A 57,671-nucleotide genomic window follows, 5' to 3' on the forward strand; every position below is an offset into this window, starting at 1 on the left:
CTTTTTTCTCATTATAAACAAAAGTACCCTATAGGATAGACTTTTTTCAAAGTGTCTATCTTATAGGGTACAGTTTAATTTAGGGGCGAACTCTTTTGAAAACTTACGCAAAGGAGAGCTCTTTAACACGAGTTTAGACAATATTTTTTTCCCTCGGGTCTCCCGTAATATCGTTTTGTCTAGCTGTCTTTATGTTGCTATGGAAACGTTCACTAACGATGCACTTCTGATTTTTCTTTTTACAGCTATTCCGATCATCTACCTAAAACGGTTTACAAAATTAGGTAATCTATGTAATCTAAATTAAAAAAACTGAAAATATAAAATTTTGGATATCTCTTTAAATGTATCGCATATTGCGATATAATCTGTTTAAGCGATATATTAAAAGGAGTAAAATTAATGATTAAAGAATTAAATAACTATTTTACATCAATTTATTACCATCTACATACAACGCATGAAGAGTCTATTTCGCATCAAAGCGTACGTATTTTACAGATGATTCACAAGGAGGGTGAAGTAACTGTCCGTGATATTGCTGAGTTGCTGAATATTTCTCAAAACACAGCGTCAGAACATATAAAAAAGCTAGAGCGTAATGGCTGGGTGAAAAAGGAGCGATCTATCGAAGATCAACGCAAAGTATATCTACATCTTACATCTGAAGGGCTTCACATCTTAAAGAAAAACACAGAGTTAGATGATGAAAAACTACAATATGCACTAAAGCAGCTTTCAGAAGAACAACAGCAAATAATTTTACAGGCATTTCGTCTATTAAGCGAGGTGTCTAAATAATGTACACATTCGTAAAAATTCTTTGCTCGGCAGCCGTGATCGGTATTGTTACAGAGATTGCTAGAAGATTTCCTTCCTATGGCGGTATTATTGCCGCCCTACCACTTGTCAGTATTTTAAGTATCATTTGGCTTACTGTGCAAAGTGAGTCGAGTGAACATATTCAGCGCTTTACGGTTGGTGTAATCGTTGGACTACCAGCTACAATGTTTATGCTATTTGTTATTTATATGGCGATGAAATCATCGATCCATATCGTGTTTGCCATTGGACTAGGAATTGTTTCGTGGGCAGTATTTCTAGGTGTTCAAAAAGCCATTGCTAGTGTATTTAATTTTTCAATTTAGGAGAATAGTAGATGACAGTAATTCCAATTCAGCAATTACATCAAAATGATGTGTTACAGTTTTTTAAAGAGCATTGGGGAAGTACAGAAATGGTCATTTCCAGTGGGGTATATGACTGTAGTAAATTAGATGGCTTCGCCTATGTAGATGCACAAAACATGCTGTTAGGTCTCGTGACGTATATCATTCGTGATAAAGAATGTGAAATAATTTCCCTTGATAGTATTGTGGAGGGAAAGGGGATTGGTTCATTGCTTGTACAAGCTGTTGAACAGCATGCATTCGAACATGGTTGTACAATGATTACCCTCATTACGACAAATGATAATTTACACGCGTTAAAATTTTACCAAAAAAGAGGCTATCAGTTAGTCGAAATCATACAAAACGCAGTCGAGCAAGCAAGAGCATATAAACCTGAGATTCCTTTACTCGGCAATGATGGGATTCCGATACGTGATGAAATACGATTAGTAAAGCACTCTGGCTTATAATGAGTCAGGTTGTTTTTTTTGTGTACGTGAAGAAGTCGATTGGTAAAGAAAAATCCTCACTGTTTATTTTCGAGGTTTCATCACCTACGATTTCTCGTTATACTTATGGGGAGTAAGAAAGTGAGGAATGAAATGAAAAAATTATTATTTGTTTTATTATTTAGTGTTCTAGTAGTGGGAGCGGCCTTTATTATTTATTTAAAAAGCAATCCACCACTTGTCATGAATAGTTATACGAATTCTACAGATGCTTCAACTACAAAAATCGTAGAAATAGAGAATAAAGGACTACGTGACATAAAGCTTCGGCAAATACTTATTAATAATAAAGTGCCTGAAAATGTTGAACTCGTCGTGAGTAAGTCGGAACCGTTTGAAGCAGAAACGAAGCTAGTAGGTAATCCGGATATTACGTATCATAAATTAAGACAAGTAAACATTTTTCCAAGTCAATACATAGATCGCAAGGCCATCGGAAAGGAGCCACAGCATTATGCGGTGAAGGTTGAGGCACCTAAAATTAAAAAAATCACGATTAAGTATGAGTATTTAAAAATGCCATTTACTTTAACAGCTGAGTTACAAGCTACTAACTAAAATGAAACTATAATCAGGGAGGTTTTCTTTCCTGAATTAGTTAGAATTAGAAAAGCGCAAGAAATCAACGTTTCTAAAATTGATTTCTCGCGCTTTTTAAGGTTTTGATCAGTAACCTTATTGAAGCTATATAAAAAAGATTGGTTGTTTTTAATAAAGATTGATAATTTGTAATAAAGTTTGATAAAAATCGATATAAAGATTGTGAAGAAATGTACTTAAACGAAAGGTGCGGGTTATTTCAACAGTGTAATTTAACTTGTGTTCAACAATCGGGCTTTTTGCTTGTTTATGAAGCACTCCTGCTTTGAAATCTTTTATAAGGTAGTATGGAAACCAAGAGCAGTAAAACACCAAACAGCACAAATAAAGCAGAACTAGGCAGTACATGATATAATGCGGGGGACATTCCACCAAGCGCCATACCTGAATAACGGACGAAGTTAAAAACGCCTAAAGCTGTTCCTCGGTGCTCGCTGTACTCATTGCTAATAAGCGTCGAGAAAAGGGGGGCGGAAAATCCAACCATAATTCCATAACCAAATAAGATAATGCTTAACCCCACAAGTGATTGAGTGTGAAGTACACCAAATAGTATGACCTGCAAAGGCATAACAATTAACAGTGAGATAAACAAAGTATTTAGAGATATTTTTTTCTGCAACCTTTTAAATAACATACTCCCGACAATCATGCTGACTGTCAAAGGTAAATATAATAATCCAATGAACTGTAAATATACATGATAATGATCATGGAGCAAGACAGGCAGATAGACAAGAATAGCAAAATAGATGAAAAACACTAAAAAGCTAATGATCATAATACTTGTTCCAATGTAATGGGAAAAGACTGCCTTATATGCATGGATAAATCCTTTGGACGGTATTTCGTCAGTTTCATTCTGTTTTTCACTTGGCAGCAAATAAACAATGAACATCAGCAAGGAAACCGCCATGATCAAAAGAAAAAGGAAAATTCCCTCATAACCAAAAAACTCTCCAATAAAACCTCCAACCACAGGTGAAACGGCTGGTGCAAGGGTAAGCAGGATTTGATACGTTCCCATGGCACTTCCTCTTGCTTCACCTTCAAATAACTGTGCAATCATACTGATTGCAACTAAAGGGATTATCCCGGCCCCGATTGCCTGAATCATTCTGAACAGCGTAAACAACGTAAAACTGTTGGTGTAAGCACAAAAGACTGCTGATACGCCCATCAAAAGAAGACTAATGAGCAATAATCTTTTTTTATTTTGATGTTCAACTACAGTTCCCAGAACAATCTGGATCACCGCAATAATAAAGATAAAGCTACTGACCGTAAAATTCACCCAGCTGATGGATACTTCAAACGAATCCCGAATAAGGGGAATAATCGGTGTATAGATGTTCTGGCTTAAAGAAGCAAAAAACGTGCTAATACTCAAGGCGTATAAGACAAACGATTTTTTTGCGTTACATTTTGCATATTTAGTTTCCAAATGGAACGTCATCACCTTTAAGTTTGTCAGTAATCATTTCTAAAAAAGTTATAATGGTTTCTAATTCGTCGGTATTGAAACTATCTAATAGGCGCAGGTATCGATTTCTTGCCTTCTCATGCAATTGATCGTGGATAGAGGCAAGTTGTTTCCCTAAATCAGTAAGGAGATAGTGAACTTCTTTTTGATTGGTCTCCTGTCTGGTCTCGACAATAACGTTCTTCTCTAGCATTTTTTTGATTGCCTTTGTAATGGCTGGCTTGGAGACGTTTAACGTTTCCGAAAGGGATGTATTATTCGCAGATCCCTGCGCCTTGATGGCTGAAACAATATGTAATTGAGTGAGAGTCCAATCCATAACAATGGAGTTTTCCTCATTTTTTTTACTGAAGCTTTTCCTCTTTTGGACGGCTTCTCTTTCTTTGATAAATTGTTGCAAAGCATTCAACGCTTCCGTCTTTTTGTCTATATGATTCATAATGTATCACCTAACTTTTTGTCTTTTTGTTAACCGGTTAACAAAATTAGTTTACCAGTTAACAAAAAGAGGTGTCAAGTGTAAATTAACTGATAAACAATCAGACGCTGTTCTTCTTTTATAAAACTCCCATGAAAGAACTTAATTATCTTTCATTTTCTGTGGTGAAGAGATTATTTTCGCGCTTCATGGATGGCTAAAGGGGTGCTTTAGGATAAGAAGGATCTAAAAAACGTTGGCTTTTTTATATACAGTGAAATCAAGAGTTTAGAGTGATTTTTAATCAAACTTTATTATAATTTAACACTTATCACTTTCTTTTTTTATTTGTAAATTGCCCTTATTAAACATAACAAGTCCGTTAAATCGCTCATATAAACCATATAACGGATATAACAGTCCAAGGAATACGATAAAAGAAGGTATTTTTTCGATAACAGGGATTACGCCTGATAGGAAAGATCTTAATGTTTCTGTTAAGAAAATAAATAAAGGAATGATTGCAATCGTACCAATTAATAGAAATGGGGTTATTTTTGTCTCTTTTAATTTGACGTGGCAATGTGGACATTCCATGGTAAATGGTGGTGAAAAATCCTCAAAGTCTTCAAGCGTTATTGCTTCTTGACAGTCTGGACAAGGTATAGATGTTTTCATAAATAAATCTCCTTAAAAACGAATTCCCTTTAGTATAGTTGAGAATACTTCCAAAAGTAAGCGGGAAATATAGAGTAAAGATGTTGGGAATCAAAGAAAAAGCGTATATAAGAAAAGGATCAGGTTCCATAAAACTTTTATGGGGAAGTGCGCTGGACCGTTAAAGAGGGATAAAGCTTTGAATGGCTAATGAGCTATATACTCGTTTTATGTCTTATCATTTATGCCCGTGTCATTTCATAAGATTGTTTGATGAAAAAATACCATTACTACTAAATCGTGGTAATCTAATAGTAACATTCATTGAAATGTTAGGAGGGACTAAATGGGGTTTGTCGTCATCGGCATAGTACTTGTTGTTTGTATTTTCACTGTGACTTTAGTGGTTATTAGGGAGCGTTCAAACGGGGATATTAAACTGGAAGTAACAGCTGTATGTGAAGGGAAAAATGAATTAGATCAAGCTATTATAAAGATATATTTTACATTTTCAATAGGCAAACTTACACATCGTAAAAAAGAAATAATGGGCAGTATTGATTGGTCAAAAGGATGGATGCCTGTTTGTTATAATTTGAAGGAATATGGAGTCTATAAGGACGAAAGATTACTCCCTGCTACAAATGAGAAAACGTATACAACCTTTGAAATCAACGCTACAAATGCGATAGATTCTCTGGGACGAGGTGAGGGGTATGTTGTATTAATATTAGAGGACCCTGTTTCTTCAGATAAATCCAGCGCAGGTGTGATTCTTGTAGTAACGGCCAATATGGTGAGCTATCAGCTATCTGATTCAACTAGCTGGAATAATGACTTTGCAATTAATCATTAAATAATAAAAAAGCTATTCGTTAGGAAATAAAGTACCTGATGAATAGCTTTTCTGTTTGGTAGGGTAATAATGAAACCTATTCAAGTTAATTTCGTAGAATATTAAAAGGAAGGAGTGTCTTTGTTGTATTCGGTACTCTACTATAAGGAAAAACCTTGGGAGATAGATATTGAAGAGGAATTATACAAATATGCTGCTGGGGTTCAAAAGCACATCGCTTTCTTAACCTATGGCAATCAGTTAGATGAACAAGCCTTAGATGAACTGATTGCAACATATTTAACAGAGGAAAGTTGCGATGACTCAAACAAATTTAATATAAGGTACGATACATATGATGCCGATGTGAAAAGTTCCCATAGGAATCATTGGATTTTTGGAATTCAGATGGACGATGAGCAGCTTTTAGAGTTTGAAGCGACTATCCAACGCATAGATGGTACGCATGTCCGAATTCAACATAGGAGTAGGGGACATTATGAAGTTAAAATTGATGGTAAACTATATTCCACAAGCGAGAGTGCTCGAAGGTTTACAGAGAGCCTGTAGAAGGGAGATATTTACTTTTTATGGACGAGGAGTCAGAAGATAATGAGCAGTTAAGAAGTAAAATGCATATGATGCCAGTAAAATTGCAATCGCTTTCTCTATCAGCGACAACTCCTCGTGAAGAATGGGAAGTATATGTACGAGATTGGATCAAACAATTACTAAAATAATATAAGAGTGACGACCAATCATCAACCGAAAAGAAGGTAATAGGTTTTGGATATTTTGACAGATAAATTAATAATAATTGGTTTGTTTATTCTCATCATTCACTCGATAGAGACACTTGCGTATGCAGTACGATTATCGGGTGCACGTGTAAAATTATTAGCCTCTGCATTATCATTGTTCAATGTCATGGTCATGTTTTCAAGGCTAGCAAACATGATGCAGCAACCTTTTACCGGAAGTCTGACTGACACAGCACCAAAGGAAACCACATTGGAATTTGTGGAACAGCAATTCCGTATTCTTATTGGCGCCGCTTCATTAGGTACATTGGTAGGTATTCTACTATTGCCAACATTTGTAGCGATATTTTCAAGGGCTATTATACATTTATCTGAGGAAAGAGGCTCCATTCCAGCATTATTCAAAAAGGGTTTTAGTATTGAGTATATCAAACGGGGAATAAAACATATTCATTTGCCAAGCTTTTCATACTTAAAGGAGATTAGCTGGCGTAATATTCCCATTAAATTATTTATCGTGAATGTCGTTATAACAGCCATCTATACAATTGGTGTCTTGTCTGCACTTTACGCCTCTTTATTAGTTCCTGAAAGATCGAATACTGCTGTGATGTCATCGGGACTTATTAATGGTGTAGCGACGATGTTACTCATTATATTTATTGACCCTAAGATTTCCATTTTGGCAGATGATGTGATCAATCAAAGAGGCAGCTACTTAAGTCTTAAACGAGCATCTGTAATGATGATGGCATCAAGACTGCTAGGCACATTTTTGGCACAGCTATTATTTCTACCAGGAGCAAAATATATTGCTTGGTTTACACAATTCATGTAAGGGGGATATACATTGATGATAATTCAAGCCGAATAACAGCTTTTTCTAAAAATTAAGAAGGATAGATCGAAGTTGATATTAATAGGATAACTTTCAAAGAAAGGAAAATCGATATTTAATGAAAAAATTATGCTTCCTAATTTTAATAATGTTTGTGTTAGTTGCTTGTAGTACGAATCAACAACAAGAGATCCATTACATAGCGAAAAGTGAGCACTGGAAGGCCGTATATCATAGTAATACTGACGAGGGCTTACAACTTTTCTATCTTGGGGAAGAGGGAGATTTAGGTGGTTTAGAAATAACGATAGAAGGGTCTAAAGAATCACAAAATTATATTGACTACCAGGTAAATAAGGATAAACAATTAATTTTAAAGAAAAAAGAAAGTGCAAAAATATTTAAAAAGGATGCTGCCCCAACCATTCACATTAAGTGGCAGTCTCACAATGAGACTTTAGAAGTACGAAGTGGATGAAAACTTAGTATAGAGAATGAGGGGATGGAAATAAGATGAGCTCTTTGATACATACCTTCGCTTGAACACAGACAGTGCTCATCGTTGCAACGTTCCTACTAAAAGTAGAATATGCAGCAAGTACATAGTTGGGTGTAGAATCATAATTAATGCACAAAAAGAATATTAATTGAGCATTTTGGCAGCGTAGCTTGCACCTCAACAAGTAAAAGAAATTAAGGTTGCAGATACACATCAAGAATGATTTACAAAATGAACAAAAAAATCCGTGTAAGTATTGACGATCGACAAGAAAAGCTTGGTAAAAAATTCGTGAAGCTCAAATGAAAAAAATATCTTATATTTTAGTGCTTGGTGATTAAGAAATGGATCGTCAACATGTCACTGTTCGTAAATATGGTCAGCAAGCATTAATTGAAAAACCATTGCAACAGTTTATAGAGAAAATAAAGCGAGAAATACAGCAAAAAGCATAATCTTATAAAGGGTATTAAACAATTTAGCTCACCTTTAGAGGGAAGTCATAACCCTCTAAAGGTGAGCTAAAAAAATGAAATAAATGTTGTGATATTTGTTTTTGTAAAATTTACTTAAAAATGTAGATTTTTTCTTAGATTTTGCTACTATTAATCAATTTTCAAGCATACAATAAATTAAACAACAAACGAAATAGATTTAATTGGCGCTGTTCTTTTGATAATTACTTTCTCCTAAAAGGATAGTTTGTGTCTCAGCGTCAATGACCAGGTATTTATGATAAGTCTCCTGATTATTTTGCTTAAAGGATGCTAAAAAATATACTTGTCGATTGGGATGAATAAAAGTATGTTGAGAGAGGTCTATTTTTTTACGTATAAAATTTGTTTTTAGATGAAATGTTTCTTCAGCCTTCGGTACGTCCTTAAAGGCTATTTTTTGACGAATGTTTAAGGTAGCATCGTTATATTCCTCATAGATTATCCTGTCTAAATGATGGTAAAAATCATTCTTAGTACGAAATGTCTGATATTGATTATTAGGATATTTATAAGATGTAGTTCCAGAAGGTTTGCAAAGAATCGGTGCTGAATTTTCTACTGAATCTTGAGGCTGCTGTAGTAAAAAGCTTGAAACGACCAATGATAAAAAAAACATCTGCATTTTTCGGCCTCCTTTTTCCTGTCATAAAGAAGATATCCCATTTTTATGTTATTTATACGTATCTTTACAACAACAATGGAATTGGTGTGTTTTTTAAACCGGAACCTACTATACAGATCATCGGAAATAGTTTTAGCTAGCTTTATTGATCGCTTTTGAATATTTATTTAGTAGGACATCTAATTCTTGACTACAATCTACCACGCTAGGATGGGTAAAACCTAAATCCAACGCCTTTTTATACATATCTTTCCTTTTATTTTCAATCTCCATCTTCAAGAATTGTTTAAACGATATCTTAACCAAAATCTTTTCCCCCTATAATTTTTTCTTCATATTCTTGAAATACATTGACCTCGATTCAACTTTTTCATTGTATCTCACCTAAAACGAAAAATATGTCACATTGTGTATAGGTTGAGAAATTCGTAATTTAGTCATAGAAAAATATATTCATAATTATATAGTTGAAAAATAAGAAATTCCAACAACAGGTATTTTAGTCTGCACTAATTACCTTTTATTGTATTAATTATATATTTTGTTACCTATTACATTAGAATATTAGCGTTTTTTTTTGGCCGTATTCAAGAATAGGCAAAGGTTGAAATTTAATAGATTTGCTCCTTTTTTACTATTAAAAACTATGTCGATATCTATTGAAATTTTAATGCATTTCGTATCTTGTCACAATTTATCAAATAAACTTCTTTGTTGTTTGTTATTGAGGAGATTTCATGTTGGTTAATAATGTTGAGAATTTTCGAAATAAATGGAATGATGGGTGAATAGAGTTTGCATAATTGCTATGATAGGGGAGGTTTATAGTGTTGAAGTTAAGATTGCCATTATTAAGCATTATGATCGTTACTAATTTAATGCTATTAGCATGTTCAGAAGAGAAAACAAAAGCAGGAGAATCTTCAGAATCAACAGTGGTTACTAACCATTCGGTTCAACACGTGGAAGAATCAAAACAAACGCTTCCAACTATCGATAAGCATTATGATTTTACATATTTAGAGAAATTGCCGGAGGAAAAAAGAGCTTTATATGAAGACTTCTTGAAGAAAGGAAATATTAATAGTCTAAAGACTTTTACACCAGAGGAAATCGTGTTAATTATGATGAATTTAATATTTGAGCATAATTTCGATAAACTCTATGCAATTACCTACAATAACAATGAGCTACCAGATAAAGATACCTTTATAGCAGAGTATATAGATTATTTTTTAGATGAAGATATTCAAAATTATTTAATGTACAGATACTACGATAGTATTTCTTTGAATAAAGATTCTAGCACTGAAAGTATAGCAATTGTTCAATTAGAGATAATTTTTGGAAGCTCGCACTATGGCAAGACATATGCCTTATTAAGAGAGGATGGTATGTGGAAGGTTGACCTATACAATTATATAAAAGAAAAGAAGGCAAAATCTGAAGAAAAATAGAAGGAACTACAATGACTGTACTATATTTTGTTAGACCGCGCGTTCTCACTATAACGCTGATGAGGTCGATCGATCGCTTTCTAGTAAAGGGTTTGTTGATAGGGATCGTGTTACTAGATAAAATATTCATACGATATATTCAAGTCCATATAAAAGAGCCATTCAGACGGTGGAGGGCATCGCACAAAAATGTAAATTACAGATAAAAACGAACGCTGCCATTCATCAAGTATGGAGTCATCCGAATTTCGCATTTGAAGGTGGAGAATCCAATGAAATTGTAAAGGAACGAGCTATTACCACCTTGCAAAAAATTATACTTACACATCCAAATGACAATATAGTGATTGGTACACATGGCAATATTATAGTCTTAATGATGCAATATTTGGATGTGCATTATGATCACGCATTTTGGAAAAAACTTTCAATGCCTGATGTGTATCAACTAACATTTCAGCATTTCGTGTTAAGTGATGTTCAAAGAATTTGGGAAGAATAGAAGAAGGGGTTGTCTTCTGACAGCCCCTTGGTTCATTTTATCGAGAAATATCCTAATTTACCGAAAACTTTATATGATTTATCGAGAAAGCGAAGTATTTCCAACAACTGGGGAAAATTGCTTATCCTATTTGATTCCAATCTTCTCGTAATAGACCAAATAAAACTACATCATGAAATTGACCGAAGCGGAAAATCTCATTGCGTAAAGAACCTTCTTTTGTAAAGCCACATTTTTCATAGGAACGAATAGCTCCTTTATTAAAGCTGAAAACTTGAAGCTTAATTTTATTAATGGAAATATAATTAAAAATAAAATGAATAAGCGTTTTCATGGCATCGGTTCCAAGTCCTTTGCCGTGCCATTGTTCGCCAATTGAGATACCTACAAAGCAAGTACTATTTTTCCAGTTGATTCCAAAGACGCCACAGGAGCCGATAAGCTCATTTGACGACTTTTCGAATATACCGAAAATAAACTCCTCTTTTTTTCCACTAATACTTTGAAAGAATGAAGCATGATCCTCAAAGGTGTTTGGAAAGGGAATATCGTCATTGGCAAGTAACAACGTATTTTTTTCACTTTCGATTTTTACAAATGCCTCCAAGTCGGAAGAAGTCATTTGCTGTAAAGTAATAGATTGTCCTGTAAGAAATTTATTAAAATAATTTTCCATTTGTTTTCTCCCTTGTTCAAGGGCTGCAGTTAGAGGTTACATCCCTTGGGTTATTTGGTGTATAACAAAACATCTACTGCAATCTCTGCGCTCATATGCCCAACTCCTTTAGTTTAGATATCATTATAGTAGCATTTTTGGTAATTAGTAGAAACAATTGTTTTTAAATGCTTATCTCCATAATGTGGAGTTGATTTCCGCTCCAACTGGGCGCTTTGTTGCTGACGCTGCGCTTTCGCACAGACAAAACATTGTTGCTGACGCTGCGATCTGTTCACCAAGGAGTAGCCCAGTCTTCACTCTAATCAGCGTATATACAAAAAACTTTTTAATAAATGTTATCTCTAACTTTTTGGTGAGGAATCTATTAATTATAGCTTTCTTGAAGGGCGCCAATGGGTTTGGCTATCTACATCTTGTTTCTCCATCCAATTTAGAAAATCGTCTATGCACCGAATATCGTAATCTAACACTGCCTCATATACGTAAATCGAAGGAAGTACTATGGATTTCTTTAGTAGTTCTTCTTTAATATTTAAAATATACTTTCGACTCTCTATTGTTAAGAAGTCGTTCATTAACGATATTAAATCCCTTGATAGAGGACCTTTTCGTGTTTCAGAAAACAGCTACATATCAATATTCCAAATTTCTAATGCGGCATGCTTTGTATTTTAAAATAGTAACCATGAGATGGTGTTTCCAAATAATTACGATACATTAATTCTAAAACCTTCGGATTGCCAGTTAAGTCCGCTAATATCGACATGGCTTCCGCTGCATTCGGACAAACACAAAATGTTTCGATATCGATATCTTGATCCACTAGTAAATCATACGCTGTAGCGCCGACAACATAAGCTTGACCAATTGTATTCCATTTTTCTGGTAGTTCTAATTCGAGCATGGCAGTTTCTTTACGCTTTGAAGCCCTCTCTAATAATTCCAAAATTTACATCTACTCCACAATAAAAATGTAAATCATGTTAGAATACATTATATTTGTAATTTATTTAAAGTAAACTCTGCCAAGAACAATTTAAAACCGTACTAAGGGCGTATTTTTGATCCATAGGGGAAGATTAATGAGATAGATTACTAGGATTAAAGATGAAAAGGAGAGCTTTGATGAGATTAAAATTTTATGAAGAAAAAGATGATCATTTAGTTGAACGATATACGATTACAGAGGAGCAGCTTCGCTATACGATGTCTCCGAAAGAGAGCATTGAACTAGTGAAGCAGGATAAAAATCGTCATGCCGTTCTTGTATTAGATGAAGACAGGCTCGTGACATTCTTTGTATTGCATGAACATGAGGGTGTCAAGCCATATTCCTCTAACGAACAGGCGATTTTAATCCGTGCCTTTTCGACAGACTTTTATGAACAAGGGAAAGGCTATGCGAAAGTAGCATTACAACTTTTGCCGGACTTTGTTTTGATGCATTTTCCTTATATCAATGAGCTTGTGTTAGGGGTTAATTTGCCGAATACTGCTGCACAGTCACTTTATAAAAAGTGCGGATTTGTCGATGAAGGAAGGCTGGCAAAGGGGTTTAGGGCTGAGATTAAAGTGATGAGTTATTACTTAAGTAAAAATAGTAGAGAAACGCTTGATTAGAAATGCTGTAGTTGTAAGAGGAAGGAATCTACTTAATTTTTTTTAAATTTCTCGTCTATAAAAGAAATGAGGTGGCAGAATGAAAAACTTGCTGGAAGCACGTATAGAGCATATCGATGAAATATGTGCAATTGATCAAGAAGTAATTGGAGATTTTTCGCGAAGGGACTATTTGCGTACAGCTATTAACGAAAAACGATGTATCATTCAACAAACTGAAAAAGGTATTGCGGGTTTTCTCATTTTTACAAATGATTTTTTTGACAATAGCTTCATCTCATTAGTTATTATCAAACCAACTGAGAGAAGAAAGGGCATTGCCACAACATTATTAAACTTTTATGTAGAAATGGCAGCCACTCCCAAAATCTTTTCTTCTACTAACCAATCAAATACTAGTATGCATAAGGTATTTGAAATGGCGGGATTTATAAAAAGTGGGTATATTGAAAACTTAGATGATGGTGACCCAGAAATTATTTTTGTGAAATTTAAGTAAAGAATAGACAAAGGCAAGTCTCGCAGTAGAGTTTCGGCTACGAGACTTGAAAAGTTATTTTCTTGCTCTTATTAATAAAAAGGAAGGTCTACGATGCTCTTTTTCTAAGGAAGGCAGTTTTTCAACAGCCTCTGAATCAGGAATCGGCTCTAGCATTTTTTCTATCGTCAAGTTATGTTCGATCAATGTATTGATGATTGTAGAAATGCTACGGTGATATTTAACAACACCATCCACAAGCCATGTCCGCTCACGCAAACCTTCATCATGGTAATTATCAATTGCGTAATGGCTGCTATTGCCGCTGTCATCATAAAGCCAATTATCCTCCGTTGTTTTACGAGCAGTAACAATCGGATGCTCTACAGAAAAAATAAAAATGCTACCAGGACGAAGCATTCTAGCGATTTTACCAATGACTGCACTAAAATCCTTTATATAATGTAAGGAAAGAGAGCTTGTTATACAATCAAAGCTGTCAGGAGCTGCCTGATAATCTTCTATCGCTCGCAAATAATAGTCTATATGCGGATGAGCATGTTCACATTGAGCGATTGCCAGCATATGTTCTGAAACATCAATAGCTGTTACATGCTGTGCGTTATTTTCTATACAATAGTATGCAAATTGTCCCATTCCACAGCCAATATCAAGTATCTGTAAATTAGTTAAATTAGGAAGTAAGGATTTTAACGCTGGTTGTTCAAGTAAGTTATTGTAGTTATAGGGTGCTTGACGGAGCTTTTTATATTGATGGAAAAATTCCGGATGGTCATATATATTTTGTTTCATGGTATACCTCCACTTGTCTCACATAACGTTATGTAACATTTGCGCATATTTATTGTCACATATTAACCTAAAAAGAAATAGACTATTATTTCAATTTTTAGTAAGATGTAGGTAGAATGATGCCAACTTTTGTAATTCTCCATCTATCGGATTGTATAGATGGTTTTTTGATATGAGGACGTCTTTTCTGATGTTTTACGCCACAAAATTGTAACAATTCCGAGAAGTAATATTATTTAAAGGGGAATGATGGCACTTATTTTAATGAATCACGTTATTTTTATTGGGAGTAATTATGCGGTTTCCCAAAAAATACATTGGAGGATGTTGCATTGAGTAAAGAATCATTATTAAGTTTAAGTAGTAATTCATTGTTCGTGGCATTTATTTTACTACTGATCGCTATTATACCGATTGGACTTGCCGTGAAATCAAAAGGAAAGATGTTTGGGAAAGTCGGGCTTCTACTTACATATATTGCTTTTGCTTTACAACTAGTGTATTTCATATTAAGGTGGATTGCTGTTGATCATGCACCTGTAAGTAATATGTATGAGTTTATGACGTTCTTTGGTATCATGCTAACTGGTAGCTATTTAATCATTCATTTTTTATATAAGCAAATTGTTGTCGGTTTGTTTACCATCCCTGTGTCATTAATTATTCTCGGTTATGGAAGCGTTTTTACAAAAACGGTTTCACCACTTGTTCCATCACTGCAAAGCAATTGGTTAACGATTCATGTTATGACAGTTGCATTTTCAAGTGCTATTTTATCGATTTCGTTCGCAACCGGTATTATTTATTTATTAAGAACATTAGATGTTTCTAAATTCTCGCTAAGTACACTATTCTTAGAAATTGTTCTGTATTATTTAGTTGTTGTGATTGGCTTTATAGTTGTTGCCACATATTTTGACATAGCGGTAGATAAAGTCGAGGTTCAATTTGAAAATAAGCTAGATAAGGTGGAAACAGCCGTTTATACGATGACACCGCTAATTGTCAATAAAGATGCAGTAACAACTAGTGGGGATCAGGTCGGCCTTATACAGATTACAAATAAGATAGATGCGAAGAAATTAAATTCAATCGTATGGGCATTTATCGTCGGTACAATTTTATATGCAGTGATTATCCTCATTACGAGAAAACCGTTAATTGTTTTATTAAAGCCATTAACAAATCGTGTACAACCAACATTAATGGATGAAATTACATATCGAGCTGTTGTGATAGGTTTTCCGTTGTTTGCTTTAGGTGGACTTTTGTTTGCCATGATTTGGGCGCAAATTGCTTGGAGTAGGTATTGGGGCTGGGACCCTAAAGAAGTGTGGGCACTTATTACATTTTTATTTTATGCAGCGTTCCTTCATTTCCGTCTTTCCAAAGGGTGGGAAGGGGAAAGGACAGCTTGGTTAGCGATTATTGGCTTTGGCATTATCGTGTTTAATCAAGTATTTGTAAATTTAGTCATTGCAGGTTTACATTCTTACGCGTAAGGATGTTGTAAATGAATTATTTTCTTAAATGAAATGTAGTGAACATGTTGAATGGGCTAATGTTCTGTATTTCTCATGAAATGCAAGTAAATTATTAAGCATTGTGAGTCTCACAGGGTGGGAAGGTCAATATTTCGATATGATCACATTACTTGTACATGGAGTTGGTTTTGTTGTAGCAACTATTGTGTTATATTAGCTTCATTTAAGTGGATAGCGCATTGTCGATTGGTCTATTGGACAACAATTTTGTGGCTACCTTATACAGCGCTATTCACTTTTATCTTTGTTAGTGTATATCCGATTACTTATCAGGGAGATATGCCTGCACCCGTACAAGGACTAATTCTTTCTGCAATGCTCTTGTTTTCCGTTTTATATTGGAACGTTGACTATTTCAAAATCTGAAGCTGTACAAATAAAATAACCGTAAAAAAGAGACATCCATAATTTGGATGTCTCTTGAATTTTGCACTGTTTATTCTAAAGCTGAAATTAAAGCTTTACAACATTAGTTGCTTGTGGTCCGCGGTTACCTTCTTCTACGCCAAATTCTACTTTTTGGCCTTCTTCTAAAGTTTTAAAGCCATCTGATTGAATGGCAGAGAAGTGTACGAATACATCATTTCCACCTTCTACTTCGATAAAGCCAAAACCTTTTTCCGCGTTAAACCATTTTACTGTACCTTGTGTCATGTGAACAACCTCCCAAAAAAATTAAACAATCATATTGCTTCGATCGCTTGAAAAAAATCACGTATTCAAAAGCTCGTATTACGTTTGAATACGTGATTTTAACGGTTAAGATGAAGTAATGTAATTATTGTTTTTATTATATAACAGTACCAGATATTTATCCAGTATATTCCGCTTTTTGTAAGAAAAAATTTACATTAAATCTATTTTCAACATAATTAGTTGATCCATGCCTTCTCTTTAGCGACAATGACTGCCTCAGCGCGTGATTCTACGTTTAGTTTGACAAAAAGTTTGGATAAATAGTTTTCAACGGTGCGCTGCGTGACCCCAATGGCTGAAGCAATTGCTTTATTCGTACAACCTTGTGCGACAAGCTGTAATATTTCTTGCTCCTTGTCGCTTAGTAAAATCTCTTGCTGCGTATTTGGTAAATTGATGCGCTGCTGTACAAAATCTAAAAAATCAGCTGCTAGCAGGATCTCGCCTCTTAGTGCGGCTTCAATGGTTTGAATAACTTGCTGTTTCGTGGCAAGCTTTGATAATAATCCATCGACCTTTTTTTCAATAAGTAATTCGTAATAATCGGAAAGCTCATAGCCTGTGTAGAGTATAATGAGTGCTTCTGGTTGCTTTTTCTTAATCATTTCCGAAAGCTGGATACCGTTTACTGGCTTCATATTTATATCGATTAAAAATAATCGAAAAGCTTGAGCGTCCATTCTAGACAGAACAGCGGCACTATCCTGCTCTGTGTCTATCTGTACATTTGTTAAATCCTGTAATAATGTTTTTGTACCATCTAAAACGACAGGATGGTCATCTACAATAAGAATATCAATCATATGATTCCACGTCCTCTTGTATTTGAATAAAAATTTGCATTCCTTCATTATGACTGGAAGTTATCGTGATGTCGCCATTAAAAGCACGGACTCGTTCTCGAATCCCGTTAATACCCATTGAAGCGGAAGATTGCATTAAATCTTCAATATCGCAGCCAATACCATTATCTTCGTATTGTAGGATAAAGCCGCAATTGATCACTTGTAGTTTTAGTGATACTTCAGTTGCCTCAGCATGCTTAATCGCATTATTTAAAAGCTCCTGCACAAGTCGATAGACGACTAAATGTAAGGTTGCATCCTGAAATTGGACGCGTTCTATTTGGGCGTTTAATAAAAAATCGGCACGTATTTTTACCTTTTGAATCAGTTTTTTTAAGGCGATTTGAAGCCCAAATGTATCCAGTAATGGAGGGCTTAGATTCTCACAATACTCACGTAAATCCTTCGATGCATTTAGCAATTGCTCTCGAATATCTAATACCTTGTCTTTTTTGATAATAGGCGAACTAGCAATTACATCTAACTCTCTCCCTAAATGAAGTTGTTCCTGTAATATAGTGTCATGTAATTCTTGCGCTAAAATACTTTTTTCCTTTTCAATGATATTCCATAATAATTTATCGAGCCAAGGAAGCTGGGTATCATTGCTATCCTTCATAAGCCTTATTTCACTTATTAAATCTTCAATGAGCTTTAAATTATCAATAAACATTGAAACATAGAGCGCAAGTAACTCTAACCAAAGAAGCTCTTCTTTTTGTAATGCATGTCGAATGATTAACATGATTTTCTCTTCACCTGAATCATGTAATAACAGGTGCGTCATGTTATTCACTATGTTGACTTCACCGCGAGAGATGGGCACATCTTCCGTAAGTGTTGTAATCGTAAAAGCTGTAGTACCAAGCTTTTCTGTTATCTCATATTTGAATTGCTCCAGTAATTCTTGCTGATCTTTTGCCTTACCCATACGATTAACGGCAGCATATAAATTATGTACATAATTACCAGTAGATGAAAAAATAATCTTTCGATACTTAAAATCAAGCTGCTCCTTTATATAAAAGCTAGCAATGATAACGAGGAATATAAGGATAAAGACGCTCGTAATTTGAATAATCGATAATGTATCTATAACCAATATGGTAATGCCTGTAGTTAAGATTAATGCACTAAAAAAAGCAAGTGTTGAATAATAGCGCAAACGAGATAATTGATATTCAATATCGAATAATCGTTCGTTCACTTGAATGAAAATAAAAGAAAAAGGAATAAACAATAAAAATAATGCAGCTACCTCAGCATGTAAAATAGGGTTTTGACCTAAAATTTCGGGTATAACGAAAAATAGTAAAAATGGCAAAAAAGGCGTAATAAATGCAATGGTGATCAGACGGATTTTTGCCAGTTTAGTTCGTAAATAACTCGTTAGTAAAATATAGATGGCATAGAGAACAAGAACAGCAAATATCGCTAAATAAATTAATGCTGTAATTACCCGAAAATCAGAATTAATTCTCATTATGAAATTACAGCAAGGTATAAATAGTAGTAAAAAATAAAGCTGTTTGGTATTGAGGTACGGCCATTCTAGATGTAGGTATCGGAAGTAAAATTGTAAAAAGTGAATAAAAAGTAATATGCATAATACGATACCAATACTTATTACTGCTTCTCCAATTAAATTTCCTCTACTCGATGCCCCGCAACTTATATAGGTCAAAGAACAAGTTAATAAAAATAATGTTAGTAGACTAGTTAGTTGATTATCTTTATTTCTTTGCCATAAATAGATGGCAACACCTAAAGATAGGACAAAATAAAACAGCGGAAAAATAATTTGCAAATAAAATTCTTCCGGATTATCTTTATGCTTAACTTTAACCGAATGAAAATCACCATTAGTCTTCATAAACGTTAGTTCCTTAGCACTTCTAACGATAGAATCGAGTTGGATTGAACGAACATTTTCTGCAGGAATGCCATCAATTGTCAGTAACAAATCGCCTTTTTCAATGTTATTTTGCTGTGCCCATGTTGAGTAATAGAACTCAGTTATGACTGGTTTTTGGCTAGTTGTGTCCACTGAAATACCAAGTAAAGGGATTCGCATTGCCACTACGAGCACATAAATACCTAGGAGTAGGTAGGCTATGAAAATACTATATATCCATTTACTCATCTTTTTCTCTCAATTATTTGCATGATAATATTACCCCATTTCAATCTTAATTACCTATTTATTATCCATAATTTTTGGTAATTTTGGAATACCGAAATAAGTTGTTTCGGAAAACCACTATTGCTTTTTCGGAAAAACGAAATAGTTTTTTCGGTGTAGCCTATGATAGTGTAAATCTAGCATATGTGACGAAAAGGAGGAGCGTTGCATGAAAAAGAAAGGATTGCCACTAATCCTTTTTTTTCTAGTCGGCATAATGTCGTACCCGATGACAATAAACGCTAAGGACTTTGAGAATGATGCGGTGAAAGTTGATGTTTGCATTATTGGGGGTGACAATCGTTTTGTCTATAAGATTCCTAAGCATTTACATAAAGATACGTCGTATGCTGAGATGAAGAATAATATTGAATCTTCCTTAGAAAGTCATTGGAAGATCGGGGATGCTCGTTATGAAGCTCACCAGACAGATGTTACGTATACTTTTTCCATTAAAGATTTAATTAATGAAAAACAAAATGGGCAAATGAAGGTAGCGATACCATATACTTTTTTAGTAGGGATGTTTGGTGAAAATGATGCTATTCAATTACGCATTTTGGCAAGCAAATTAATCGACTGGGAAGCCAACTCAAAGGATTGGGCAACGCTCGGCTTTGTGGAACCGCCCACTAATTTTAGTAAGCAGGAATATGTTTATGAGGGAGCAGTCAACAACCTACTACAGCAGCGGGTCGGACATTTTAATGGCACGGTTATGAAAGGGCAAATGGTTCTACATAGTGTTATTTATTTTAGCTTTATTATTGCACAGCTTTTCGCCTGTATATTTTTATCAAGACGTTTAAAAAAGAAAATTATAGAAGATCCAGAAAACATGCATCAGTTCCGAAAGCTTAACTATATGTACCAAATCATTCCGTTATTGATTATCGGTGTGCAAATTGTATTTCTAGTCATATCAGGGTTACTGACTGCTTTTAGTGTCTATTTTACCCCAGGGATGGATCTTTTACTGATTATCGTTCCGATTTTATTTAATATTATTTTGTTACCAACGTTTTTTTTCACAATTGAGAGTGAAATCTCAAAAGAGCTAGAAAACAATTTCTTTGGCTCAGATATGTAAATATTGTTTTTATTTTTGGACGTCCTAGATGTTATAATGGTCAACAGCATACATGAAGGAGCTGTTGATTAACATGGCGCATCCAGAAATCGCGTACTTAAATTTACTACAACATATACTAGAGAGTGGCGTTAAAAGGGAAGATCGAACAGGTACTGGTACATATAGTGTATTTGGCTATCAAATGCGATTTGATTTAAGTGAGGGCTTTCCTCTTTTAACGACTAAACGTGTACCATTTAAACTTGTAGCAAGTGAACTACTTTGGTTCATTAAAGGGGACACAAATATTCGTTATTTACTGCAAAATAATAATCATATTTGGGATGAATGGGCTTTTAAAAAATGGGTTGAGTCCGATGAATATTCAGGTCCTAATATGACAGACTTTGGTCGTCGTTGCTTAGTGGACGAGTCTTTCAATGCTGACTACAAAAAAGAGTTAGCTTCATTTTGTGAGCGTATTTTAACAGACGATGAATTTGCACGTAAATACGGAGAGCTAGGTAATGTTTATGGCAAGCAATGGCGTAATTGGACAACATCAACTGGGGAAAGAATCGATCAATTACAAGATGTAATCGATCAAATCAAACACAATCCAGATTCACGACGCATTATTGTCAATGCATGGAATCCAGAAGATGTTATCAATGCAGGAGCAAAAGGTAGTAAAGCTGCATTACCTCCTTGTCACGTGATGTTCCAATTTTATGTCGCAAATGGAAAATTAAGCTGTCAGCTAATGCAAAGAAGCCTTGATACATTATTAGGCTGTCCATTTAATATTGCCTCTTATGCATTACTGACACATTTAATTGCACATGAATGTGGTTTAGAAGTTGGCGAATTTATTCATAGCATTGGGGATGCTCATATATATTTAAATCACGTGGAGCAAGTAAAAGAACAGCTTTCGCGCGAGCCTAAGGACCTACCAACCTTAAAAATTAATCCAAATAAAACGTCAATCTTTGACATAGAACTCGAAGATCTTTCTATTGAGGGCTATGATCCACACCCGACAATTAAAGCTCCAATTGCCGTTTAACCTGAAGCAGCAGCCGTTTTGGTTGCTGTTTTTTTAAAACAAACTAACTACAAAGCGTCGAGTAGAATAGATGGGGCAACGGAAGAACTGGCGGAGTTAGGAATAGTAGCCAGAGCGAAGGGGAAGTAGAGGCAAAGTGACGGGAAGAGATCAGAGTGACGGATAGCGGAGGCGAAGTGATGGATAGAGATTAGAGTGACGGTAAGAACCGGCCGAGCGACGGAAAGAACCAGCCGAGTGAAGGAAAGAGATCAGAGTGACGGATAGAAGAGTCGGAGTGACGGAAACAGAGGCAAAGCGACAGAAAGAACCAGCCGAGAGTGACGGAAAGAAAGTGCAATTTGATAGATAAAAGTCGAAGTCGTGGATAGAAGAGCTGAAGTCGTGGATAGAACCAACAGAATCGTGGATAGAAGAGCTGAAGTCGTGGATAGAACCAACAGAATCGTGGATAGAAGGGCCGAAGTCGTGGATAGAATCGCACAAGCGACGGAAAGAGATCAGAGTGACGGAAAGAAAGTGCAATGTGAAAGATAAGAGTTGAAGTCGTGGATAGAACCAACAGAATCGTGGATAGGAGAGCTGAAGTCGTGGAAAGAATCGCCCAAACGACGGATAGAGGAGTCGAAGTGACGGAAAGAACCAGCCGAGCGATGGAAAGCAGAGGCGAAGCGACGGAAAGAGATTAGAGCGTCGGAAAGAAAGTGCAATGTGATAGATAAAAGTCGAAGTCGTGGAAAGAACCAACAGAATCGTGGATAGAAGGGCCGAAGTCGTGGATAGAACCAATAGAATCGTGGATAGAACCAAAAGAGTCGTGGATAGAAGAGCCGAAGTCGTGGAAAGAATCGCCCAAACGACGGATAGTGATCAGAGTGACGGAAAGAACCACCCAAGCGACAGATAGAACCAACAAATCGCAGGATACTACCGCCAAAAGAGAGATACTTAATTTATTCTCAAGCTAAATCCCTAAGCACTTTATATGAAGGATATTTAAATTCATGAAAATTTTACCGATATAAGTTTTAATCTGGAAGTCCTAATAAAAATTTAGAGGTGAATGATGTGAGGAGATCGTTGATTTTTCAAATAGACGGAAAAGGGTGTGAGCAGCGTTTAAGGACGAAATTGCTGACCAATACTCCTCAACAACAAGAGGAATTTATTCATCAACATGAGCTACCACACATCTCTACAAAATTAACACAGGAGCAAATACATAAAATGATGCAAGTCGTTGAGGAAATTCGCCTGAAACGTTATAAAGAAAGACTATAAATGTAAGCGCCTTCTAAGCTATAATAGCTGAGGAGGTGTTTTATTATGAACGTGATCTTTGTAGATTCGGTTTTAGGTACAGAGCTTTTGCAAATGGTGTCACATGATGTGGCAGGCATATTGGCTGCGGCACAAGGAGAAAGTGTGACGTTTCCAGTTGGCCATTTTAAGTATGAATTTCATAACTTAGACTTTTATGAGGAAGATGGAGAAATACGACAAGAATTAGTTATTTACGTAAAGCAATTATAATTATCGTATAATATTCTGAGAACGGTAAAAAATAAATACAGGTGCAAATAGAGCAATTTGCTTGTTTTTATTTAATCCTGTAACTATAATAGTTACAACAGGTGGTGATACATATGGTGAACAGTCGATATTCGGTAGCGATCCATATACTTTCGCTCATTGCAACAACATCTGATAATAGCCAGCTGACGTCTGATTTCATCGCAGGTAGTGTAAATACAAATCCAGTTGTCGTGCGACGAATGATTGGGGTGCTTAAAAAAGCAGGCTTGCTTTCGTCACAACCAGGAATTGCAGGCTATGATCTATTAGTGGAGCCAAAAGATTTAACGCTATTAGCCATTTACCATGCGATTGATGGACCAGAGCAGCTTTTTGCGATTCATGATGAGCCAAATCCAGCATGTGCGGTTGGTCGAAAAATCCAACGGACATTGGAGGGTGTTTATACATCTGTTTGGCATGCAATGGAAGAACAACTACAAGCACAAACTTTACAGGATGTGCTAGATCAACTTCGTTAAAATCAACGAAGTCGGTCTTTTGTATCTAACCTGTAACTTAAATAGTTACAAATGAAAAATAGGAGGAATTATAAGTATGAAAATAGCAGTAATTGGTGCAACAGGGAAAGCAGGACAAAAAATTGTAGAGGAGGCACTACAACGTGGTCATGATGTCACTGCGATTGTTCGTTCAGCTTCGAAAATAACAACAAATATGCCAGTAATTGAAAAGGATGTATTTGAATTAGCTCAAGAAGATGTGAAAGGCTTTGACGTAGTCGTAAATGCATTTGGGGCTCCTTTTGGTCAGGAGGAATTACATGTGAAAACTGGCCGTCATTTAATTGATATTTTCACTGGTATTCATACAAAATTATTTGTTGTCGGTGGTGCGGGTAGTCTTTTTGTAGACCCAGAAAAAACTGTTCGAGTAATGGATACACCAGATTTTCCAGAAATGTTTTATGCGACAGCTAAAAACCAAGGTGAAAATCTACGTGACTTACAACAATCAACTATTACTTGGACATTTTTAAGCCCATCTGCTTTCTTTGATCCAGAAGGTCCACGTACAGGTAGCTATACAACTGGAGAAGATCATTTATTAGTAAATGCTGCTGGTGAAAGTTATGTTAGCTATGCAGATTATGCCGTTGCGGTATTAGATGAAATTGAAAATCCGAAGCATGTTAACAGCCGTTTTACAGTTTCTTCTAATCAATAAGAATTAACTGAAGTAATAACTTTTTATTTAATGAGAAATGTAAAGCAGATGTAGTATTTCTTAAAACTTTATTAACAGCTACAAATGAAACATGTATTTTAATTAAGCGTGTTTGGGCGCAATTTTCAAGCGAGTTGACTAGTTTGGTTCAACTCGCTTGAGATCTTTACTTAGTCTGTTCGAATGATGTCTACAACGTACTGTTCAATTGCTTAATCTCTTCATCAAATCTTCTTTTATAAGCTGTATTTACTGGTCATTAATGTTAATAGTAGCGCTTAGTTTGTGAAATTTTCATTTTCCAGACAAATGACTGTTTACATTACTGCATTAATTAGCTACTATCAAGTGTGAGTATTACATAAAAGGAGACGACAATTATGTCCACACAACGTATAGAAAAAGACTTTTTAGGTGAACGTGCATTACCAAGCAATGCTTATTACGGGATTCAAACGCTTCGTGCTACTGAAAATTTCCCGATTACAGGATATACAATTCACCCTGCTCTTATTAAAGGAATGGGTATTGTAAAAAAAGCAGCTGCTTTGAGTAATATGGAAGTACACCTACTTTCAACAGAAATCGGAGATGCAATTGTCGAGGCTGCACAAGAAGTTATTGATGGCGAATGGGATGCTGAATTTATCGTTGACCCAATCCAAGGTGGAGCTGGCACATCTATTAATATGAATGCCAACGAGGTTATTGCTAACCGTGCCTTAGAGATTTTGGGCAAAGAAAAAGGGGACTATAAATCAATTAGCCCAAACAGCCATGTTAATATGTCACAATCAACAAACGATGCTTTCCCAACAGCTATTCATATTGCTGTGTTGAATTTGATAGATGAACTACTTCTTACAATGGAAAACATGCAAGCAGTGTTCCACCAAAAAGCGGAGCAATTCGCGCATGTTATTAAAATGGGTCGTACGCATTTACAAGACGCTGTACCGATTCGATTAGGACAAGAATTTGAAGCATATTGCCGTGTTATCACTCGTGATATTGCGCGTATTCGTCAAACTCGCCCAAATTTATATGATGTAAATATGGGAGCAACAGCTGTTGGTACAGGATTAAATGCATTCCCTGACTATATTCAATCAGTTGATGTACATCTTGCTGAAATTTCAGGATTGCCGCTTAAAGGCGCTACACACCTTGTGGATGCAACACAAAATACAGATGCTTATACAGAAGTATCAGGCGCATTAAAAATCTGTATGATTAATATATCGAAAATCGCGAATGACCTTCGTTTAATGGCATCTGGTCCACGTGCGGGGCTAGGGGAAATCATTTTACCAGCTCGTCAACCTGGATCTTCTATTATGCCAGGGAAAGTAAATCCTGTTATGCCAGAGGTTCTTAACCAAGTGGCATTCCAAGTAATTGGTAATGACCATACAATTTCTTTAGCATCTGAAGCAGGACAATTAGAATTAAACGTTATGGAGCCTGTGCTTGTCTTTAACTTAATTCAATCTATTAGCATTATGAATAATGTGTTCCGAGCATTTACACAAAATTGCTTGAAGGATATTGAAGCAAACGAAGACCGCATGAAAGAATATGTAGAAAAAAGCGTTGGTGTGTTAACAGCAGTAAATCCGCATATTGGCTATGAGGTAGCTGCACGAATTGCGCGTGAAGCAATTTTATCTGGTCGTTCAATTCGTGAACTTTGCATTGAAGAAGGCGTACTAACGAAAGAACAATTAGATTTAATTCTGGATCCATATGAGATGACACATCCTGGTATTGCCGGATCAAGTATGATGAAATTAAAATAATTTATTATGAAAGCACTTTGTCTAAAGCAAAGTGCTTTTATGTTTTAAAAAACTAATATTTGAAGGAGTCATACTTTTAGATCATACGTTGAGTAACTACTGTTTTTAGATGCTGCGAAAGAACTTTCTCTTTTCTATATCATTATCTTACAAAAGTTGGTCTTTTTTCTATGAATTTCAGGAGAATTAAACTATAATAACTACGTTGGAATAATATTATAGTTGGAGGAATTTAGTATGACTTTACGGAAAAAAAGTATAATTTGCTTTTCTACTTTAAATGTTCTTATGGGTGTTATTTTAATTATAGACCTAGCAAATGTAACTTCATTAAAATGGCTATCCACTTTATTAACAGTAATAGGAATTACTATGACATTATCGTGTATTTTCTATGTGAAATTTAAAATTATTAAGCCTATTAATCAATTAGCTGAATCCGCTCAAGCAATTGCTGATGGAAATTTAAGTACTGCTCCGATTGAAATTAATTCCAATGATGAGGTATCAGACTTAGCTAAAGCGTTTTTAAAGATGAAGGAACAATTACATACAATGACACAAAAAATTGCAAGTAGTTCTACAGATTTATCAGCGAGCATAGAGGAGCTATCAGCAAGTACAAATGAAATTACAGATGCAGTTAACGAAGTTGATTCACAAATGGAGAATACGACTGAGGGTCTTAAGAAAGCAGCACAATCTGCAAATGAAAGTGCGATTGCTATGCAAGAAACTGCAGATGGCATTGAACGTATTACTGTGGCAACGCAAGATGTATTCGATCATGCAAAAGAAGCAAATGACATTGCAGGCAATGGTGCGGAAATTTTACACGTAGCTAAAAATCAAATGGAGTTTATCTCAACTTCTACTGAAAAAACAAGTGAATTAATGCAGCAATTATCAAGCAAAATGACTGATATCAAGTCAATGACAGACATGATTACGGCTATTACTGATCAAACGAATTTACTAGCATTAAATGCAGCAATTGAAGCAGCGCGTGCTGGCGAGCATGGTAAAGGCTTTGCAGTAGTAGCAGAGGAAGTTCGAAAATTGGCAGAGCAATCTAAGCATTCGGCTATTCAAATTGTCGAGCTTGTAGTTGGAATAGAAAGCGATACAAAACAAGTAGCTACCTCTGTTGAAAAGGACTTGAAAAATGTTCAACAGGGCGTCTATGTCATTGATGAGGCTACAAAGTCATTCGGTACGATTTCTCAGCATGTTAGCAAAATGACGAACCAACTAGAGGATATTTCCGCAACAGCAGAAGAGCTTTCAAGTAGCGCGAATGAGGTTACAAATTTAGTATCGACAATTGCAAACGGAATGGATAGTTTGTCTAATTATACAGGGGTCATTCTGCAGTCTGTTGATGAGCAAAGTGCCTCCATGCAAGCCGTCAACATGGTGGTGTCGCAAGACTTATGTGTACAAGCTGAAAATTTACAAAAGCTTACACAGAGATTTAGTGGACAATAATTGAAAGAACTATATACCCATAAAAATAAAGGCTATTTTGCAGGAATAAATTTTCTGCGAAATAGCCTTTTTTTATCAGGTGCATTGATTAGCGTAGAGCCGAAAATTAAATATTAAATAAGCCGAAAAAATCTGTTGTTATCGTTAAAAGTACTATGCTAATCATAAACATCATTTCTATGAAAGTACAATATAAAAACGTTATTAAACTATGCTATTCAACTCCCATGAAAGAACTTAAACATCTTTCATTTTCTGTGGTGAAGAGATTATTTTCGAGCTTCATGGATGGCTAACGGGGCAGTTTAATTGAAGAAGGACATTTATATTATTTCTAGAATAAAAAGATAAATAACTTGGATTAAGGAAGCGGTGAGATTAATAGCACAGAAAAACAATTTATTTATAGATAATAAAACTGAAAGAAGCATAACCAACAGACTACGGAGTGCGGGTTGTGTCTTCGCTGAAGAAGAAACACAGTTACTTATCTCTGAGGCTAGAAGTATTGAGGATTTAATGAAAATGGTAGAAAAACGAGTAAGTGGTCTACCGCTTGAATACGCGCTTGGGTTTACGAAGTTTTGTGGGCTACGAATAGAAGTAGAACGGGGAGTTTTTATACCACGTCGACGTACGGAGTTTCTAGTTCAGCAAGCAAAGGTTTTAACCCGCCCATATGGTATTGTTTTGGATTTATGTTGCGGGTCTGGTGCTATTGGTGCTGCAATTGCAACCGACCTTAAAAAAATTATATTACACTCCGTTGATATTGACCCAATTGCTGTACGATGTACTTCTCGTAACATAACTAAGATTGGTGGTCACGTTTATCAAGGTGACTTATATGATGCATTATCCGATTCATTGCTAGGTCGAGTGAACATCATAGTGGCTAACGCACCTTACGTTCCTACTGATTCAATAAAACTACTTCCCCAAGAAGCACGTTTATATGAACCAAAAGTGGCGCTTGATGGAGGGACGGATGGATTAGACCTTCAGCGAAAGGTAGTAGAAAAGGCTTCTCATTGGCTTGTTTCTGGAGGACATCTATTGATAGAGACGAGTGAAATTCAGGCTACTCAAACTTCGGAAATTTTTGCCGATGCTGGGCTAATTACCAAAATAGCTAGAGATGATAAATTAGATGCAACAGTTGTTATTGGAAAAAATCCTTAAACTACCGATGACACGTAAATTTAAAATTAATCCCAAATCCTTATAAGACAGATGCCAGATGATAACAACAGCGGTACGAGTTGGTTCATGTTCGTTAAGTAAAAGAAAGGAAATTATTTTTTGCCTTACAGTTTGTCCAACTGATAACCTTGAATTAACAAACAAGGAGGTCATTATATTATGACAAATCAAACAGAATACAATAAACATACTCTATATTAAAAGACATCGTATTAGCGTTAAATGATGAGTCGTTCATGGATGCGTTAGTAGAAGAATGGGAGAATGTTGTAACTGACCAACTAGAATCAGATATCGAGTCATACTTTGATGATTCTAAGTCAGAATAATACCCTCAGATTAACCTTAGACGAATCGAAAAACTGAAAATAATACAAATATAGGAAATTACTTGCATTAAACTAGACACCATATTACAATTATAGGCAACAACTTGAAAAGAATAGGTACTCTACTATTTTTGAATCTTTAAAACGGCTATAAAACAACTGAATAGCGTGGAGTAATAGGTGTAAATTGCGTGCAATTTACTGAAAAGGGAAGTCGGTGCAAATCCGACACTGTCCCGCAACTGTAAATGTGAGCGACTTTTCATATACCACTGTTTAACGACGGGAAGGGGAAAGGTAGCGATGATCATGAGTCAGGATACCTGCCTATTATGAGTACACACCATAACCCTACGAGGAATAGGAGGTGGCATGTTGACAAAACAGAATGCTCTGTTCGTCACTGTACGTCAAACGCCCAAAATAAGAGGAGGTATTAGCTATCGTGCTAATTCTTTCATATTTGGGCATTGTTTGACGTTATATGATGAACGAAAAAGATAGAATGAAGGATTTCCTCGCTTTAATAGGAAATCCTTTTTTTTACTGATGACTTCCGTTTTGAAAATATGTACGAAAAGAGGATGCACGTATGACGAATATTCATGTATGTACAGCACAGGAATCGCAATATGTAGATATGAAAATTTGTAAGCTGCCACGCATTGAAGCTACTAAGAAAGCTACAACAAGAATGGCTGTAGAATCACTTGTCGACCAATTAATAGCTAGCAAACTAATTAGTAATGAACGATTGTTTGAGCAAATTTTATATAACAAAGATATTATTTGGATTCAAAATGAAAATTTTAATGGGCACCTTTTTGCAAAGGCGGATACTACAGATCAACTTAAAACAAAAACAAATAGTTTTATGATGTATATGCCGACAAATCCAATTATCTATGAGGTGAACGGTGAGCATCATCATTTAATTACACGCATTGATTCGACTCGTGCAAAGCCAAATTTAGAGCGACTAGCCCAAGCTCCTAAGCCAATATTAAGTGCTGCTCGAGTCAATGATTTATTATGCTCAATAGTGATGCGCTTTTATGAAACATATTTAGAGGATTTATCACAGGTAGCTCCTAAAAACAAACAACTGATTAATTTTGTAGAGCGCGAGTATCATCAATTTTTAGAAGCTGTGAAGGAACTAAATGAATATCATTTAAACTGGCACCCACGTGGTAACGGTCATGAACTATTACTGGAATTAATTAATAATTTACAACTTTTGAAAAGTCGACCTGGCAAGGTTTTAATTGATTTCTCTAATCCCCATAGCTACGTTGTTGTGGACCCTTCATATCACATTTTCAAACAGGCACAGAAAACAGTGCAAGCTTTGTAAATTAATTTCGTGCTGGGTGAAGGGAATATCAGCGAATGGGGGTGGAATATTCGCGAGGCAGAGTAACTACTCGAGCGGAGCCAGAATACTCACGGAAGTAGGGAAATCCTCGCGAGGAGCCAGAGAATCCCAACGAAACATAAAAAACAGGACATTGATAGATAATCATGTCCTGTTTTTATGATTTCAGTCAATACAATGCATCGTCGCCTCTGCCTCATGCCATGGAACGGAGTAACCTTTGCCTTTTGCGCAAAAAATACTAGAAGATGTATATTCGGGATCGGCGTTTTTATCGTAGCCAATTTGTGCAATGATATCTTCTGTATTGTGACACACATCATAACCATCAAATTGGAGAGAAAGTACGCCCTTACCATTAGTGTAGGAGGCAAAGATTGTACTGTAGCTCATAAATGTTGCGACAGGAGCGCGGCCAGTTAAAATCGCATCATGTTCAGTTAAGATTGGCGCGTCAAATGTACCAGCAGCTTGTTGAATATCGGTCATCATCCGGCCAATAAAATCACTTGGAGCTTTAAGTTTAAAACGGTAATACGGCTCTAGTAATACATTTTCTGCTTGCTCCAGCCCTTGCCGTAATGCTCGGAATGTTGCTTCTCGGAAATCGCCACCATCTGTATGTTTAATATGTGCGCGTCCTGTCAAGAGAGTGAAGCGAATATCTGTCACAGGGAAGCCAGTTAACAACCCATGATGATCGCGCTCGAATAGATGTTTTTCAATGAGTCGTTGATGCCCAACCGATAAATCATCTGCATGACAAGCATTGACAAATGTATGACCAGTACCGCGTGTATTTGGCTCCATCAATAAATGTACTTCTGCATAATGCTTTAAAGGTTCAAAATGACCATAGCCTGTCACCGTTGTTGCAATCGTTTCCATATATAAAATCTGTGGTTCGCTAAATGAAATGTCTAGCGAGAAGCGTTTGTTCAGCACGTCGATAAGAACCTCGAGTTGGATGACACCCATAATATGTACATGAATTTCTTGAAATTTTTCATGCCATAGCACACGTAATGATGGTTCTTCTGCTTCAAGTGTGCGGAAAATTTTTAAAACTTCCTTTATATGCTGATTGCCTTCATATTGTACTTTTGCTTGTAAAGTCGGTACTAACTCATAGGGCTGCGGGTTACCTGAAAAACCAATGATATCGCCGATGTTTGCTTCGCTAATCCCTTTTACTGCGAAAATCTCCCCAGCCTCGACCTCTTGAACTGTTACATAACGGCTGCCATTGTAAAGTCGAATCTCAGTTACTTTTTCTGTTGCATCTTCAAAGGAAAATTCATCACGCACATGTAACGTTCCTTGCAATGCCTTGATAAAAGTTAAGCGTTGATGCCCATCATGACGAATTTTAAACACTTCACCTTGGAACGGAGCTTTGTTATAAAAATGCGTTTTTGTAAGTAGGGGGAGCTGTGCTAAAAATTCCTCTATCCCAATATCTTTTAAAGCAGAGCCAGTAAAACATAAAAAGGCTTTTTCCTGTTTAATCATCGTATGTAAACGAGTAAGGCAGCTAGAGCAATCCAATGTTTCATTTAGAAAATCGTCGAGAAGCTTTTCGTCACGTTCAGCAAGCCACTCCATCATGCGATTTGAAACATAGTCTGAACGGAGCGGTTCATCTACGAATAATACATCCTCAGAACAGTCCTTTTGAAGCTGTACCATAACGGCTTGAACATCTGCGCCTTCACGATCAATTTTGTTAATAAAGAAGAAAGTTGGGACGTGGTATTGGCGTAAAAGTTGCCACACTGTTTCCGTATGACCTTGTAGTCCTTCAACCGCACTTACAATAATGATGGCAAAATCCATAACCCGAATGGCACGTTCCATCTCTGGTGAGAAATCTACGTGTCCGGGTGTATCGATTAACGTATATGTATCATTCTCAATCGTCATGCGACCTTGCTCCGCAAAAATCGTAATGCCTCGCTGACGCTCCAACTCATGATTATCTAGAAATGTGTCCTGGTGATCCACTCGTCCACGGGCTTGAATACTGTTTGTATGAAATAGTAACTGCTCAGAAAATGTTGTTTTTCCTGCGTCCACGTGAGCGAGTACCCCGATTGTTACATGCATAAAAAATCCTCGTTTCTATTCATTCTTTTATCAAGATTCTAACATATACGACTATGCCTATCAAAAAGAGGGGTTTCCCAATGAGAGAAAAGCACAAGCCGAGACTTTGTTCGTAAAAAAGGGATATGGAAGGTATTTTAAAGAAAATTATTAGTCTCGATAAAGAACATTCTCGCCCGAATGAACCCTCTTATAAATTTTACGCAGAAAAAAATTGCTGATAAAAGACCTAATCTAGATCATTATGGGAGTAATTTCCGTTAGGACTGGGTGCTCTTTCTTAAGGACGTACGCTTGGCTCTCAGTGGTGCAAGAAGCGGAGATAAGCTTATGCATTGTCATTAAAGGTAGGAGTTCCGTCAATTATCATTGATTAAATATCAAGTGATAGATAAAAAATCTTTAATCTCGTTCCGCATACTTGCCGTCATTTTGAGGGGAATTTTCTAAATATGAAAAATATGCTTGAATGACTTTACCATTTTCAACTTTATATACATAAAGTACTGTTGGTTCGTCAGCAAATTTAACTTTTATTTGGTATCCAAATGCCGTTGTTAATAATTCTTCTTTATCAAAACTAGTTTCCCAAGATGCATTTGGGTATTTCTTTTCTAAATGTTCTTCAACCATTTGAGTATATTTATCATATGTTGCGTTCTGTATATGTGGACGAGCAGTTAGGAATACTGCATAGCTTAAAAGGATTATAACTATAAAGCTATACAAAATTTTTTTACCTCTTTTTCTAAAAAAGAATGAAATCACAAAAAAGAAATAAATAGATCCAATTACAAAAAATAACTCTATTGCTTTTATAGCCATAAAAACACCTCCTGATTGAATAATTTTTCCATTTTTATTTTAGCACATGTAATATACAATCACCCTAAAAGTTGAGGTTAATAAAAGTTCTCATTGGATGAATTTGACTTACTACTTATCAAAGGTTCTAAAGTTTCGCAACCTTAAGATACATCGCGGTTACTCATTGTTATTCTCGCCACTGTTAAACCCTCTCTCTGATAAAAAATAATTTCTTCTTAAAAGGAGGAATAATACTTAGAGTGTCGAAATATTGTACTATGTAATGAAACTTCAACACAAAGGGGATTTTTAAAATATGACTTTGAAACAAGGGATTCAACCAGAAGATTTATATCAATTAAAATCAGTGGCAGATCCACAAGTATCACCTGACGGAACAGAAGTAGTGTATATAGAAACGCATATTGATGAGAAGAAAAAGGACTACGTATCTAATTTATTTTACATAGACTTGAATGAAAAAAAGCCTCAACAATGGACATTTGGTGAAGATAAAACGAGTTCGCCTGTATGGTCACCAGATGGCAGTAAAATTGCATTTGTATCAACGAGAAAGGGTAAGCCACAAATTTTTGTGCTTTCTAAAGCAGGTGGAGAAGCGAAACAAGTTACTCATTGTAAAAACGGTGCGACATCACCTGTTTGGTCTCCGTGTGGTAAGAATATTGCATTTTCAGTAAAGCTAGGTGAAAATGAAAGCATTTATGATAAGGCTGAAAATGATAAGAAAGATGATAAAGAACTTAAACCACTTGAAATAGAAAAAATGAAATATAAATCAGATGCAGCTGGGTTTATTGATATGGAGCAATTTTCTCAAATTGCCATCGTCAATCTTGAATCTGGAGAATTAGAGTTAGTTACGGAAGGAAAACATAATTTACAACTTTGTGCATGGTCTCCAAACGGGAAATATCTTTCTTACATTGCTGACTTAGCAGAGGATTTAGATTTTTCATTCGTGGTTGATATTTACTTATTGGACTTAGAAACAAAACATGGTCGCAAGCTTACGGAAGGAACGGGGGTGTTTTACCAAACTTCATGGTCCCCGAATAGCCGCTACGTAACTTATGTTGGAAGTGAACGAGAATTTGAAAATGCAACACAAGCAAAGTTATGGATTTATGATTTGGAAAATAACAATACGACATGTGTAACGAGTGAATTTGATGCGCCGGTCGGTGATTTTGTTGTCGGTGATTTCCTTCAAGGTGTCGTTACTCCGCGTGTACAATGGCTGGAGGATAATAAAAGCTTTTACTTCCAAGTGACTGATCACGGAAATACAGCGATTTATTTTGGTAATCTTTCTGGAGAATTATATCCGGCGATTCATGATGATCAATACGTATATGGTTTTTCGCTTGATCAAAAAAATGATAAAGCGGTAATCGCAATTAGCACTACTACAAATCCTGGCGATCTATTTTACGTAAATTTAAATACTGGTGAACAAGAACAGCTTACGAAAGTTAATGAAGAATTTTTAAAGACGAAAGAATTGTCTGTTCCTGAAGCAGTTGAATATGAAGGGGCAGATGGCTGGAAAGTAAGCGGCTGGATAATGAAGCCTATTGGCTTTAAAGAAGGGGAGAAATATCCACTTATTCTTGAAATCCATGGTGGACCTCACGCTATGTATGCCAACTCATATTTTAACGAATTCCAAATCCTTGCTGCACAAGGTTATGCGGTCCTCTATACGAATCCTCGTGGAAGCCATGGATATGGTCAAAAATTTGTTGATGCGGTTCGTGGTGATTATGGAGGCAATGATTACAATGATCTCATGGCTGCTGTGGATTTTGCATTGGAGCATTATGATTTCATTGATAAAGACCGTCTAGGAGTTACAGGTGGGAGCTATGGGGGCTTCATGACAAACTGGATTGTCGGACATACAAATCGTTTTAAAGCTGCTGTTACGCAACGTTGTATTTCTAACTGGATTAGCTTTTACGGCGTAAGTGATATCGGCTATTACTTCAATGACTGGCAAATCCAAGCGGGACTAGACGATATAGAGAAGCTTTGGAATCATTCGCCACTTAAATATGTTGACAATGTGGAGACGCCACTGTTAATTTTACACAGCGAAAAAGACTATCGCTGTCCGATTGAACAGGCAGAGCAATTATTTATCGCCTTGAAACACCGTAAAAAGGAAACTAAATTTGTGCGCTTCCCAGAATCCAATCACGAACTTTCTAGAAGTGGAAAACCAGCGTTAAGAATCAATAGATTAGAATATATTAAGGATTGGTTTGTGAAATATCTATAAATGAAATATTGGTGGCTTAAGAAGTGAAAATACTTCTTAGGCCACTTTTATTTTATAGTTACATTGAGAGGGAGAATGCTTTGTAGTAATCAAGTGTAAAGTGATAATAAAGTTATATAATTTTGCTATAGTAGTCGAATAAGAGTTACACAACTTTCTTGTCACTTAACAATTAAGAAGAACTACAAGGTCGAAAACACTTTGAGAAACTAGACTATTCATTAATTATTCCATAATGTACCAAATCTTCATATTTACCGTCTTTGATGATATGATCCTTTAAAATTCCTTCTTGTTTCATGCCAATTTTGTCCATAACTTTTCCTGAAGCAAGGTTCGTAGAAAAATATCGGGCAAACACTTTATGCAGTTTCTTTTCTTCAAAAGCAAATTGAACAATCGACTGCGCTGCTTCCGAAGCATAGCCTTTTCCCCAATACTCCTCGCCAATCCAATAGGCTATTTCACCTTGATTAAAGCGTTTATTGTTCGATAAGGCAATGGCTCCATATAATTCGCCAGTTTCCTTATCTGTAACTGCAAACTCGTACGAAATATCCTGCGTAAAATTATCGTAATGACGTTCCATCCATGTTAATGCATCATTTAAACTATATGGATAAGGTAGGTACATGGTACTTTTATAAATATTATAGTTGTTGCAAAGCTTTGTAACCGTTTCTGCATCGGCTGTTTGAAATAATCTAAGAACAAGTCTTTCTGTAGAAATCATTAACTTTTCATGAACATATCCCATTCTATCATCTCCATTTATCAATATTTTGTAAAATGACACTCACTATAGCGTGAGGGTGCTTTCCTGAGGCGAGGTGAGCCGCTATGCGCCAATCAACTCATTTACATGGCATACAAATTAAAATATCATCCTAAATTTTAGGAATTAGATGATTCTATTGTATTGTAGACGGAAAATTCTGACAAGGGTGGTCATTATATTCTCTCCCAAATAAAAAACAGAATCACCAGAAAGTGATTCTGTCTAGGTTCATTTAGTTAAGTTTTTTAATAAATACAACCTTTAAGTAATTGAATTCTGGATATTCACGTGGAGCACGGAAATCCTTTGGTAAGCCAAATTCTTCAACAATTTTATAGGCTGTTTTAGTTTCTTTAAATGCATGGTCAATAAAGCTCTTGAACTTTTTCATCCCAAAGCTCGCATTGTTCGTTGAAGCAATGATGATACCGTTTTTCTCTGTAATGGCGATTGTATCTACGAGTAATTTAGGATAGTCTTTCGCAGTTGAGAACGTTCTTTCCTTCGTACGTGCAAAGCTAGGTGGATCTAAAACGACAAGGTCAAATTTTAAATTATGGCGCTGAGCATATTTAAAATAGTTGAAGACATCCATGACTTTAATATCCTGTGATTCGTAGTCGATGTTATTGACGCTAAATTGCTCAATTGTTTTAGCTAAACTACGCTTTGCAACATCTACACTAGTTGTTTTTATTGCTCCTCCAAGTGCCGCTGCGACAGAAAATGCTCCCGTATAGGAGAACGTATTTAGCATATTTTTACCGTCCGAATAACGATCACGAATGGCAAGTCTCACTTCTCGTTGATCAAGGAAAATACCTGTCATTGCTCCATCATTTAAATTGACAGCGTATTTCATACTATTTTCCGATACGATAATCGGAAATTCGCCAGGTGTTCCCATGACGAAATCGTCCTGTTCCATATACTGTCCTTTAGTATCGAAACGTTTTTTCTCATAAATGGCTTTGTAATCTACTGTCTCTGCTAGTGCTTCATATACCATTTCTTTAAATGAGTAAATGCCTGCGCTATACCAGCTTATCATATAGTAAGAATCGAATAAGTCGATTGTCATACCGCCTATGCCATCACCTTCGCCATTAAAGATTCGAAAGGCTGTTGTGTGAGAATCGTTGAAAAATGCTTCTCGATTTTGAATGGCCTTTTTAAATTTTTTCATAAAAAAGGCTTTGTCTATTTTTTCGTTCGCATCGTTTGTTAGCACCCAACCGATACCTTTGTTTTGTAAGCCATAGTATCCTGTGCCAATAAAACGGTTATGATTATCCGTAAGTCTTAGAAGTGCACCTTCTTCTTTAGGAAGATGGCGTGCATCAACTGCATCTTTTGAGATGAGAGGATAGCCTTTTTTTAATTGATCTGAAAAGGGATTGTTAATTTGTAAAGCAATAGTTTGTGTCATGTTGTCATCCTTTAAAAAACATTTTGCTCTATTATCGCACTATTTTATGCTGATAGACAAACTTATTTCACGAAATTAGCAATTTTTTCAGCTGTTTCAATAGTCGCTTCTTCGAAAAAATTCATTTTACTAAAGTAACTATGGATTAAACCAGTCATATTTACATGCTCAACAGTCACTCCAGCATCCGTAAGCTTTTGTGCGTAAGCAAGACCTTCATCGTAGAGGACGTCTGCCTCTGCAGCTATAATGATCGTTTTCGGTAAAACACTTAAGTCGGCAATTTGAAATGGAGAAATAAGTGGATTCATATAGTTTTCTTTATCTGTGTAATGACCTGCAAACCACTGCATGCCTTGTTTGTCTAAGCCAAAGTGTTCCCCGTAAGCATTGTAAGAAGTCGTTGTAAAATCAACATTGACTACAGGATAAATAAGTGCCTGTGCTTTAATCGCAGGTCCATTTAATGTTGCCGCTAAGTAGGCGACCACTGTTGCTAAGTTTCCGCCTGCGCTATCGCCAGCGATTGTAAGATTTGCTCTATCTCCACCGAAATTTCCGATGTTTTCGTAAACCCATACGAAACTGTCATAAGCATCGTAGAGCGGGGTAGGGAATGGATATTCTGGTGCTAGGCGATAATCAACCGATACAACGATTGCTTGCGCTTTTTCTGCTAATAGCTGACAGCCTGCATCCGTAGAGTCACAATTTCCAAATACCCAACCGCCTCCATGATAATAAACAATGACAGGAAGTTTTTTATTTAAAACAGGTCTATAAATACGAACATTAATTTGTGCTCCATCTCGAACTGTTATTTTTCTATTGTCAATTGCCTCAAGCTGTGGGCTATTTGGTGACGTCCATTTTGGCACTATTCGAACGGCTCTCGCTTCTTGTGGAGTTAGATCATAGTACTGAATAGAAGAATCACTTGCTTTAATATAACGGATCGCTTCATCTCTTAATTTTGTCATCTTCATCAATCCTTTTAATTACGTTTGTTAATTGTATTATAAACTATTCTTATAAAATTACTAGGATTTAGAATTGTAAAAGAAAATAATTTAATTTCTATGCAGAAATAATCTGATTGTAAAGTAAAATTATGTTTATAATATAATGAACGATAGTATTTGGAGGGACAATATGATTTCTTTAATTGTGGCACATGATAATAATTATGTGATTGGCTATGAAAATGGCATGCCGTGGCATTTGCCTGGGGATTTAAAATATTTTAAGGAGAAAACGATGGGGAAGCCAATGATTATGGGGCGTAAAACATTCGAATCCATCGGTAGACCGCTTCCTGGTCGACGTAATATTGTGATTACTCGCGACGATAGTTACCATGCGGATGGGATTGAAGTAGTGACAAGCTTAGAGGGTGCCCTCGCCCTTGCTGGGGATGTCCCAGAAATTATGATTATTGGTGGCGAGCAAATTTTCCGCTTATCCATGGATATCGCAGATCGCTTGTACATTACAAAAATCAATCATTCGTTTAATGGGGATACATACTTCCCGAATTATGAGCAGGATTTTGTACAAGTTTCCTCAGTGGAGCCAGAAACAGCACCAGAGGGTTATACATTCCAATATCAAATTTTTGAGCGTAAGAACTAAAGAAAATAGGTACTACGAAGCACGGTTATGATGACCGTGCTTTTTTCGTGACTAAATAAAGGTTTTTGGAAATATTTGTAGAATAAAATAATTATTAGGATCATCCGCATAACGTGGGGTTGATTTACGTTCCGACTGGCGCTTTAAATTCGATAAACCTATCGTAGTAACCGAAAGAACCGTCGAAGTGACGGAAAGATTCATCGAAACGACAGAAAGACCCATCGTAACAAACGATGAGCTGCTTCGCTTATGTATCAGATCGCAGGTAAAAGGATATTTAAGACATTATAATTCTATCTATCAATACATATTCCTACCTACATATTTGCAGGTAGATATGATGCACAATGTCCGGTTGAATTTGGAATTGAAATTGCCGATTTAACGCCAAATGCACAATTAACGATTTTCGAACAGTCTAATCATAATCCGTTTATTGAGGAAGAAGAAGCTTTTAAAGAGTTTCTACAATTGACCTTATAATTGGGGCGGTTAATTAATTCTGATATTAGATGTAAACAAAAGGGGAGTATCTGTGAAAAAAATAACATTATCAAATGGAGACACGGTAGAAGTTGAATGTTTGAGCTGTGCAATAACGAGTGGACTTATTGAACCGGATGGTGGTGTAGTCATTGAAACTGACTATTTTCATGCTCATCAAGATGTTGCTTATCCGATAAAGGGATTAATCATTTTGGCTTCTAAGCGTCATATTACATGTTTTGATGAGCTAGACGATGAGGAAAAAATGGATTATATAAACCTTGTATCAAAAATTAGAAAGGCTCAAAGGGATGTTCTAGGGATAGAATTTGTTTATTATTTTTACAATGAAGATACGACACATCATTTTCATACATGGATGGTGCCTCGCTATGAATGGATGTATGAATTTGGACGTTCCGTAGAATCGGTTAGACCTGTTTTACTTCATGCGAAGAATAAAATGAATAATGAAGAAAATAGTCAGGAAGTGCGGCGTGCAATAAAGGCTTTAACGAGGCAATTACGGACCCAATAACAAAAAATCGCTCCTTTGTATAAGAGAGCGATTTTTATTGTCACTATTTATAAGTAAAAATAAACACAAGCATACATCGAGCCACAGCCAGCTAACACAAATAGATGCCATATCGTATGGTTGTATGGAAGTGAACGCCAGGCGTAAAAAATAGCACCAATCGTATAGAAAAGCCCACCTGCTAACAGTAAAGCAAAACCATTAAAACCTAAGAAAAGATAGATAGGCTTTATCGCAAAAATAATGAGCCAGCCCATAGCGATGTAAAAAATTAAAGAAAGCTTTTCAAATCGATTAATAAAAAAGCATTTAAAAATAATGCCTAATATGGCAAGTGACCAAATAATACATAATAAAGTAATACCTAGCGTGCCACCAATTGAAATTAAAAGGAAAGGTGTATATGTTCCTGCAATTAAAATATAAATAGAAGAATGGTCAAGAATGGCAAAAAAATGTTTGTATTTTTCTGGCATACTATGTAGCAGTGTGGACATTAAAAATAAAACGATCACAGAGACACCAAAAATAGTAAACGTTGTAATTTGGAGTGCACTACCGGTTTGTACAGCTGCTAAAATAAGAACAACTAGTGCTGGAATACTTGCGATAAATCCAATGCCATGTGTAATGGCATTCCACAATTCTTCCTTCCATGTTTTATAGTCAAAAGAATCAATCATATCGAACACTCCTTTCGTGTATACATTTACTATACCCCAATAATTTTCATCCTGGTATTTACATTTGTCATGTTTTCGACATAAAAAGTGTCATATAAATGCCTCTATGCTAGAGGGTCTTTGTTAGACAAGGATTCAACAAAGCGCTATAGTATCCAAGGTAGCGGTTTCAAAATGGACTGAAATGAATGAAACCTAATGACAAATGTCATGTTTACATAATGATTCATTAGTCTATATAATAAATTTTAATGAAGTAAAAGGATGTGTCGAAGTGGGACGAATTCATATAGTAACGGACTCAACTTGTGATTTAACAAAAGAAGAAGTAGCGCAGCACGGTATACATATTGTGCCTTTAACGATTCAAATTGATGATAAAACTTATATAGATGGTATTGATTTAGAGCCACAACCTTTTTTAAGTTTAATGAAGAATGCTAAAAATTTACCGAAAAGCTCTCAGCCTGCACCGGGAAAATTTAAAGAATTATACGATGAGCTAGGTAAAGATGGAGATCAAATTATTTCCATTCATATGACAGGTAGTATGAGCGGAACAGTGGAATCAGCTCGTCAGGCAGCTCAAATGTCAGACTCTAATGTAACTGTAATCGATTCACGTTTTATTGCCATCGGTTTAGCTATTCAAATACGTGAGGCCATTAAATTGCGTGATGCAGGTGCTACTGTCGAAGAAATTGTTGAGCGTTTAGAGAAAGTGCGCGAAAATACGTATTTATATGTTATTGTCGACACACTTGAAAATTTAATTAAAGGCGGACGAATTGGGAAAGGTACTGGCTTTATCGGTTCCTTGCTGAACATAAAAGTCATTGCAAACTTAGAAGGTGGCGCATACAATCCCGTATCAAAAGTACGTAGCCATAAACAAGTTGTGAACTACTTATTTAAGCAATTCCAAGCTGATACTGCTGGAAAAACAGTCAAGTCAGTAGGGATTTGTCACGCTGAGGGTCTAGCAACGATGGGTGGACCTTTAAAAGAATTAATCGAGGGATCAGGTTTTAATGAAGTAGAAATTGCCTTTACTTCACCAATCATTTCAACACATACTGGCCCAGGTGCTATCGGTTTTATTTATTTTGCAGAATAATATAAGAGAGCTACTACATAAATAATTGTAGTGGCTTTTTATTGTTGAAAAGTGCCATGCCTATTTTATATGAAAAACCGTTGTAAACATACATTTTTACTCAATACCTAGGTATAGTCACTTTTCATTGCAGCATGAACTATTCTATAATAGAAGTAAGCAAATGATGGAAGGTGGTCAAATGAGCATTTGGCGAATGATAGTTTTGTCATGTTTGACCGTTTTAGTACTAAGTGGTTGTGCAATATCAATAGATGAACCGAATCCGCAAGCAGAACCAGACGGGGAGCACGCAGGGACGGAACAAGATATGAAACAAGATGAGCAACAAACAGAAAATGAGGAAAAAACCTCAAAAAATGTATTGACGCAAATTTTTGAACATTTTTTTGAGCCATCACCAGAGGATTTACGGAAAATTGATGATAAAAGCGCAAAGCAACTACAGTACCTAGCGCTCGGCGATTCTTTGACGGCCGGTGTTGGTGATGAGTATAGTAAAGACGGTTTTGTTGGAAGACTAGCAGATTCATTGGTTGCTTGGCCCTCGATTTCAGATGTTGAAGTCGATAATCGAGGAAAAAGAGGAAGACGTAGTGATCAGCTACTAAAATTAGTGGAAAAAGGGCATTATGATGAAGAGTTGCAAAAAGCACAGCTCATTTCAATTACTGTGGGTGGAAATGATGTCATGAAGATTGTCAAACACGATCTGTTTAATTTGAAACGAGATGCTTTTGATAAAGAATTGAAGGCATATAAGAAACGCTATAGTAAAATTGTTGAAGGCATACGAGCTAAAAACCCAGAAGTGCCTTTATTACTTATCGGTTTTTATAATCCATTCTCAATCGTGACAAATGAAGCGAATGAATTTGATACGATTATTACGGAGTGGAATAAAGTCATTGAAGACATAGCCAAGAAAGATACGAATGCGTGCTATATCTCAGTGGAGGACTTGTTTGATTCAAATAAAGAGCTCGTTTATCATACCGATTTCTTTCACCCAAATGCAAAAGGCTATGACAAAATGAATGAGCGAATTTTAAAAGCAATGGAGAAATGTAACATGGAACAAAAGATTAACAAGGAAATAGGCTTCGAGGAGTGACGAAATGAATAAATGGAAATTCGCATTTTTTGCCTTAGCAGGCACAGTGCTTTTTGCAATCCTCCTCGTCGTTTTTTTAGTAACTAGACCAATAGACGGAGTAAATTTAGCAGAGAGTTCAAAAGAGGAAAGTGAAGTAAAAGGAAATGTACTCGTTGTCCAAACAACAACGAAGGAATTAGAATCTATATCGAAGAAGTATTTAAAAGATGCTGGGTCACCATTACCGTTGGACTTTACGATTGGTGATGATATTCAATTAAAAAGTACACTTAAGGTGTTCTACACAGAAATCCCCATTTCAATGAACTTCGATCCGATTGTGGATAAGAAAGGGAATATTATTTTAAAACAGACAGGAATGAATGTTGGGCTGTTAAATATTCCACTTGAGACAGCGATGAAAATTATGCGAGACACGGTGGATTTCCCTTCTTGGATTTCAATCGACCCTAGTAAGGCAGAAATTTATATTGACTTATCACGCATTAACATTGCTTCAGGATCGCGTATTAAAGCAAAAGAATTAGACTTACCAAAGGATAAGATTTTACTGGAAATTATTGTTCCTGGTGAATAAGGAGTGAGATAAATGGCAAAGCAATTGGCAACATTTGCAGGTGGTTGTTTTTGGTGTATGGTCAAGCCTTTTGACGAAACACCTGGCATTGAATCAGTAATTTCCGGCTATACGGGTGGACATGTTGTCAATCCAACATATGAACAAGTATGCTCTGAAACGACAGGACATGTTGAAGCGGTTCAAATTACGTTTGACGATGAGCTATATTCTTACGAGCAATTACTATCGACATTTTGGACATTAATTGATCCAACTGACGCTGGAGGACAATTTTATGATCGTGGAGAGTCCTACACGACTGCGATTTTTTACCACAATGATGAGCAGCTTGATTTGGCTGAACGTGCTAAGGCAGAATTACAGGCATCTTTTAAATTCGATAAGCCGATTGCCGTGAAAGTTTTACCGGCAAGTCCGTTTTATCCAGCTGAAGACTATCATCAATATTATTATAAGAAAAATCCAATGCACTACGAGCGCTATGCAGTAGGGTCTGGTCGCAAAGCGTTTCAGGAGACACACTGGGGGCTGAAAAATGAATAAAGAACAACGTTTAAAAGGGTTAACGGACATGCAATATTACGTGACACAGGAAAATGGAACAGAGCCACCGTTCCGTAATGAATTTGATAAGCACTTTGAAGAGGGTATTTATGTAGATATCGTTTCGGGGAAGCCATTATTTAGCTCGCTCGATAAATTCGATTCAGGTTGTGGCTGGCCAGCGTTTGCAAAGCCTATTGGAAAGGAAGAAGTAACGGAGCATTTCGATACGTCTCATGGGATGCGCCGCGTAGAAGTTCGAAGCACAGACGCTGATTCTCATTTAGGCCATGTCTTTCCGGATGGGCCAAGTGAGCTTGGAGGCTTACGCTATTGCATTAACTCCGCAGCCCTCCGCTTTGTACGAAAAGAAGATTTAGAAAAAGACGGCTATGCAGAATATCTTACATTATTTAAATAACAAAAACTCCTAGCAGAATAGATCGTGCTAGGAGTTTTTTTATGGTTATTTAAATTGTATCAAAAGCGACGGATAGAACGTCATCATTGTTTAGAAATATTAACTGATTGATCTTGCAATTCTAAATCCGATATCATCAATAAAGAAATCAGGCATACTCTTACGACGACAGGTAGCTCCACAACCACGTTCTTCCTCAGCCCAACTACCTCCTCGGATTATACGATAATTGCCAAATATCTCTTCATCGTATATGTCCCAGCACCACTCCTAAACATTTCCTATCATGTCGTACAAGCCCCATTCATTAGGCATTTTTTCTCCAACTTTGTGTACACGTTCGTTGGAATTATTTTGATACCAAGCAATTTCGTCAATTTCTCCATACCGATAGCCTTTTGATTTTGCTTTACATGCATACTGCCATTCAGCATCTGTCGGTAATCGAAAACCATTAGAACTATAATTGCAGACAACTAATTTACTTTGCTGATCACAATCATAAAACTCGTCATAGCCAAGAGCATCAGACAATAAATTGCAAAAGTTCACTGCATCTATCCATGAAACATTAACAATTGGTTTTCGATCATTTATTGGTGTTAAAAATTTCTTTCCCATAATAGTTGCATAAAGTTCTTCAGTCACAGTATATTTAGCAAGATAAAATGGCTGTATCTCAACATTCCAACTAACTTCCTTTAAATTTTTCCTTTTACCTGGCATTCCAAATTTATAGTTCGAACTAATCCATTTTTGCTCGTTTCGAAAATCTCGTAGGCGAATTTCTCCTTCAGGAATATACACCATTAATTCATTTAAGTAATGATTCAAATTAGTTAACATTGTCCTCTCCAAATCTTAACCTATTGTTTTAGACTACGATCTCCATTAAAATTTGGTGCTTGATCATGTATCTGCTTCATGAATAAAGAACATCTTTTAGACGATTTTTTAATAGAGATTCTGAGACATTTTAAACTTTAAATTCACTTACAAGATTACGCAGACTATCTGCCTGTTGAGCAAGCTCTGTGGCAGAGGCGTTAATTTCCTGCATGGATGCAGATCCTTGAGTGGCTGCAGCGGCTGAAGTGACTGTGTTGGCAGCTGATTGTTCTGCATAGGCATTCACATGGACAAAATCATTCGCTACAGCATTGCTATAGTCAAGAGTTAATGCAATTTTCTCTACCATGGTCGCGATAATTGTCGTCGTTTCTTGAGTATGCGTTAAAATATTGTCTAAAGATTGGTTTGTTTCATTTGTTACTTCAACGCCACGAATAACGGATGATACACCCTCGTGGTTTTGAGAGATGATGGATGTTACTTCGTCTTGAATGGACGTTACAATGGATGTTACTTCTTTTGCGGCATTTTGAGATTGTACGGCTAGCTTTCGAACTTCATCAGCGACTACCGCAAAGCCCCGCCCGTGCTCACCAGCGCGTGCTGCCTCAATCGCTGCATTTAAGGCGAGTAAATTTGTTTGCTCTGAAATAGCAGTGATCGTGCCGATAATAGATGTTATGTCGGCGGATTTTCGACCGAGTGCTTCGACTATAGAAGTCGTGGAGGCCATCGTTTCTTCTATAGCTTGCATGACTAATGAAGATTGTTGAACGGAGCGACTGCCTTCATCAGCTGCTTGCTGCATAGCTAGGGATGCACGCTGAACAGCATTTGCTTGCTCATTTAAATGGTGTACAGCATGCTCAAGATCACTCATTTTTTGTTGTGCGCTAGACATACTAAAAATCGTATTTTCGCTATCACTTGCAATATCAGCTGTAGCATCAGCAATATTCTGTATGGTACGGGCATTTTCATCGGCTAAAGACATTAGCTCTAAGCTACTGCTTGAAACATGGTCCGCCAGATTACTGACACGTTTAATTAAGAAAGATATCGATTCAATAAGTGTATTAGTTGAAGTGGCAATAATTGAGAACTCGTCATGATTACGAACTTTAACACGTCGTGTCAAGTCGCCACCCGCCTGTGCAATATCGAGAATGGAATGGTTAATGGCCTGTGTATTGTTTCTTAATGATTTAAATAACATATAACCAAAAATAATAATTGCAATAAATCCAAGTATGGAAATGAAGAAGAAAGAAGTAATAGATAGTGTAACTTGCTTGTTAAGCTTATCTAATTTTGCTTTATTAGCATCATCCATAACCGCATTAATGGACCCGATATTTTTGTCAATATAATTCTTCATCGTTTCTCCAGTACCGCCCATCATGAGCTTTCGAGCTTGTTCGAGACCAAGCTCATCACGCATTGTCATGACTTTTAAAGAATATTCAAGGTAATTTTTATAATACTGATCGATCGCCTGTATATGACCTAACTCTAACTCTCTTTCTGTAAACTGCTCTTCTAAGGCTTTCATTTTTTTATCGATAGTATCAATTTTCATTTTATAAGATGTAGCAAAGTTCCCGTCCCCGGTAATTAAATAGGCTTGTTCTAAATTGGTGAGCCTCGCAATTTCATAAGCAAGTTGGTTGACAGTTAATTGTTCCTGAACGTTTTTCTCAGTAAAGTCTTTCATTTGTCTTTGCAGATTCTGAATATTAATATACGATAATAAACCCATTGTGCCATTTATAACAATCAGGAGAGAAAATATGATAAGGACTTTGCCTCGTATTAAATGGTAAAAACGTTGTCGTTTTTCTTTAGTAGGAGGGAGATTACGCCTATCTTCTTCCAAATTTTTTACTTTCTTTTTTGAAAACCTAGTTTTAAAGAGAGACAGGCGTTTCTGTATGGAGATCCTGTATTTATGAGAGTTATTCATCGCCATCACCTTCCTATTTTTGAATAGATGGTTTAAATTTTACCGTATTTTACTAGGTATTTCTATCCCTTTTATCTAAAAATTTTCATTTTTCAGACAAAAACGCATACTATTTTTCTGTGACGAAAGTCCAGATATTGACGAGAGAATAGTACTGTTAGGATGAATAGGAGAAAATGCTTAATAGATATTTTTGTGACGAAGAAGGTATTTTTTGATAAACTAGCGGAAAGCAGAAGAGTAAAGAGGGGATTTCTAGTATGAAAAAGAGCTTTTATTTGTATGTACTAACATTTAGAGGTGGGGATTGGTCAGATCCTAAAGTGCGATTTGCGGAGGAAATGTTCCATGAGCATAATTTTCCGAAGCAGAGTGAGGAATTTGATGAGCTTTCTTCTTATATTGAATCTTACGCCACAGACAACTTAACAACAGGAGTATTTGATGAGTTGTGGGCATTATACGTAGATCATGCGTGATATAAATTTAGACAAAATAAATAATTTCAAGTTGCTAGACGTCTAGCATTGCGAAAATAGGAGAAACACAGTATTATTTATAGTGATAACTGACAGAAAAGAGGGATTGCAGTATGAGTATTCATATTAATGCAAAAAAAGGCGAAATCGCTGACACAATTTTACTTCCAGGAGATCCATTACGTGCAAAGTATATTGCTGAAACGTTTTTAGAAGATGTTACTTGCTATAACGAAGTTCGTAATATGTTTGGTTATACAGGTACGTATAAAGGTAAACGTATTTCTGTACAAGGTACTGGTATGGGTGTGCCTTCAATTTCGATTTACGCTACAGAATTGATGCAAGAATATGATGTACAAAAATTAATCCGCGTAGGTACTTGTGGTGCAATTCAAAAAGATGTAAAAGTTCGTGACGTTATTTTAGCGCAAGCAGCAACATCTGATACACGTATGAACCAAATCATATGGGGCAGCGCTATCGACTTCGCACCGATCTCTGACTTTGATTTATTATTAAAAGCATACAATGCAGGTAAAGAAGCCGGTTTAAACTTACAAGTAGGTAATATCTTCACAGCAGATATGTTCTATTCTGATGAGCACCAAAATGAAAAATTAGCTCAATATGGCGTACTTGCTGTAGAAATGGAATCAGCAGCACTTTATACATTAGCTGCAAAACACGGCCGTAAAGCACTTTCGATCTTAACAGTAAGTGACCACATTCTAACTGGTGAAGTAACAACAGCAGAAGAACGTCAAACTACATTCAATGATATGATCGTTGTTGCACTTGAAGCGGCTATTCAAGAATAGTCTGATCAAGGATTTGAAGGTTGGAATAACTTTCAAAGGGACTAAAAGGGACTACACTAAAAATTAATAAGATTTTTAATCCTCAACGGGTGACTCGATAAAGATAGCCTGTTGAGGTTTTTTGATGATAATGAGTTGAAAAGTCTTGCCAACATTAGAGGACGTATTAAGCGTTTCACGAATATTTGCGTGACCTAGTTGTTCAAATGACATTCATATTACCGGTTTAGACAATATATACAAAGCAAATGTATGTCGCAAACTATGAACCATAATTGAAGGTATCGAATACTGACGTACAATATCTTGCCATTGTTTACTCAAATGGCCAGGATGATTTGGAAAACAGTTATCCTTTGAGAACAATATAAATGGGCTTTCCGTCCTTGTATAAAGTATGATTGAACCTATCTCCAAGTTTGGATAGCTTCTTTTGCTTTATCTCAAAGTAAAGGTTTGCGGTACACTAAAAAAATAATAAGGTTTACTTTATGAGTTATATTATAGTATTGAATAAATTCTCTTTAAAGATAAGAAAAGTAGGTGAACAAAGTGGGGAAATATCAATTGGATACCAAAGGTAAGGTAGCTGTGACAAAGTATCATGAAAAAAACAAACCCGCCAAATTTGATAAAAAGCAGCAACTTGAAAAAATACGTGCGGAGTATTTGAAAAAGAAACAAACAGACAAATAATATGAATGAAAACAGAGGAAGATTAAATTTTATTAAAAGTCAAGTTATAAGCTAAAACTATTTTAAATAGTGAATTCATATTTAATGTCACACATTATAAGGATAGGAGAGCTTAATTAAATTCGCTCTATCTATCCTCTTTTTTACTACAGATGACCCTATGGATTTAACCATAAAAGAAAATAAAACAACAGGTGCTTATACTAATTATTTATGTAATGAAAAGATTCCATATATATTTGCAAACTTAAATGGATCAAGAAAGGATGTAAAGATACTGGCACATGAATTTGGTCATGCATTTCAAATGGCTATTTTCAACCAAAAAAACAACATACCAGAATTTATACTTCCCACTAATAAAGCTTGTGAGATTAACTCAATTGCATTGGAATTTCTTATTTGGCCCTACATGGAAGAAATATTTGGGGATGACGCAATGAATTATAGATATTCCCACTGAGAAAATGCTATATTTGGAATGCCTTATAGGGCTAGTATTGAAGAGTTTTAACATTTTATCTATACAAATCCTAACTTATTATTCGTGGAGCGAAGAAAAAATGGGTTGAAATTGAATAAAAATATATGCCATAAAAAACTACTTATAATCACTCTTACTTAAAAAAGGGAACTTTTGGCACCAACAAATTATATATGGATATTTGTAAACAAGGGGGACGTTTAACTTTCCTAGACGTACTTGATAATTCAGGGATCGCTTCACCATTTAAAGAAGAAGCATTTGAAAATATGATAAAATCCATTGTTACATGGTTTAGTAAGAATGATTAATTACAACATAATGCCATAAAAAAATCCCTATATAAAATAATTATAATATTTGATAAAAGTAACTTCTTAGTTAAACTAACGGAGCGGGTACTTTACTGGAAGATCGTTGAGTTGCGTAGGCAGCTCTTTTTTCTTATTGAACTAACGAAGTAGTTTGGTTAAACAATAATATGGATAAAAAGGAATTATTGGTATATATCAAGAACTTTAATATAAGAATTTTAAATTTTGTTTTTTAAATGAGAGGTGAAGAAATGGACACATGGAGAATTGTTGGTCAAACTAAAACGGTTGGATTCCAAGTAGGAATTAGAAGGACTTTTCCAATTTCGCAGGAAAAAGCCTGGGAATTAATCGCATCTGAAGATGGATTAAAGTTATGGTTAGGTGAAAGCACCAAAATAAATCTTCAACCAGGTCAGAAATTCTGTACAAAAATGGGGGAAGGTGAAATTCGAATTGTTAAACCTCTACAACAACTTCGACTTGCTTGGAAAAAAGAAGGATGGGATAAAACTTCTACCATTCAAGTTCGGATCATACCAAAAGAAAATACAAAAACGATCATTAGCTTCCACCAAGAAAATCTCTCTGATCAAAATGTGAGAGAAGAAATGCAGCAATACTGGAAAAGAATTCTTAAACAAATAGAAGAATGGTTTAATTTTAAAAGGGAGGGATAGGTTATGAACCCATTTAGTCACATTGACCTTAGAGTAAATAATTTAGAGAAAAATTTACCATTCTATGAGGGTTTTCTTACAGCATTAGGCTTTATTCAAACATTCCATAGTGATAAGTGGAAGGTGTTTGCAGCCAATGGGAATCTTCCAAGTGTAGCCTATTTTGCCATCACTGAAGATCCTTTGCATAAACCGAACGGCAATCTAGTTGGATTTTGGGTAGAAAATCGTGATGAAGTTGACAGACTTGCTACACTGATTAAAGAAATTGGTGGAAAAATTACCTCTGGACCTCAACAATTTCCCATCAGCCCTACTTATTATGCAGTTTATTTTGAAGACCCTTGTGGAAATCAATATGAAATTGTTCACCGTTTGAACTAAACTTTGCTGAACTCCATAAGCTTTATTTTCGTACTTGTAGTTGGACTATTAACTGAAGTTGATCTTAGGAGACTTTTTTCCACATCCCTTGAAATGGCAAGTTACTTCCTGATTTAACATTCAATCTGTGCGGTCAGACTAACGGAAGGGCTCAAGACACCATAGTTTATCGACCTTCCTCTCCCAGCTTAGTATACAATACCCGTTCTGAGTATATTTTCATCTTCTGTGGTGTAGCGCTGTTTTTTGCGCTACATGGATGGCTAACGGGTGCTTTATCAGAGCTAAAGGGCTTTTTAATTTAATATAAAAAATCTATTGGTCATCAGTGTGATGAAGGAGGGCTTAATAGTGATTAAGGAAGCATAACAAAAGGGCTTGTGGTAATTTTATGCACAAGCACTTATTGATGGTTAGCTTTTTGTTTTGGATAAAGAAATGTTGATAATAGCTCACCATATCTAATCAGTTGAAATATAACCAACCTTTTCTAGTAATTTCAATGTTGTATAATTTAAATCTGGAAGTTTTTCTAAAGGGAAATATTTTAAATCTTTACTCTCCTCATTTTGTTTAATAATGCCTTTAACAGTAGTTGCTTTAAAAATTGCCGTAGCGTTATAAATTTCATCCCCATGTGGAAATTTATAATATAACTCTTTCCCTGAAGCTAATCCAACCAATTTCAATTCTTCGGCAATTAATCCTGTTTCTTCATACAACTCCTTTTGAGCAGTTTCTTCAAAACTATCTCCTATTTCCATACCACCGCCTGGCAGCCCCCAATCTTCTGTATCTGAGCGTAATTGCAATAGTATTTCATTCTTTCTGTTAAAAACAATGATTGCTGAACCTGGTGCAATAATAGGGCTTGTTCCAACATATTGCCGTAAAGATTTTATATAATTCATAATTCCTCCTATGTTTACCCATATTTATGTTCTTTTAAATGAAAATTTCAATCTGTAAAGAATCATAACATAGCAAAGTCTTTGTTGGTAGATAAATGGTAAATGTGTTATGAGTAAATAGCATGCAATGAGTAGCAAGCTCTTAGAAGCTTTTAGCGACCTTGTTTGCGTTGAAAGTGGTGTAAAAGGAACACCAGCAGAAGAACGTTGATCGTTGAAGCTTTAGAAAAATTACTATGGTTTTTTCACTTCAACCATCGTCCGATAATTGGTTGGAATGGTAAATGGAAAATCATACCCAATTATTAGACTAACGGATCAGGATAATCCTGGGGATAGATATTTTACCGACATGCTTATAGTGTCTATTAATGTAATATAGAAAATTAAAGAGGGGATAAATTATGCTCAATAAAAAGGGGATGTTATCAACAATATTTTCTGTAGCGGGACTTATTGTTGTAGCTTGTTTTTATTACGTTCAACTTGATGTGGCATGGGTATTTTTAGTTGGGGTTATTTTATTTATTATAGGAACAATTTTTAGTATTCAGAGCTTTATGAAAAGGGAAAAAGGTTTTTGGAAGTATTCACCTATTTGTGTATTAGGGATTTATTTTATTGGTGTTGCATTATCAGTTGTACTTCTTGTATTTATGGGTGAGGCATAGAAATTCATATTTCATATACGCCATTGGTGGCAACTTGAAGATTATATTTGCAACTAAACATTAACGGTAGGAATGTAAATGAGTTGGTAGTGGTCGGTAAAATGAAAGTATGACAAGGAAGCTTTATCACCGTCTGGGTATTTTTGAAACTTTGAAAAAATAGTTGTTTCCATAACACCAGATTGTTATGGTAATATGATACAATAATGAAAAAAATGGGAGGAATTCTTATGAAGTGCAATAAATATAACTGGGTACAATTTATAGAGGGAAGCGTATCATTAACCCTATAAACTACGTAAACCCTCACTAATGGAGGGTAAAGGTGAATAATCGTCATAATCAATTGCTTTTATGGCTGTGTGTTCTTTCTTTTTTTAGCGTATTAAATGAAATGGTATTGAATGTTTCATTACCTGATATTGCAAATGAGTTTAACAAAGCCCCAGCAAGTACAAATTGGGTAAATACATCCTTTATGTTAACTTTTTCTATAGGAACGGCTGTATACGGTAAACTATCTGATTTGATGGGGATTAAAAAATTAATTATATTTGGAATTGTAATGAACTGTGTGGGATCTTTGATTGGATTCATTGGACATTCTTTTTTCTCATTACTCATTTTTGCTCGTTTTATTCAAGGAATTGGTGCTGCAGCTTTTCCATCACTCATTATGGTTGTAGTTACACGTTATATACCAATAGAAAGACGTGGCAAAGCATTTGGCCTTATCGGTTCTATCGTAGCATTAGGAGAAGGGGTAGGACCAGTTATTGGTGGGATGATTGCCCATTATATTCACTGGTCTTATTTATTACTTATTCCTTCAGCAACTATTTTAACTGTTCCTTTTCTTATGAAATTATTAGAAAAAGAAAAAATAAGAAAAGGCTCTCTCGATATAGTAGGAATTATCTTAATGTCTATAGGTATTGTATTTTTTATGTTATTTACAACATCCTATAGATTACCTTTTCTTATAAGTAGTATTCTTTTTTTCCTAGGCTTTCTTAAACATATTACGAAAGTATCAGATCCTTTTATTGAACCTTCATTGAGGAAGAATTCTTCGTTTATGATTGGAATTCTCTGTGGTGGGCTTATATTAGGTACTGTAGCTGGATTTATATCTATGGTTCCTTATATGATGAAAGATGTTTACCATTTAAGTACTGCGATGATAGGCAGTGTAATAATTTTTCCTGGGACGATAAGTGTTGTTCTTTTCGGCTATATTGGAGGATTACTTCTGGATAAGAAGAATCATACATTTGTATTAACCATTGGTGTTGGGTTTATTTCTATCAGTTTTTTAATAGCTGCATTATTTCTAGAAAAGACCCCTTGGTTAATGTCAATCATTTTGATATTTGTTTTTGGTGGCCTTTCTTTTACAAAAACAGTGATATCCACGATTGTTTCCGCTAGTTTGAAACAAGAGGAAGCTGGTGCAGGAATGAGCTTCCTTAATTTCACAAGCTTTTTATCTGAGGGAATAGGTATTGCAGTCGTAGGAGGCTTATTATCGATACGTTTATTTGACCAAAGAATTTTACCGATAATTTATCACCCCTCAAGCTATTTATATAGTAATATGTTACTCTTATTTGTGGTTATAGTCACATTTAGTTGGATGCTAACTATTTACGTATTTAATAAACGCACTGCAATATAATATCCAAAAAAATATAAAAAACTAAGAATTTAAAAAGATGATAATTGGTTTTTAGAAAATCTCCTAAACGCTATATATGGCCAGGTGCTCATTAAAAGGTGAGTGCCTGGTCTTTTGTGTGTATTCATCATAGAAGGTGATTCAACACACTTTTGCTTTGAGAAATCAAACAAAATAGATGCAGTTTATGGAAAAACCTTTTTACAAACTTGATATGCGATGATACTATATATTAGGCGATAATTACAAGAGTAGAGAATTCTTTCCTAGAATATATTCTCTTTAGAAATATCGTTAATTAAAGAACGATTGAAGGTATATAGAATATAGTGACTAATCTAATGTATGTATTTTGTTTAATAGTATGGGGGCTTAATTTTATTGCAGTGAAAATTCAAGGGACGCCAGTAAGCTTAGAATTATCATTGACTTATCGGCTAGTTATTACTGCGTTTTTATTTATCGCCCTTGTATTATTTCTTAAGCCAAAAGGGATACCTACAAGGAAAGATATACCCTTTATCATTGTGTTTGGTGTATGTAACTTTGCTTTAAGTTATTTATGCCTATATTACGCAACAATATTAAGCTCAGCAGCAATTGTAACATTAATCTTTTCATTAAAAGTGATTTTGACGCCGCTAGCTCTTCGTATTTTCTTAAAAGAGCAACTACATCCTCGTGTGTTATTTGGGGGCGTTTTGGGGGTATTTGGTGTTTGTGTTCTCATATATCCTTCTTTAAGTAGTTTTTCTAGCTTTGCTGATTTAAAAGGCATTTTGATTGCTCTTTTAGGTACAGTACTTACAGCGATTGGTGATGCAAGTTCTGCAAGAAACGCCAGAATAAAGATTGACCCTATTTATTCGAATGCTATTGGTTTCACTGTAGGAAGTATTTTAATGTCAATAATTGTATTGTCACAGGGACAAAAGATTATCATTCCTACATCAATAACATACATATCTGCTTTACTGTATTTAACATTGATAGCATCTTTCCTGGCATGGCTATTTTATTTAAAGCTTGTTGAAAGAATAGGTGCTGCCAAAAGCGGGTACATGGTAGCTTTATTTCCCGTCATTGGAGGAATAGCCTCTGTTGTAATTGGTGAATCATCGCTTTCCATATATTTGATAATCGGATGTCTATCTAGCTGTGTAGGAGCAGCTATTGCTTTAGGATTTAAAATCCCCCGTAAAATTAAAGAAGCGTGAATCAAGACTTTGGTGACACAATAAATTGAATAAATGAAATAAGGTTACAGTAGACCGCTTAGAAATCGGTAGTTTTTGGTATCTTTTATTTAAAATGCTAACAGGCAAGTCCAGTTCCTCAGTGGCTTATATGTCTATAATGCGACAGTAGAAAATAAACAAACGCAGACATTTATTTTATTTTAAGCGGAATTTTAATAGTTATTTTCCTTAGTATTTTTAAAACTTACATATAAGGGGAATATTTTTTGAAAAAGGCATTTATTTCGCTATTTATAGTTCTTCTATGCTGTAGTTTTTTGTTTATAGGTAAAAGTGAAGTTAACGCAACCTTTATAGGGATTATTGAAGAGATGATAAATGATCGGAAAGCTGTAGTTTACGTAACTGAATCTGAAAATGATGCGCTTAGAGGAATTGTTTATGTAAATCTTGCAAAGAATCCCGACATAAAATTTAAGATTGGTGATAAAATAAAGGTCGGTTATGATGGAACAGTCCAAGATACAGCCCCAATGTGCGTTACTACACTTACTGTAGAATTAGTTGAGTAAAACAATTAGCGAAAAAATACTTTAGAGAGGCTATTATCAAAATATGATTGTTGTTTCTTTAGAGGAATTATCTGGGAGCAGGGGCTAAAATTTGACTAGCTTTTATGTTGTATAATTAATTGGCCTATTAGGTGACTGAACATATTAGAGCCTAGTAGGTTTTTTATTTTTGTGGAATATTTTTACTCAAAGCGTCTTAGAAGCTATTGCTATTTAATATTTCATATTTCATGGATGCGCATCAAGCAGGGGTTGTTAAACACTTATGTTAAATTCGAGTTCATTGTCGTTTTAATAGTAGTAAATAACTTTTAAGGGAAGCCATTTTGACTTCCCTTAACTCTCTTTTACAGAATTTTATACATCAATCATTTTTTTATCATTTAACGTAAATATGTTTTTCAGCCATTGTCTGAAATACTGCAACTGTTCTTCGGAATGGAAATAGTGTTCTCCATTTTCCATTACTTGCAACTTGCAGTTAAAACGTTTATTAAATTCAGATACGACGTCAAACTCACATAAGTTATCTTCTGAACCATAGAGAATTGAAGTTGGAATATTCCAAGCAACAATAGGATGTTCTTTCACATAACAATAGTAATCCCAATAGA

63 protein-coding genes, 1 pseudogene and 1 riboswitch (1 of these 65 running past the window's edge) are annotated in these 57,671 nt (G+C 35.6%); of the genes and pseudogenes, 43 read left to right on the forward strand and 21 right to left on the reverse strand.

What is annotated here, in order from left to right:
• Positions 1–402: 402 nt before the first annotated feature.
• From C7Y47_RS06025 to C7Y47_RS06040, 4 genes are all read left to right on the forward strand, one after another.
• On the forward strand, positions 403–801 hold the full coding sequence (locus C7Y47_RS06025) for a MarR family winged helix-turn-helix transcriptional regulator (protein WP_142507946.1): 399 nt from the start codon (positions 403–405) through the stop codon (positions 799–801).
• Positions 801–1,148: a DUF3147 family protein gene (locus tag C7Y47_RS06030; protein ID WP_142507947.1), complete on the forward strand. Its 348-nt coding sequence runs from the start codon at positions 801–803 to the stop codon at positions 1,146–1,148. The genes C7Y47_RS06025 and C7Y47_RS06030 overlap by 1 nt, the downstream gene beginning before the upstream one ends.
• A gap of 11 nt (positions 1,149–1,159) precedes the next feature.
• A complete protein-coding gene (locus tag C7Y47_RS06035) occupies positions 1,160–1,642 on the forward strand; it encodes a GNAT family N-acetyltransferase (RefSeq protein WP_142507948.1) in 483 nt (160 codons plus the stop codon).
• Between the two features lie 132 nt (positions 1,643–1,774).
• Positions 1,775–2,239: a hypothetical protein gene (locus C7Y47_RS06040; protein WP_142507949.1), complete on the forward strand. Its 465-nt coding sequence runs from the start codon at positions 1,775–1,777 to the stop codon at positions 2,237–2,239.
• Positions 2,240–2,528: 289 nt separating this feature from the next.
• Here the strand turns inward: C7Y47_RS06040 and C7Y47_RS06045 are convergent, their stop codons facing one another.
• The 3 genes from C7Y47_RS06045 to C7Y47_RS06055 form a co-directional block, all read right to left on the reverse strand.
• A complete protein-coding gene (locus C7Y47_RS06045) occupies positions 2,529–3,725 on the reverse strand; it encodes an MFS transporter (RefSeq protein ID WP_255505037.1) in 1,197 nt (398 codons plus the stop codon).
• A complete protein-coding gene (locus tag C7Y47_RS06050) occupies positions 3,715–4,203 on the reverse strand; it encodes a MarR family transcriptional regulator (RefSeq protein ID WP_142507951.1) in 489 nt (162 codons plus the stop codon). The genes C7Y47_RS06045 and C7Y47_RS06050 overlap by 11 nt, the downstream gene beginning before the upstream one ends.
• Positions 4,204–4,503: 300 nt before the next feature.
• The gene (locus C7Y47_RS06055; RefSeq protein WP_142507952.1) at positions 4,504–4,860 is read right to left on the reverse strand and encodes a hypothetical protein; all 357 of its coding nucleotides are present in this window, start codon (positions 4,858–4,860) and stop codon (positions 4,504–4,506) included.
• 325 nt (positions 4,861–5,185) lie between these two features.
• On the opposite strand from C7Y47_RS06055, the gene C7Y47_RS06060 reads away from it, so the two are divergent.
• The 5 genes from C7Y47_RS06060 to C7Y47_RS06075 all read left to right on the forward strand — a co-directional run bounded on the left by C7Y47_RS06060 (position 5,186) and on the right by C7Y47_RS06075 (position 7,751).
• Entirely contained in the window at positions 5,186–5,695 is a 510-nt protein-coding gene (locus C7Y47_RS06060) for a hypothetical protein (RefSeq protein WP_142507953.1), read from the forward strand.
• 123 nt (positions 5,696–5,818) lie between these two features.
• Positions 5,819–6,244: a hypothetical protein gene (locus C7Y47_RS06065; protein WP_142507954.1), complete on the forward strand. Its 426-nt coding sequence runs from the start codon at positions 5,819–5,821 to the stop codon at positions 6,242–6,244.
• 20 nt (positions 6,245–6,264) lie between these two features.
• Positions 6,265–6,414 carry a hypothetical protein gene (locus C7Y47_RS24845; RefSeq protein ID WP_185903416.1) on the forward strand — a complete coding sequence of 50 codons (150 nt, stop codon included), beginning with the start codon at positions 6,265–6,267 and terminating at the stop codon, positions 6,412–6,414.
• Positions 6,415–6,460: 46 nt separating this feature from the next.
• Positions 6,461–7,273 (forward strand): lipid II flippase Amj family protein, encoded by an 813-nt coding sequence (locus tag C7Y47_RS06070; protein WP_185903417.1) that lies wholly within the window; start codon positions 6,461–6,463, stop codon positions 7,271–7,273.
• A 118-nt stretch (positions 7,274–7,391) separates the two neighbouring features.
• Entirely contained in the window at positions 7,392–7,751 is a 360-nt protein-coding gene (locus C7Y47_RS06075) for a hypothetical protein (RefSeq protein WP_142507955.1), read from the forward strand.
• 675 nt (positions 7,752–8,426) lie between these two features.
• Here the strand turns inward: C7Y47_RS06075 and C7Y47_RS06080 are convergent.
• Together C7Y47_RS06080 and C7Y47_RS06085 are read right to left on the reverse strand one after the other, a co-directional pair.
• Positions 8,427–8,891 carry a hypothetical protein gene (locus C7Y47_RS06080; RefSeq protein ID WP_142507956.1) on the reverse strand — a complete coding sequence of 155 codons (465 nt, stop codon included), beginning with the start codon at positions 8,889–8,891 and terminating at the stop codon, positions 8,427–8,429.
• 132 nt (positions 8,892–9,023) lie between these two features.
• Positions 9,024–9,164, reverse strand: a complete 141-nt coding sequence (locus C7Y47_RS06085) for an aspartyl-phosphate phosphatase Spo0E family protein (RefSeq protein ID WP_185903428.1) — start codon at positions 9,162–9,164, stop codon at positions 9,024–9,026.
• 554 nt (positions 9,165–9,718) lie between these two features.
• Here C7Y47_RS06085 and C7Y47_RS06090 point away from each other — a divergent pair.
• Both C7Y47_RS06090 and C7Y47_RS06095 read left to right on the forward strand, forming a co-directional pair.
• Positions 9,719–10,348: a hypothetical protein gene (locus tag C7Y47_RS06090; protein ID WP_142507958.1), complete on the forward strand. Its 630-nt coding sequence runs from the start codon at positions 9,719–9,721 to the stop codon at positions 10,346–10,348.
• A gap of 169 nt (positions 10,349–10,517) precedes the next feature.
• On the forward strand, positions 10,518–10,850 hold the full coding sequence (locus C7Y47_RS06095) for a histidine phosphatase family protein (protein WP_436970097.1): 333 nt from the start codon (positions 10,518–10,520) through the stop codon (positions 10,848–10,850).
• A 121-nt stretch (positions 10,851–10,971) separates the two neighbouring features.
• On the opposite strand, the gene C7Y47_RS06100 is transcribed toward C7Y47_RS06095, so the two are convergent.
• Together C7Y47_RS06100 and C7Y47_RS06105 are read right to left on the reverse strand one after the other, a co-directional pair.
• Positions 10,972–11,526: a GNAT family N-acetyltransferase gene (locus C7Y47_RS06100; protein WP_142507959.1), complete on the reverse strand. Its 555-nt coding sequence runs from the start codon at positions 11,524–11,526 to the stop codon at positions 10,972–10,974.
• A gap of 652 nt (positions 11,527–12,178) precedes the next feature.
• Positions 12,179–12,475, reverse strand: a complete 297-nt coding sequence (locus C7Y47_RS06105; RefSeq protein ID WP_142507960.1) for a hypothetical protein — start codon at positions 12,473–12,475, stop codon at positions 12,179–12,181.
• A 179-nt stretch (positions 12,476–12,654) separates the two neighbouring features.
• On the opposite strand from C7Y47_RS06105, the gene C7Y47_RS06110 reads away from it, so the two are divergent.
• Entirely contained in the window at positions 12,655–13,149 is a 495-nt protein-coding gene (locus tag C7Y47_RS06110) for a GNAT family N-acetyltransferase (RefSeq protein ID WP_142507961.1), read from the forward strand.
• A 79-nt stretch (positions 13,150–13,228) separates the two neighbouring features.
• Positions 13,229–13,648, forward strand: a complete 420-nt coding sequence (locus C7Y47_RS06115) for a GNAT family N-acetyltransferase (RefSeq protein ID WP_142507962.1) — start codon at positions 13,229–13,231, stop codon at positions 13,646–13,648.
• Positions 13,649–13,702: 54 nt separating this feature from the next.
• Here the strand turns inward: C7Y47_RS06115 and C7Y47_RS06120 are convergent, their stop codons facing one another.
• Positions 13,703–14,440 carry a class I SAM-dependent methyltransferase gene (locus C7Y47_RS06120; RefSeq protein WP_142507963.1) on the reverse strand — a complete coding sequence of 246 codons (738 nt, stop codon included), beginning with the start codon at positions 14,438–14,440 and terminating at the stop codon, positions 13,703–13,705.
• A gap of 332 nt (positions 14,441–14,772) precedes the next feature.
• On the opposite strand from C7Y47_RS06120, the gene ccsB reads away from it, so the two are divergent.
• On the forward strand, positions 14,773–15,942 hold the full coding sequence (ccsB, locus tag C7Y47_RS06125; RefSeq protein ID WP_142507964.1) for a c-type cytochrome biogenesis protein CcsB: 1,170 nt from the start codon (positions 14,773–14,775) through the stop codon (positions 15,940–15,942).
• A 495-nt stretch (positions 15,943–16,437) separates the two neighbouring features.
• On the opposite strand, the gene C7Y47_RS06130 is transcribed toward ccsB, so the two are convergent.
• From C7Y47_RS06130 to C7Y47_RS06140, 3 genes are all read right to left on the reverse strand, one after another.
• The gene (locus C7Y47_RS06130; protein ID WP_053592785.1) at positions 16,438–16,638 is read right to left on the reverse strand and encodes a cold-shock protein; all 201 of its coding nucleotides are present in this window, start codon (positions 16,636–16,638) and stop codon (positions 16,438–16,440) included.
• A gap of 218 nt (positions 16,639–16,856) precedes the next feature.
• Positions 16,857–17,483, reverse strand: a complete 627-nt coding sequence (locus C7Y47_RS06135) for a response regulator transcription factor (RefSeq protein WP_142507965.1) — start codon at positions 17,481–17,483, stop codon at positions 16,857–16,859.
• The gene (locus C7Y47_RS06140; protein ID WP_142507966.1) at positions 17,476–19,668 is read right to left on the reverse strand and encodes a sensor histidine kinase; all 2,193 of its coding nucleotides are present in this window, start codon (positions 19,666–19,668) and stop codon (positions 17,476–17,478) included. Before C7Y47_RS06140 ends, C7Y47_RS06135 begins: the two co-directional genes overlap by 8 nt.
• A gap of 208 nt (positions 19,669–19,876) precedes the next feature.
• Here C7Y47_RS06140 and C7Y47_RS06145 point away from each other — a divergent pair, with 208 nt between their 5' ends.
• From C7Y47_RS06145 to C7Y47_RS06190, 10 genes are all read left to right on the forward strand, one after another.
• On the forward strand, positions 19,877–20,797 hold the full coding sequence (locus tag C7Y47_RS06145; RefSeq protein ID WP_142507967.1) for a hypothetical protein: 921 nt from the start codon (positions 19,877–19,879) through the stop codon (positions 20,795–20,797).
• Between the two features lie 73 nt (positions 20,798–20,870).
• Complete coding sequence (locus C7Y47_RS06150; protein ID WP_142507968.1) at positions 20,871–21,848, forward strand: thymidylate synthase; 978 nt, start codon at positions 20,871–20,873, stop codon at positions 21,846–21,848.
• A 1,080-nt stretch (positions 21,849–22,928) separates the two neighbouring features.
• Positions 22,929–23,129 carry a hypothetical protein gene (locus C7Y47_RS06155; RefSeq protein WP_142507969.1) on the forward strand — a complete coding sequence of 67 codons (201 nt, stop codon included), beginning with the start codon at positions 22,929–22,931 and terminating at the stop codon, positions 23,127–23,129.
• Positions 23,130–23,174: 45 nt separating this feature from the next.
• The gene (locus C7Y47_RS06160; protein WP_142507970.1) at positions 23,175–23,381 is read left to right on the forward strand and encodes a thymidylate synthase; all 207 of its coding nucleotides are present in this window, start codon (positions 23,175–23,177) and stop codon (positions 23,379–23,381) included.
• Between the two features lie 113 nt (positions 23,382–23,494).
• A complete protein-coding gene (locus C7Y47_RS06165; protein WP_142507971.1) occupies positions 23,495–23,905 on the forward strand; it encodes an Rrf2 family transcriptional regulator in 411 nt (136 codons plus the stop codon).
• A gap of 76 nt (positions 23,906–23,981) precedes the next feature.
• The gene (locus tag C7Y47_RS06170) at positions 23,982–24,611 is read left to right on the forward strand and encodes an NAD(P)-dependent oxidoreductase (protein WP_142507972.1); all 630 of its coding nucleotides are present in this window, start codon (positions 23,982–23,984) and stop codon (positions 24,609–24,611) included.
• Positions 24,612–24,991: 380 nt separating this feature from the next.
• The gene (gene aspA / locus C7Y47_RS06175) at positions 24,992–26,410 is read left to right on the forward strand and encodes an aspartate ammonia-lyase (protein ID WP_142507973.1); all 1,419 of its coding nucleotides are present in this window, start codon (positions 24,992–24,994) and stop codon (positions 26,408–26,410) included.
• Positions 26,411–26,647: 237 nt separating this feature from the next.
• Positions 26,648–27,898, forward strand: a complete 1,251-nt coding sequence (locus C7Y47_RS06180) for a methyl-accepting chemotaxis protein (protein WP_142507974.1) — start codon at positions 26,648–26,650, stop codon at positions 27,896–27,898.
• Between the two features lie 405 nt (positions 27,899–28,303).
• Complete coding sequence (locus C7Y47_RS06185; RefSeq protein ID WP_142508210.1) at positions 28,304–29,080, forward strand: putative protein N(5)-glutamine methyltransferase; 777 nt, start codon at positions 28,304–28,306, stop codon at positions 29,078–29,080.
• 511 nt (positions 29,081–29,591) lie between these two features.
• A riboswitch (cobalamin riboswitch) is annotated at positions 29,592–29,775 on the forward strand.
• Between the two features lie 247 nt (positions 29,776–30,022).
• Positions 30,023–30,787 (forward strand): hypothetical protein, encoded by a 765-nt coding sequence (locus tag C7Y47_RS06190; protein ID WP_142507975.1) that lies wholly within the window; start codon positions 30,023–30,025, stop codon positions 30,785–30,787.
• Positions 30,788–30,973: 186 nt separating this feature from the next.
• Here the strand turns inward: C7Y47_RS06190 and C7Y47_RS06195 are convergent, their stop codons facing one another.
• A complete protein-coding gene (locus tag C7Y47_RS06195) occupies positions 30,974–32,914 on the reverse strand; it encodes an elongation factor G (RefSeq protein ID WP_142507976.1) in 1,941 nt (646 codons plus the stop codon).
• Positions 32,915–33,316: 402 nt separating this feature from the next.
• Positions 33,317–33,739, reverse strand: coding sequence for a hypothetical protein (locus C7Y47_RS06200; protein WP_142507977.1), 423 nt, complete (start codon positions 33,737–33,739; stop codon positions 33,317–33,319).
• Between the two features lie 298 nt (positions 33,740–34,037).
• On the opposite strand from C7Y47_RS06200, the gene C7Y47_RS06205 reads away from it, so the two are divergent.
• Positions 34,038–36,026: a S9 family peptidase gene (locus C7Y47_RS06205; RefSeq protein WP_142507978.1), complete on the forward strand. Its 1,989-nt coding sequence runs from the start codon at positions 34,038–34,040 to the stop codon at positions 36,024–36,026.
• 214 nt (positions 36,027–36,240) lie between these two features.
• Here C7Y47_RS06205 and C7Y47_RS06210 read toward each other — a convergent pair whose 3' ends face one another.
• From C7Y47_RS06210 to C7Y47_RS06220, 3 genes are all read right to left on the reverse strand, one after another.
• A complete protein-coding gene (locus C7Y47_RS06210; protein ID WP_142507979.1) occupies positions 36,241–36,783 on the reverse strand; it encodes a GNAT family N-acetyltransferase in 543 nt (180 codons plus the stop codon).
• A 253-nt stretch (positions 36,784–37,036) separates the two neighbouring features.
• Positions 37,037–38,233: a class I SAM-dependent rRNA methyltransferase gene (locus C7Y47_RS06215; protein WP_142507980.1), complete on the reverse strand. Its 1,197-nt coding sequence runs from the start codon at positions 38,231–38,233 to the stop codon at positions 37,037–37,039.
• A gap of 62 nt (positions 38,234–38,295) precedes the next feature.
• A complete protein-coding gene (locus C7Y47_RS06220) occupies positions 38,296–39,213 on the reverse strand; it encodes an alpha/beta hydrolase (RefSeq protein ID WP_142507981.1) in 918 nt (305 codons plus the stop codon).
• Between the two features lie 172 nt (positions 39,214–39,385).
• On the opposite strand from C7Y47_RS06220, the gene C7Y47_RS06225 reads away from it, so the two are divergent.
• Complete coding sequence (locus C7Y47_RS06225) at positions 39,386–39,865, forward strand: dihydrofolate reductase (protein ID WP_142507982.1); 480 nt, start codon at positions 39,386–39,388, stop codon at positions 39,863–39,865.
• Positions 39,866–40,403: 538 nt separating this feature from the next.
• Entirely contained in the window at positions 40,404–40,892 is a 489-nt protein-coding gene (locus C7Y47_RS06230; RefSeq protein WP_142507983.1) for an HIT family protein, read from the forward strand.
• 47 nt (positions 40,893–40,939) lie between these two features.
• On the opposite strand, the gene trhA is transcribed toward C7Y47_RS06230, so the two are convergent.
• Positions 40,940–41,575 carry a PAQR family membrane homeostasis protein TrhA gene (trhA, locus tag C7Y47_RS06235; RefSeq protein ID WP_142507984.1) on the reverse strand — a complete coding sequence of 212 codons (636 nt, stop codon included), beginning with the start codon at positions 41,573–41,575 and terminating at the stop codon, positions 40,940–40,942.
• Positions 41,576–41,849: 274 nt separating this feature from the next.
• On the opposite strand from trhA, the gene C7Y47_RS06240 reads away from it, so the two are divergent.
• The 5 genes from C7Y47_RS06240 (at position 41,850) to msrB (ending at position 45,353) form a co-directional block, all read left to right on the forward strand.
• Entirely contained in the window at positions 41,850–42,692 is an 843-nt protein-coding gene (locus C7Y47_RS06240) for a DegV family protein (RefSeq protein ID WP_142507985.1), read from the forward strand.
• Positions 42,693–42,873: 181 nt separating this feature from the next.
• On the forward strand, positions 42,874–43,806 hold the full coding sequence (locus tag C7Y47_RS06245; protein ID WP_255505038.1) for a GDSL-type esterase/lipase family protein: 933 nt from the start codon (positions 42,874–42,876) through the stop codon (positions 43,804–43,806).
• 4 nt (positions 43,807–43,810) lie between these two features.
• A complete protein-coding gene (locus C7Y47_RS06250) occupies positions 43,811–44,386 on the forward strand; it encodes a YpmS family protein (RefSeq protein WP_142507986.1) in 576 nt (191 codons plus the stop codon).
• Positions 44,387–44,398: 12 nt separating this feature from the next.
• Positions 44,399–44,932: a peptide-methionine (S)-S-oxide reductase MsrA gene (msrA, locus tag C7Y47_RS06255; protein WP_142507987.1), complete on the forward strand. Its 534-nt coding sequence runs from the start codon at positions 44,399–44,401 to the stop codon at positions 44,930–44,932.
• A complete protein-coding gene (gene msrB / locus C7Y47_RS06260) occupies positions 44,925–45,353 on the forward strand; it encodes a peptide-methionine (R)-S-oxide reductase MsrB (protein ID WP_142507988.1) in 429 nt (142 codons plus the stop codon). The genes msrA and msrB overlap by 8 nt, the downstream gene beginning before the upstream one ends.
• A gap of 99 nt (positions 45,354–45,452) precedes the next feature.
• Here msrB and C7Y47_RS06265 read toward each other — a convergent pair.
• Together C7Y47_RS06265 and C7Y47_RS06270 are read right to left on the reverse strand one after the other, a co-directional pair.
• Positions 45,453–46,199: pseudogene (locus C7Y47_RS06265) on the reverse strand (formylglycine-generating enzyme family protein).
• Positions 46,200–46,329: 130 nt separating this feature from the next.
• Positions 46,330–48,168: a methyl-accepting chemotaxis protein gene (locus C7Y47_RS06270; RefSeq protein WP_436970098.1), complete on the reverse strand. Its 1,839-nt coding sequence runs from the start codon at positions 48,166–48,168 to the stop codon at positions 46,330–46,332.
• Between the two features lie 260 nt (positions 48,169–48,428).
• Between C7Y47_RS06270 and C7Y47_RS06275 the strand changes: the two genes are divergently transcribed.
• The 6 genes from C7Y47_RS06275 to C7Y47_RS06295 all read left to right on the forward strand — a co-directional run bounded on the left by C7Y47_RS06275 (position 48,429) and on the right by C7Y47_RS06295 (position 52,026).
• Complete coding sequence (locus C7Y47_RS06275; protein WP_142507990.1) at positions 48,429–48,647, forward strand: YozE family protein; 219 nt, start codon at positions 48,429–48,431, stop codon at positions 48,645–48,647.
• A gap of 113 nt (positions 48,648–48,760) precedes the next feature.
• Complete coding sequence (deoD, locus tag C7Y47_RS06280; RefSeq protein WP_142507991.1) at positions 48,761–49,468, forward strand: purine-nucleoside phosphorylase; 708 nt, start codon at positions 48,761–48,763, stop codon at positions 49,466–49,468.
• Between the two features lie 552 nt (positions 49,469–50,020).
• Positions 50,021–50,164: a hypothetical protein gene (locus tag C7Y47_RS24850; RefSeq protein ID WP_185903418.1), complete on the forward strand. Its 144-nt coding sequence runs from the start codon at positions 50,021–50,023 to the stop codon at positions 50,162–50,164.
• A 160-nt stretch (positions 50,165–50,324) separates the two neighbouring features.
• Positions 50,325–50,627, forward strand: a complete 303-nt coding sequence (locus tag C7Y47_RS06285; RefSeq protein WP_142507992.1) for a M3 family metallopeptidase — start codon at positions 50,325–50,327, stop codon at positions 50,625–50,627.
• A 586-nt stretch (positions 50,628–51,213) separates the two neighbouring features.
• On the forward strand, positions 51,214–51,642 hold the full coding sequence (locus C7Y47_RS06290; RefSeq protein ID WP_142507993.1) for an SRPBCC family protein: 429 nt from the start codon (positions 51,214–51,216) through the stop codon (positions 51,640–51,642).
• A gap of 3 nt (positions 51,643–51,645) precedes the next feature.
• Positions 51,646–52,026: a VOC family protein gene (locus tag C7Y47_RS06295; RefSeq protein WP_090635801.1), complete on the forward strand. Its 381-nt coding sequence runs from the start codon at positions 51,646–51,648 to the stop codon at positions 52,024–52,026.
• A 461-nt stretch (positions 52,027–52,487) separates the two neighbouring features.
• Here C7Y47_RS06295 and C7Y47_RS06300 read toward each other — a convergent pair whose 3' ends face one another.
• On the reverse strand, positions 52,488–52,937 hold the full coding sequence (locus tag C7Y47_RS06300; RefSeq protein ID WP_142507994.1) for an NUDIX hydrolase: 450 nt from the start codon (positions 52,935–52,937) through the stop codon (positions 52,488–52,490).
• Between the two features lie 404 nt (positions 52,938–53,341).
• On the opposite strand from C7Y47_RS06300, the gene C7Y47_RS06305 reads away from it, so the two are divergent.
• The 5 genes from C7Y47_RS06305 to C7Y47_RS06325 all read left to right on the forward strand — a co-directional run bounded on the left by C7Y47_RS06305 (position 53,342) and on the right by C7Y47_RS06325 (position 57,057).
• Complete coding sequence (locus tag C7Y47_RS06305; protein ID WP_142507995.1) at positions 53,342–53,608, forward strand: hypothetical protein; 267 nt, start codon at positions 53,342–53,344, stop codon at positions 53,606–53,608.
• A 230-nt stretch (positions 53,609–53,838) separates the two neighbouring features.
• On the forward strand, positions 53,839–53,901 hold the full coding sequence (locus C7Y47_RS26070) for a tetracycline resistance efflux system leader peptide (protein ID WP_366151260.1): 63 nt from the start codon (positions 53,839–53,841) through the stop codon (positions 53,899–53,901).
• Positions 53,902–53,933: 32 nt separating this feature from the next.
• A complete protein-coding gene (gene tet / locus C7Y47_RS06315) occupies positions 53,934–55,286 on the forward strand; it encodes a Tet(L)/Tet(K)/Tet(45) family tetracycline efflux MFS transporter (RefSeq protein ID WP_142507996.1) in 1,353 nt (450 codons plus the stop codon).
• Between the two features lie 329 nt (positions 55,287–55,615).
• Positions 55,616–56,503, forward strand: a complete 888-nt coding sequence (locus tag C7Y47_RS06320) for a DMT family transporter (protein ID WP_142507997.1) — start codon at positions 55,616–55,618, stop codon at positions 56,501–56,503.
• A 248-nt stretch (positions 56,504–56,751) separates the two neighbouring features.
• Positions 56,752–57,057: a hypothetical protein gene (locus C7Y47_RS06325; protein ID WP_142507998.1), complete on the forward strand. Its 306-nt coding sequence runs from the start codon at positions 56,752–56,754 to the stop codon at positions 57,055–57,057.
• A gap of 357 nt (positions 57,058–57,414) precedes the next feature.
• On the opposite strand, the gene C7Y47_RS06330 is transcribed toward C7Y47_RS06325, so the two are convergent.
• Positions 57,415–57,671, reverse strand: the end of a protein-coding gene (locus tag C7Y47_RS06330; protein WP_142507999.1) for an alpha/beta hydrolase. Its footprint extends 475 nt past the window's final position; only the last 257 of its 732 coding nucleotides appear in the window; its start codon lies off the right edge, out of view — the gene reads right to left on this strand; it ends in the stop codon at positions 57,415–57,417.

This window comes from Lysinibacillus sphaericus (genome assembly GCF_006864135.1).
Classification (GTDB): Bacteria; Bacillota; Bacilli; order Bacillales_A; family Planococcaceae; genus Lysinibacillus.

What these genes read in the sequence shown, in the direction of transcription:
- C7Y47_RS06025 (WP_142507946.1), top strand. Translation starts at nt 403, where the DNA reads ATGATTAAAGAATTAAATAACTATTTTACATCAATTTATTACCATCTA.
- C7Y47_RS06030 (WP_142507947.1), top strand. Translation starts at nt 801, where the DNA reads ATGTACACATTCGTAAAAATTCTTTGCTCGGCAGCCGTGATCGGTATT.
- C7Y47_RS06035 (WP_142507948.1), top strand. Translation starts at nt 1,160, where the DNA reads ATGACAGTAATTCCAATTCAGCAATTACATCAAAATGATGTGTTACAG.
- C7Y47_RS06040 (WP_142507949.1), top strand. Translation starts at nt 1,775, where the DNA reads ATGAAAAAATTATTATTTGTTTTATTATTTAGTGTTCTAGTAGTGGGA.
- C7Y47_RS06050 (WP_142507951.1), bottom strand. Translation starts at nt 4,203, where the DNA reads ATGAATCATATAGACAAAAAGACGGAAGCGTTGAATGCTTTGCAACAA.
- C7Y47_RS06055 (WP_142507952.1), bottom strand. Translation starts at nt 4,860, where the DNA reads ATGAAAACATCTATACCTTGTCCAGACTGTCAAGAAGCAATAACGCTT.
- C7Y47_RS06060 (WP_142507953.1), top strand. Translation starts at nt 5,186, where the DNA reads ATGGGGTTTGTCGTCATCGGCATAGTACTTGTTGTTTGTATTTTCACT.
- C7Y47_RS24845 (WP_185903416.1), top strand. Translation starts at nt 6,265, where the DNA reads ATGGACGAGGAGTCAGAAGATAATGAGCAGTTAAGAAGTAAAATGCAT.
- C7Y47_RS06075 (WP_142507955.1), top strand. Translation starts at nt 7,392, where the DNA reads ATGAAAAAATTATGCTTCCTAATTTTAATAATGTTTGTGTTAGTTGCT.
- C7Y47_RS06080 (WP_142507956.1), bottom strand. Translation starts at nt 8,891, where the DNA reads ATGCAGATGTTTTTTTTATCATTGGTCGTTTCAAGCTTTTTACTACAG.
- C7Y47_RS06085 (WP_185903428.1), bottom strand. Translation starts at nt 9,164, where the DNA reads ATGGAGATTGAAAATAAAAGGAAAGATATGTATAAAAAGGCGTTGGAT.
- C7Y47_RS06100 (WP_142507959.1), bottom strand. Translation starts at nt 11,526, where the DNA reads ATGGAAAATTATTTTAATAAATTTCTTACAGGACAATCTATTACTTTA.
- C7Y47_RS06110 (WP_142507961.1), top strand. Translation starts at nt 12,655, where the DNA reads ATGAGATTAAAATTTTATGAAGAAAAAGATGATCATTTAGTTGAACGA.
- C7Y47_RS06115 (WP_142507962.1), top strand. Translation starts at nt 13,229, where the DNA reads ATGAAAAACTTGCTGGAAGCACGTATAGAGCATATCGATGAAATATGT.
- C7Y47_RS06120 (WP_142507963.1), bottom strand. Translation starts at nt 14,440, where the DNA reads ATGAAACAAAATATATATGACCATCCGGAATTTTTCCATCAATATAAA.
- C7Y47_RS06130 (WP_053592785.1), bottom strand. Translation starts at nt 16,638, where the DNA reads ATGACACAAGGTACAGTAAAATGGTTTAACGCGGAAAAAGGTTTTGGC.
- C7Y47_RS06135 (WP_142507965.1), bottom strand. Translation starts at nt 17,483, where the DNA reads ATGATTGATATTCTTATTGTAGATGACCATCCTGTCGTTTTAGATGGT.
- C7Y47_RS06140 (WP_142507966.1), bottom strand. Translation starts at nt 19,668, where the DNA reads ATGAGTAAATGGATATATAGTATTTTCATAGCCTACCTACTCCTAGGT.
- C7Y47_RS06145 (WP_142507967.1), top strand. Translation starts at nt 19,877, where the DNA reads ATGAAAAAGAAAGGATTGCCACTAATCCTTTTTTTTCTAGTCGGCATA.
- C7Y47_RS06150 (WP_142507968.1), top strand. Translation starts at nt 20,871, where the DNA reads ATGGCGCATCCAGAAATCGCGTACTTAAATTTACTACAACATATACTA.
- C7Y47_RS06160 (WP_142507970.1), top strand. Translation starts at nt 23,175, where the DNA reads ATGAACGTGATCTTTGTAGATTCGGTTTTAGGTACAGAGCTTTTGCAA.
- C7Y47_RS06165 (WP_142507971.1), top strand. Translation starts at nt 23,495, where the DNA reads ATGGTGAACAGTCGATATTCGGTAGCGATCCATATACTTTCGCTCATT.
- C7Y47_RS06170 (WP_142507972.1), top strand. Translation starts at nt 23,982, where the DNA reads ATGAAAATAGCAGTAATTGGTGCAACAGGGAAAGCAGGACAAAAAATT.
- aspA (WP_142507973.1), top strand. Translation starts at nt 24,992, where the DNA reads ATGTCCACACAACGTATAGAAAAAGACTTTTTAGGTGAACGTGCATTA.
- C7Y47_RS06180 (WP_142507974.1), top strand. Translation starts at nt 26,648, where the DNA reads ATGACTTTACGGAAAAAAAGTATAATTTGCTTTTCTACTTTAAATGTT.
- C7Y47_RS06190 (WP_142507975.1), top strand. Translation starts at nt 30,023, where the DNA reads ATGACGAATATTCATGTATGTACAGCACAGGAATCGCAATATGTAGAT.
- C7Y47_RS06195 (WP_142507976.1), bottom strand. Translation starts at nt 32,914, where the DNA reads ATGCATGTAACAATCGGGGTACTCGCTCACGTGGACGCAGGAAAAACA.
- C7Y47_RS06200 (WP_142507977.1), bottom strand. Translation starts at nt 33,739, where the DNA reads ATGGCTATAAAAGCAATAGAGTTATTTTTTGTAATTGGATCTATTTAT.
- C7Y47_RS06205 (WP_142507978.1), top strand. Translation starts at nt 34,038, where the DNA reads ATGACTTTGAAACAAGGGATTCAACCAGAAGATTTATATCAATTAAAA.
- C7Y47_RS06210 (WP_142507979.1), bottom strand. Translation starts at nt 36,783, where the DNA reads ATGGGATATGTTCATGAAAAGTTAATGATTTCTACAGAAAGACTTGTT.
- C7Y47_RS06215 (WP_142507980.1), bottom strand. Translation starts at nt 38,233, where the DNA reads ATGACACAAACTATTGCTTTACAAATTAACAATCCCTTTTCAGATCAA.
- C7Y47_RS06220 (WP_142507981.1), bottom strand. Translation starts at nt 39,213, where the DNA reads ATGACAAAATTAAGAGATGAAGCGATCCGTTATATTAAAGCAAGTGAT.
- C7Y47_RS06225 (WP_142507982.1), top strand. Translation starts at nt 39,386, where the DNA reads ATGATTTCTTTAATTGTGGCACATGATAATAATTATGTGATTGGCTAT.
- trhA (WP_142507984.1), bottom strand. Translation starts at nt 41,575, where the DNA reads ATGATTGATTCTTTTGACTATAAAACATGGAAGGAAGAATTGTGGAAT.
- C7Y47_RS06245 (WP_255505038.1), top strand. Translation starts at nt 42,874, where the DNA reads ATGAGCATTTGGCGAATGATAGTTTTGTCATGTTTGACCGTTTTAGTA.
- C7Y47_RS06250 (WP_142507986.1), top strand. Translation starts at nt 43,811, where the DNA reads ATGAATAAATGGAAATTCGCATTTTTTGCCTTAGCAGGCACAGTGCTT.
- msrA (WP_142507987.1), top strand. Translation starts at nt 44,399, where the DNA reads ATGGCAAAGCAATTGGCAACATTTGCAGGTGGTTGTTTTTGGTGTATG.
- msrB (WP_142507988.1), top strand. Translation starts at nt 44,925, where the DNA reads ATGAATAAAGAACAACGTTTAAAAGGGTTAACGGACATGCAATATTAC.
- C7Y47_RS06270 (WP_436970098.1), bottom strand. Translation starts at nt 48,168, where the DNA reads ATGAATAACTCTCATAAATACAGGATCTCCATACAGAAACGCCTGTCT.
- C7Y47_RS06275 (WP_142507990.1), top strand. Translation starts at nt 48,429, where the DNA reads ATGAAAAAGAGCTTTTATTTGTATGTACTAACATTTAGAGGTGGGGAT.
- deoD (WP_142507991.1), top strand. Translation starts at nt 48,761, where the DNA reads ATGAGTATTCATATTAATGCAAAAAAAGGCGAAATCGCTGACACAATT.
- C7Y47_RS06285 (WP_142507992.1), top strand. Translation starts at nt 50,325, where the DNA reads ATGGATTTAACCATAAAAGAAAATAAAACAACAGGTGCTTATACTAAT.
- C7Y47_RS06290 (WP_142507993.1), top strand. Translation starts at nt 51,214, where the DNA reads ATGGACACATGGAGAATTGTTGGTCAAACTAAAACGGTTGGATTCCAA.
- C7Y47_RS06295 (WP_090635801.1), top strand. Translation starts at nt 51,646, where the DNA reads ATGAACCCATTTAGTCACATTGACCTTAGAGTAAATAATTTAGAGAAA.
- C7Y47_RS06300 (WP_142507994.1), bottom strand. Translation starts at nt 52,937, where the DNA reads ATGAATTATATAAAATCTTTACGGCAATATGTTGGAACAAGCCCTATT.
- C7Y47_RS06305 (WP_142507995.1), top strand. Translation starts at nt 53,342, where the DNA reads ATGCTCAATAAAAAGGGGATGTTATCAACAATATTTTCTGTAGCGGGA.